We start from the raw sequence: 57671 nt of genomic DNA, 5'->3' as shown, positions 1-57671 counted from the left end.
GATAATACTGTTATCGTCTATAAGATAAATTAGTCGAATAAAACCACCAACTGAATGAGTAAATTCAGGTATTTTTAATAGTATTGCATCCTATATAACAAGTATGCTTTACAGATTATGATTTCAAGAAAAAATGCCTCAATTTCAAAATTTATCATCCACAAAGTTGGGAATAAATTCAACAGTACAAAAAATGCATTTTCGGAAAAGACAGTAGACTTTGACGAGGCTAGCTACGATTTAATGCTCCCTTTTTTATTAAGGCCTTTTGGCAGTGTGGTGCAAAGTTATCGTTTTAACCATCATGCCGACATTAACTTAAATGAAATTAACAGTTACACAACGCAGTTGTTTAACGATGAAGAAGCATTCGTAGATATTTCAAAGCATATTGTTACGCATTTATTCGAACAATCTAATTCGGCTCAAATTAAAACAGGCGATGTATTGGTAGTATTGTTTGACGGTATTGAATTTAATGATATAACCACTAACGCCATTGGTATTTTTAAAATTGAAAGCAAAATTAACTTTTTTCAAACCTACTTAGAAAACAACAGTTATGATGTTGTGGTACAAAAAGGCATTAGTTCTAAAAAAGTAGACAAAGGCTGCTTAATTTTGAATCAATCTGACAACGAGGGTAAAATTGTTTTATCGGTAGACAATAATAGTTATGACACGCAATATTGGATCAATCATTTTTTAAATATTAAATATGCTGACGATGCCAATAACCACACACAACAATACATTGAACTTTGTAAAGAGTTTTCGACCGAAATTATTAAAAGTACTTATGGTGCCCAAGAACAAAATGCCTTCTTAGCTAAAACCATTGATTATTTCAAAGAAAATGAAATAGTAGCTGTTGAAAAATTCAAGGATGAAATTTTTGAAGAAGACAAACACAAAACACTCTTCGATGATTATAAAAAAACATTTGAAAGTGAACAAAATACAGTCCTTAGAAACCAGTTTGATGTAGCTGAAGCAGTTGTAAACAAAGAAAAGAAAAAGTTTAAAACCGATATTAAATTAGACACTAACATACAAATAAAGCTAGATATAGATGCCCCAGAGGCTTCTACTGAATTTATGGAAAGAGGATATGATGATGAGAAAAAAATGCACTTTTATAAAGTATTCTTTAATGCTGAGGCTTAAAAAATTTACATCGCTTTTTTATTAATCGCTTCTTTGCTATAGGATTTAAGTAACAGATACAACTTCTCTGGATTAAAGGGTTTACCCATAAAACCATTCATTTTATAATGCTTTGTTTTTTCTTTTATATCTGTTTGTGCAAATGCCGTTAAAGCTATAATAGGAATATTTGCTTTGTTATCATCTGGTAACTCTCTAATAACTCTTGTAGCTTCATAACCATCTATTAAGGGCATCTGTAAATCCATCAATATCAAATCGAAGTCGGTTTCTCTATAAATATCCAATAGTTCCTTACCATTCTCTGCTATTTTAAAATTAACTTTCCAATTAGAAAAAAACCGTTTAAGAATCAAAATGTTCATTTTATTATCTTCAGCAACCAATACATTAACATTTAAAGCATCGTAGGTTGGCTGTATTTTTATCATGTTTGGCTCATATACATTAAGTCTATTACTTATTTTATATGTAATGTCGAATGTAAACGTAGCGCCTTTTCCTAGTTCGCTTTCTACTCTTAAATCACTATTCTGTAGGTTCAATAATTTTTTACTGATAGACAAGCCAAGTCCCGTACCACCGTATTTTACTGAAGTTTCGGATCCAGCCTGCATAAAACTTTCGAAAATGGCTTCTTGTTTATCTGCTGATATTCCTATGCCAGTATCTATAACACTAAACTGAAGCTTTACTTTATTTTTATCTATTCCGAAGTTCTTAACACTAAGCGTTATACTTCCTTGTTCTGTAAATTTTAAAGAATTACTCAATAAGTTCTTTACTATTTGAGCCAACTTTAATCGGTCACCAATAATATTAGCAGGTAGGTCATCACCTTTTTGTAGTCTAAACGCAATTCCCTTAGAATCTGCTCTTAGTTTAAAATGAGACTCTATATTTTCTAAAAAGTAATCTAAATTAAAATCCTCCTCATTAACTTTTAATTTCCCAGATTTAATTTTGTCGAAGTCCAGTAAATCATTTATTAAACCTAGTAAATGTTCGCCCGAATATTTTAATGCTTTGAGATTTTCTGTTTGATCTGGAAGGTGTTTTTCCATTAGCAAAATATTTGTCAATCCCGTAACGGCGTTCAACGGTGTTCTTATTTCATGGGACATGGTTGAAAGAAACGTATCTTTAGATTTACTAGCTTTATGCAGTTCAATTTCTGTTTCTTTTAAGTTTGTTACATCTATAATGGTTCCAATAAATCCTGTTGGATACCCATTGGCATTATAAATAAGTTTAGCCTTTACTTCAAACCACGATACTTTATTATTGTATTTATTTTTGAAAATAAATTTAACTTTCTCTTTTCCAGAGTAAAATATTTCATCAAACTTTTTGTTTCCTTCTATATTTTCTTCTTTAAGGAAATCTTTGAAACTTTTCCCAATAGAATCTTCAAGAGGAAATCCTGAATATTTGGTCCAGGCATTATTTAAAAAGGTAAAGTTCCCTTCAAGATTTGTTTCAAAAATAACCCCTCCTAGGTTATCTACTATATTCTGTAGCTTTGTTTTAGTAAAATCCCTTTCGTACTTTAACTTTTGGTTAGCAACAAACAATTCCTTGGAACTTTTCTCTAAAATATTCTCTATATGGCTAACATCTTTATCAAAGCCTTTGTAAGCTTGATCAACCATGTTTAAAAAGTCGGCAAATCCTGGCTGTCCCTCAACATCCAATCCAGATTTCTCCAACTGCCGCTTTAAAAGTCTATGTAAATTATTATTTAACATTCTGACAGTGTTGTAATAGTCATTGTTTGATTATGTAGTTCACAAGGTGAAAACTCTTCGAATGGTGCTATTTCCCCATAGGAATAAAATCCCGTTACACATGGCTTTGGACCTAATACGCCCCTTACCGCTTCCACTTCTTCCTCAACCATTTGTTTAAGCACTAACCGTCTTCCCACACAACTGATAAGTATAGCCAGTTCTGATGTTTCCAATAATTCTTTGTTCGCTGAAATAGCTGATTCTTCAGCACCATTAATTAACCTATTAATATTAGCTTTCATTAATCGAACATATGACCCTTCTGGAATGTTACCTGCAAATGTTAAACTTTGTTCTTTTTCATCGACAGCTAATATGGTTCTAACTATAGGTTTTGTATTTTCATTTATTCGCATGCTTAATGGAAACAGCAACCCTGAACTTGGTAAATTATTGGCTTGTTCTCCCAGAAAAGACTTATAAAGCCTTAAGGCTGGTTGACCATCTAATTCGTATAAAACATTTTTATCCGATTTAGTCACGAGCCTTTCTATTCCAAAACTATCCCATCCTCCTTTGGAACTGTAACCAACTTTTAATCCTTCTCCATAAAACCCTAAACCTATAACAGTTTTATCTACTATTTTTCCATTATTAATTACAAACGTTTGGCAAAAATCGGATCCATCTGCAGCCAATCCTCCTGTTATGCTAACATCCGGCAATTTTGTCTTTAAGCCAGCAACCAAATCGGCGCCATTAACATTTAAACCATCACTTAAAACCAGTACATGTTTTAAGTTTTCATTGAAAAGCTCGGTGGCTAATTCTTGCCCTGCACTATAACTACAACTCATATCATCAACCTCTACAGAAACCTTTTTATAAACAACCTTTTCTAACTGAATAGCTGTTAAGGAAATTGTATTATCCTTAACCGAAACATCCGATATTTCTCCAGCTGTCGAACATCCAATAATACAGGCATCTTGATACGCTTTCCTTAGTGCATCTATAACTTCTTGCTTTTCCTTAAATTTAGGAGAAATAAAAAGTAAAAACACATTAGCGTTAATATGTAAAGAGGAAAGGCTAGCATTCCAATCATATTCTTCTAGTGATATTTGCTTAACTTTCATAGTTAATATATTTGAAAAGTATAAAAATAATACATTTTATCGGTATTTTTATACATTTTGTCTAAAAAAATATTTAAAACATAATAAAAAACATACAAATAGGCTCTTAAAAGCCTATTTGTTTATACTAATTTTTTTTAAGTATAAGTAATATAATATAGCTTCAATAAGGGTATTCATTTTAATTCCAAAGCGGTATAAAACTTAGAAACAACTATGAATTGCAAGTATTGGATGTATAAAAAATTGAGCTGAGCTTTTAAACAGCAATAAGCCAACATAAAAGCCGTATGTATAGCCTATAACAACTTAACCAAGGAAAGTTTTTAAACCTTAAGGGCTCTATCGTAATTTAATAAACGAGAAAAAACGAACTATCCCCGAGGCAGAGCCATAGGAGTACACTTCGGCATGCTCAGTACAGGTTTCGCTCGTTTCATTTTTACCTCACAAGGCCAAAAACCGAAATTCTGTATTTAGAGACTGTTTAAATTCCACCTTTTGGTTTTGTTATGCTCCTTTTTTCTCCACTTTTCGTTATGAAAATCCTCATTTAGCGCTGCTAAACTCCGGTTTTAAAGCCTTAATTGGCAAAAAAATGACCTATAACTAATTTCAAAAACGAATTTTAAACAGTCTCTTAGATTCTCGTTTTATTCATATATAATATTTTGAAATTTTTGTATTCATGAATCTTCGATTTCACGGGAATGACAATTTCAACGGAAACCCCGACGCAGAGCGTCGAAAAATTCTTTTTGATTAACGATTGGGCATAACAACTATAATTTAACTTTTCATCTGTTTATATTTATTGCTTTTCATGGGTCAGATGTAATTCGCCAATAATCATCTCGGTGAATATCAAGATTTGTTATGGCTCATTTCATATTAAAATCAAGCGCATTAACAGATGTCTTTATGCCCTTATCTTCCTGTTTCTTAGAGAATTTATAGGTAAGGTTAAAGCTTATAAGGTAATCGGCAAAAGCTGCATCACCATGTCTATATTCTCCTGTTTCAGAAGTTCTTTGCTTATCTATAAAACTTTGTGTTCTATTACGCTCTAAAGCAACTGGAACATTTAAACTCATAGTTAAATTATCTACACTATAATTAATTCCTGGATCTACAGAAATTACATAACCGGGACGCCTATACCCTGAGCTACCTCCTATTAAATCAGAAGCAGGCACACCTTCTAACCTTCCTCCTAAATACATGTTAAGACCTTTAACATTTGTAAAGTACAAAGCTCCTAATTGTACAGCATATTGATCTGGCACCGAAAATTCACTTGACCCTCTGCGTGTTAGAACCCCGTTCGTTTCTCTAGGGTTAAACAAATAGTATAACGTTGTTGTTAGCATAAAATGGTGAGACAACATGTGATATCCCTGAAGGTCTAAATTAAACCCTAAACCACCATCACCTGGTTGTATCGATTGATCAACAACATTATCAACCATCATATCTTTATTATCTCCCTGATTGTAAAAGGTATCTGTATACCTATAATCACCTGTAGGCAATTTTATTCCAGTCCCTAATGCTAAATTAAAAGATTTACTGTTAGGTTTAAACAGCCAAAACCCTGCACCTAAACGAATATCCGACAATCCGCTAGACTTCGTACTATGTCTATCACCAAACCTATTACCACCATGTTCGTACAATGACGATCTAGTATGCGAAACAAAAGGAATTAACACATTGGTATAAAATCTATCGGTAATTCCATAATTAAATGTAATATCAGAAAAATAGGAATCATTTATTACATTGGTACCTTCCTCTACCCTATTTATCTCTTCTTCAGTTCCCCTAAAGTGTCGGAACGATTCAAAGTATCTAAAGTTAGAACCTACCGTAAACTCTCCTTGCTTTAGGTTAATCCCATTATCCATATTTCCTGCACTGCATGACGAGTAACCACGAATGGCAACACACCCTTGAGCTTTTATTTTATTTGTTCCTGTATACAAGCATAGAAAAAGTACAAAAACTGTACTTATAAAATATTTATTTTTCATTAGGTTCAATTATAATCTGATTATAAAAGAGCAATATACCCTCCTTTATATTTTGAAGTTTTTAATTTAATTAGGAATGCTACAGAGGCATCTTAAAAGGCTTCCCTTTTATACTCTTCTAAAGGATATATAAAGAGCAATGCACTAATAATTACAATGTTTTTAATAATATACTGTCCAACCAAAGTTAGGACAAAAGGCGCTTTAGCAAAGGACGTTTCGGGAAAAAACAATACGGGAATAAACGTAAACATTAAATGCAAGATTGCTGCTATGACTACCTTTTTAATCTGAAAATTACATATTAAAAACGCACCAATGGTCACCTCTATAAGTGCCAGCATTAAAATACTAACCTTTTCTGGAAGAAATCCAACTGTTAAAAATGTAATCGTTTGTTTAGCTAAAGCATCAGCAGGGCTCAACTCAGGAAAAAATTTAAGTGCCCCAAACCAAAGATAAATTATGCCAATACTAATACTTAGTAATCTGTACTTATTTATGTGTGAAATAAAACGCGTCATACCTACTTTCTTTTTAAATTATTCGCCCCTATAATTTTCATGTAACAGGGGCGAATTTCAAACTAACAACTCTCTCTAGCTATAAATTATCATTGGATTCTCCAATAAGTTCCAAATATTTCTTGTAATTGTAACGTGCTATATTGCGTCCTAAATTAAGTCCTTCAATATTATCTGCTTGAATATGGTACCCTCCCATCACTCTAGATATTCCTGCCATTTCTCCTGTTTTAGTAAAAGTTGGAAACTCGAGGACTACTGGGTCTCCAAGATTATTGGGTTCGGTAAGCGCACCGGGAATCAATTCTACTTCAACACCAAATTTATCATCTCCAGTAAATAGCTTTAGCGCTTCGGCACAGCCTCCACTAATGGTGCTGTGGCCAGACACATAACTGGGGAATGGAGGGCATAAAAAAGTGTCTGGGGAATAAGGACGCCATTCTTGTCCTTTCATTTTCACCATACCTTTATCTGGGCCTCCCCAGGCGTCAATAACCTGATCCTGATAGTACTCATGTACTAAAGCATAAGGCCTTGCATAATCGTAATACATTTTAGAATCCCAACATGCTATGAATCCATCCATGGCAACCGATTCGACAAGAAAATACATTTTTATATCTTCATCAAGGGTATGCTGATCCCTTAACGACACATCTTGTGCAAACTTTAACCAGTGTCCAGCTTGTTGTACCGACTTAGGACCATCTCGCATAAATTCGACCAAAGCTTTATGTTCCGGAGTTAAATTAGCCTGTAATTCCACGACTTCTTTTACTTCTTCTTTTAACTGGTCTGAACCTAACATAGGTGGAGGTCCTGGCCGAAACTGATCTGCTTTGCTAAGCAACAGAGGCTCTACTTTTTGCCAGTACGGTGTTAAACAACCGGGAGCAAATTTTCCTCCTTTACCATCTGAAAAGTATTTAGGTTGCCATCTGTTGATGTCCTCATTAGTATCGGCATCGTTAACTGGTTTATATCCCGTGTAATCGAAATACGGTTTACCCATAGATCCTTCGACATCACCATATTGATTGGAACCATCATGCCTACGTGCATCGATAACCATTTTTGCAGCCAGATTGCCTATCCCTTCTGGTGTTGTAGGATCCAAAGACTCATTACTAGGATCCAAACCTAATTTTATCATTTTATTCTTAAACATAATACTATCTGAATAATAGTATTCGCTTAGGGCACGATAAGCTGCATAACTCACCGCTATTTCTTTATTCTTTAGGGTTCTTTTATTTTCAGGCTGACGGGCTACATCATTAAGGTAAACCGGATTTGCCTTATCATCGTAGCGTGTCCAGGCATCGAACATTGATGTAAAAATCAATCCTAAAAATCTTGAGGTAATCGTTGGTCTTGGCTTAAATTTGTCCGTATCATTTGCTGTACCTTCAAGCGCTATATATGCCCACTGATAGGCTATATTATCCTTTCCTCTTGGCTCAGCTTCCATTTTAGCCACGTTATCTGCAATGGCTCCTTTTTTTTCATTTTTGCAATTTGTAAAAACTAATAATAAAGATAGGGCAAGCAAAGCTTGCTGTAATTTTAATTTCATAATTGGGTTGGTTTTTGTTAGTCCAATATTACTATTTTACTTAACATATCTCTTTATTATTGTACGGATTGATTATATTGCTTGATGAAACACCCTTTTTATTTGATAAACCTAGGAAATGAGCCATCATAATTAAGTTAATGGCTACCAAAATGATTATTGACAAACAACACCTGATCTACTAAAAGCAATAAAATTTAAACGAATGAAATGCCTTATTGTTGATGACGACCCATTAATGTGCGATTTACTTGAACATTTTTGTAGTAAAATAGATGATATAAAAAGTGTAGTAACAACGACTTCAGGATTTGAATCGATAAATATGATCAACAGCTCGCACTTTAACATTATCTTGTTAGACTATAACTTGCCTGATATCACTGGGGAAGATATTTTAAAAATAGCACCTCACAATACGGCTGTAATTATGATAACATCAAATAAAAATTTTGCTTTGGATTCATATAATTACGATCAGATTATAGATTTTTTAGTAAAGCCTATAAACTTTCCACGATTCTTTAAAGCGTTTCAAAAAGCACAGGTTTTCCATTCAAAGCATCAAGAAAAAGAAACACGGCTTTTCATTAAAGATGGCAATAAACTGGTAAAAGTAAATTTAGAAGATGTTTGCTATTTTAAATCTGAAGCCAATTATATTTCTGTGGTCATGACAAAAAGAAAAATATTAACGCTCATGACGTTAAAGGATCTTGAGACTAAATTACCCGATTTTTTTCAGCGCGTTCACCGTTCTTATATTGTTAATCTGAACAAAATAATTTCTATTGGGAATAATGTTATAGAATTAGACAACGATCACGTGCCACTTAGCCAGAGTTATGAAAAAACACTTTACCAAAAAATCAGTCTTTTAAATTAATCCGTTTTTCCTCTCTAAAACAACACAAGTAATAGGCAAATGCGTTTTGTATTTTCTGTAATTGGTTTAACGAAACACCTTCCACTTTATCTGGCAACAACTCAAAAAGGGAGCTTAATTCTAAATTATTAATATGGGCGATGAGCTTATGCAATATAGCCTCCCATTCCTCTTGATCTTTGCTCGTAACAGCCTTTTCAATACGATCTTTATATGTCTCAAATTCATCGATAAGCAAATTAACAACCTTTGCTATTTTTTCTTTATCATAGTCATAATTACTATAAACACTTGAAAAATTTGGTGGAAAAAACTCATTTGCTCCTAAAACTTTAAAGGTGTAGTTTTTTATTTCATCTACTTTAAACGGTTTCTGGAAATATATAGGCGTTATTGTTTGCATCACCTCTGGCTCTGAAGCTGAGACTAAAACAAGAGGACAGGCTATTTTTTTTGATTGTACCCATTGCTTCAATTGAGCCTTTAAATGGGTATCATTTAGCAATAAATCACTAAAAACAAGATCGGGCTTATTTTCTTTCAAATAGTTTGAAACCTCATGCACATTACTTGCCTGTACTAATTTTATAGCATTATGTTTAAAAATATGTTTTACAAGCTCTATTGTAGACACATCATCTTCAATATGAAGTATCTTGTAAAGCTTTTCTAATTCAGGAACGTCTTGAGTCTTAACCAGTTCTTCTTTTACTTTAGACTCATTAGCTGATACAATAGGGATAGTTATGCAAAACGTTGACCCAATACCTTTTCTAGAATCCACACTTAAATACCCTCCAAACAATGATGACAATTGTTTTACAATTGACAGCCCCAAACCATAACCTCCATAACGCCCCGACAATTCCTTACTTTCCTGAAAATACCTATCATTTATTTTATCAATATTTTCGGGAAGAATACCAATCCCAGTATCTATTACTTTTATTTCTAATTGTTTTGGATCATTATGCTTTATTCGCGCCAATAATTTGATTTCACCTTTAGGAGTAAACTTTAAAGCATTCACAACCAAATTGGTAACCATTTGCGATAGTCTTAAGGGATCTGTTTGAAACATCTCTTCTTCAAGCTCAGCATCTATTTCGACTGTAAAAACCAATCCTTTCCTAATAGCTTCGTATTGATAACTTGAATAAATATCCCTAAGTAGATTCCCTATATTGGTTGATCTGTATTCAATACGTAAAGTCCCTTCTACTATCTTTTTATGATCCAAAACATCGTATACCAGTCCTGCTAAATTATTAGCACTTCTATCTAATGCTTCAATAATTGGTTGCTGGGAATTTGACTGGCTATTCTTTTTTAACAGTTGGGTAAGTCCCAAAATAGCATTAAGGGGTGTCCGCAATTCATGGCTCATATTTTGCAAGAACTCATCTCGTTGCTGCTTTGCCAATCTTTCTTTTTCCAAAGCCACATTAAGCTCGTTAACATTATGATCGATCTTGGTCTTCATCTTTTTAAATGCTCTTGCCAAAACTCCAATCTCATCATTTCTACTAACAGGCAGTGGAATATCACTTACTAATCCTTCATCATAATTACTAATCGCCCTGGTAATTTGATTTATCTTTTTAGAAATAATACTCACAAAAAACCATGATAATAACATACATATCAAACATACTAAAAGCAAGGCTTGCAGACTATTCGCTCTAACAGCATGTGCACTTTGAAGTAAAGTATCCCGCTTTACGACAACAACCAAATAAAGGCTTCGTTTTCCCCTAAAATAATTTAATTGCTTTACATAACTAAGTAAGTTATTATTTAAATTTATTGGGAATCCTGTTTCAACTTGCTTTGACACAAAAGAGTGATTGAAATCTATTTTAAAATCTGAATAAAAATTATAGTCGCTACCTGTTTGTGACGCAAATAGTTTGCCCCTATTCAACGCGTATAAATAATCTCCTTCTCTATTAACTAAATATAGCTTAGATTCTTCTTTTGATATCCTATCGAGGGTTACATATAATCTTGTTAAATCTACATTAATTACGACAATTCCGACTACCTGATTTGCTGCATTAAAAATTGGACTTGCTGCTCTTAAGGTTGGAATATAAGGCTCGTTAACAACACCGTACTCTTCATTTAGGTTGATTTTAGAAAAATAAAGTGCTCCCTTTTCAATACCGATCGCTTCCTTGAAATAATCCCTATCTCCTTTTTCTTGAAGTTCAGCTGACTTCAAAACACGCCCTTCTTTTTTATCAAACCGGATAATCTCCTTTCCATTATTCTCTATACCAATAAACCGTATTTGAAAATACGATTCTTTATTACTTAATACACTTTTAAATAAGGTATTGACATCCTGAGCGGATCTTATGGACGGATCCAGCACATAATTATTTAATGTTGGACTTGAAGCAATTACGGCAATATCGTTAGAAACCTCACCCAACAAAGCATAAAATGCTTGTTCGGCAAGTTCTGATTCATGTACTATACGATTTCTGGCATATTCGGTAATAACCTTTGAAGACTTTTCGAAAACCAAATACCCCGACAGTAAAATAGAAAATATTATCAGGCCTGTAAAAAACAGAGCTAATCGAATGACTATGGAATGTCTAAATTTCATTAGAATATGCTAATATAAAACATTGCCTAACACGAATATCCTTTTGAACTATTTCAATAACTCTAGATAAAATATTTAAAATTAACCTTTTAATTGAATAATTCCATTTTATAGGCTATTCAAACCTTATGGCTTTTACAGGTGAAATTTTAGTAACGATGTACGACGGCACTAAAAGCATTAACAAACAGAGCACTAAAGTTCCAATGTTTAAAGCCATAACGTATCCAAAACTTATATAAACGGGTGCTTCGGTTACATAGTAAACACTTGGATCTAAAGGGAGGAGCTTGAAATACTTTTGCGCGAACAGCAGCCCCAATCCTATAAGGTTACCCCAAAACAGCCCCAAAAGAATAAGGTAAGAAGCATTGTATAAAAACAATTTTCGAACACTCCAATTATTACTTCCCAAGGCTTTTAAAATACCTATCATTTGTGTACGTTCGAGTATTAAAACCAACAAAGCGGTTATCATATTAATACCTGCTACAAGGATCATGATACCTATAATACCATAAATGTTTTTATCAAAAATACTAATCCACTCAAAGATAGACGCATACTTGTTAACTACTGTAAATGCATCCATCATTGACGGGATTTGCCTATAAACCTCAATGCCCTTTTGCTCCAAGTCATCATAATCTTCTATAAACACTTCAAAATTCCCTATCTCATCATTTTTCCATTTGTTTAAGCGCTGTAAATGACGAATATTCCCGATCAAGTATTGTTTATCCAGATCCTGAAATCCTGAATTGTAAACACCTACAACATGGCATTTGAGATAGCTCGGTAGTTTTTCTGGATCTTCTTTAGCAAACACCATTTGAAATTCATCACCAACCTTAAACCCCAATCTTTTAGCTAGATATTCCGATATTAAAACTTCCTCACTCCACTTTTCATTGAATAACGGCAACCTACCAGCAATAAGAAAATCTTTAAAATAATTCCAATTATAATCGCTGCCAACGCCTTTAAAAACAACGCCTTCAAAATCGGTTTCGGTACGAATCACACCAAACTTTGTTGCTACTGCCTGTATATGTGTAATGCCTTCGACCGGCTTAAATTCTGGATAAAAATTCTGATTTTTTGATATAGGAAAGATACTCTCCTGAGAATTATTGCTATCGTAATTGGTGATGGTAATATGCCCATTGAAAGCAACAACTTTATCTCGTATTTTTTGTTGCAAACCTATACCTGTCGCTATAGCAACCATCATTACCACAATACCAATTGCAATTGCCGCAATGCCGATTTTTATTATTGGTGCCGATATACTACTTTTATATGCTTTACTACCAATAATGCGTTTAGCTATAAAAAACTCGTAATTCAAATTATATCATGGGGTTTAAGATTTTCAAAAATACAGTTTTATTATTTGTTTTAATACTAATTTCTTGTGCAAACACTTCAAAATCTAAGGTAATCCAACAAAAACAAGAGGGTAATCCCAACCTAATTAATGCATTACAAATACCCGCACCTCTCGTTGGTGCCAACCAAACTGAAAACTATTTAGCCTTGCTACAAGGTAAACGTGTTGGTATAGTTGCCAACCAAACCAGTGTTATTTTTAAAAAGACAAATACATTTACACATTTGGTAGATTCTCTTTTATCATTAAACATAACTATTAGAAAAGTATTTGCTCCAGAGCATGGATTTCGTGGCAAGGCTGATGCAGGTGAGGTGGTAAAAGATGGGATCGATACAAAAACCGGCTTACCTATTGTTTCCCTTTACGGTAGCAATAAAAAACCAACAAAGGAACAACTTAAGGATCTTGATGTTGTTATTTTCGACATTCAAGACGTAGGAGTCCGATTTTATACGTATATCTCTACCCTACATTATGTAATGGAAGCCTGTGCCGAACAGCAAATTCCCGTTATAGTATTGGATCGGCCAAATCCGAATGGTCACTATATTGACGGCCCTGTTTTAGAACCCGATCATAAAAGTTTTGTGGGCATGCATCCAATTCCTGTAGTGCATGGGATGACCATAGGTGAATATGCTCAAATGATAAATGGCGAAAAATGGTTAGATAACAGCATTCCATGTAACCTAAAGATTATTCCTATTAAGCATTACACACATACGACTTCTTATGAGTTACCAATAAAACCATCTCCCAATTTACCTAATGCAAAAGCCATTAACCTATACCCTAGCCTATGCTTTTTTGAAGGCACCAATGTGAATGCTGGTAGAGGGACGAACTTACAATTTCAAATTTTTGGAAGCCCTTTCCTTAATTCAAAAGTTTACGATTATTCCTTTACACCACAACCCAATGAAGGAGCCAAATCTCCCAAACACCTAAACAAACTATGCTACGGTAAAAACCTAACACAAACGCCCATATTAAACTCCTTAAACCTTTCCTGGTTGATTACGAGTTATAAGAATACAAAAGACAAAACACTATTCTTTAATGCTTTTTTTACCAAACTGGCTGGGACTAAAAAACTACAACAACAAATTGAACAGGGCTTGAGTGAAGATGCCATTAAAGCAACTTGGCAAGAGGGTCTTAAGGTATTTGACACAATACGATCTAAATACCTAATCTATGACTGATCTGTTTCGGGAATAATGGTTGGTTTCTTATATTTTTGAAATGGTTGTTTTAACAAGTCTTTAATGTTTCCGTTCTCCACGGGATCTGGGAATACATCAACTCCAAAAACTATTTGCTCTCGATCTAACTCCATGTAAGTCCCCAAAAGCCTATCCCAAACGGAAAAAATATTTCCGTAATTAGAATCTGTATAAGGCAACATATAATGATGATGTACTTTATGCATATCTGGCGACACCAACACATAACTTAAAATTCGATTTACCTTTTTTGGTAAGTTTATATTTGCATGTGTAAACTGGGTAGCAACTATGGACATTGATTGGTATAACATTACAATACCTATTGGTGCACCAATAATAAAAACACCGGCTAAGGTAAATACAAACCGAATGACACTTTCTAGCGGATGATGCCTGTTGGCTGTAGTCGTATCTACTTCATGATCGGTATGGTGCACTAAATGCACCATCCATAATGGTTTAACTTTATGCTCTACATAATGCGGTAGGTACGCCCCGAAAAAATCCATTAAAAAAACGCCCAAGATAAGATACACTCCAATAGACATTTCTGGAAGCCAATTAAGAATTCCAAAATCGCTTGCCATAACCCAATCTGCCGATTTTACCAACAAAAAAGCCAGCACAAAGTTAATGGCTACAGTCGTTAAGGTAAAAAAGATATTAGGAATGGCATGCCGCCATTTTTTATAATCAAATCGATATAAAGGAAGTCCGCTTTCAAGTACCCAAAAAAAGGTAAGACCTCCAACTAAAATTAAACTTCTATGAAGGGATGGAATGGTTTCAAAATACGTTAATATGGTTTCCAATGATTTAAAATTTTGATTTTAAAGATACTAAAAAATCAAAAATGACTAGAACTCCATAAAAGTGCTTACTAAACAGAACTGAATTACACTTTTATTTGCTTCTTCATAGCTTCAACGATGTTAAAAGCGGCAGGACATATTGCAATATTTTTCAAGGTAAGACTAGATATTTGTTGAAACTTCTTTTTATCGGTATGCGGAAACTCCCGGCAAGCTTTAGGACGCACTTCGTAAATTGAACAATAATTGTCAGCTCCCAAAAACGTACAGGGCACACTTTGCAATACATAATCATTATCCTCATCGATCCTTAAATACCGATCGATAAATTGCTGCGGTTTCATTTTAAAAAACTTAGCAATCCGATCAATGTCCTTATCGGTAAACAACGGCCCTGTTGTTTTACAACAATTGGCACACTTTAAACAATCGGTTTTCCTAAATTCTTCATCGTGCAACTCTTGCATGATATAATCCAAATTCTTTGGCGGTTTCTTTTTTAGTTTAGCAAAGAATTTTTTATTCTCGTTATGTTTATCTTTGGCCTGCTTCGGAAGGGTTTTTATAACATCTTGCATAGCGCAAAAATAGTGATTTTGCACCCTATTGAGTAAGAATTACTGAAAATTGCAACATCTAACACACAACTGTTAGGACCTTTAAAAGTCTAGCAATAACATAAAAAAATATGAAAGACCTATTTGGAGCTGCTTTATTGGATTACCAAAATGGACATTATACTGAAGACATTATTACTTCCACCAGCATTTCTGATAACGATATTTTACCACTTCCCTATCTGTTTAGAGATTATAAGGACATGCCCAAACTGGAACAAAAAGCCTTAAATCTAGCGAAAGGAACTATTTTAGATGTAGGTTGCGGAGCCGGAAGTCACAGTTTGTATTTACAAAAGAAAAACCTTAACGTAAAGGCTATTGATATTTCCCAAGGTGCTATTGATGTTTGTAAACTTAGAGGTGTAAAAAACACTCAATTAAAACACATTTTAGATGAGACAGAGACGTTTGACACCCTTCTATTGCTAATGAATGGCACCGGTATCTTTGAAGCCTTATCACAAGTATCCAAATATTTGAACCATTTAAAAAGTTTATTAAAGCCAAATGGCCAGATCCTGATTGATTCCTCCGATATAAAATACATGTATGAAGACGACGATGGTGGTTTTTGGATAGATACTAATGCCAACTACTATGGAGAACTGGATTACTTTTTAAGCTATAAAGGAGAAAATGAAGTGCCTATAAAATGGCTTTATCTCGATTTCAATACGCTAAAGCTTGCTTGTGAAACGGTTGGCTTGCAATGTGAATTAGTTTTAGAGGGTGATCATTTTGAGTATTTGGCTAGATTAAGTTAATATTAACCTACTTGTTTTTCCTTAACCCTAATTTATAGTCTTTCACTGCAAACAGCCATAATGTCCGATAATTTTAAAATCAAACAAGCAATCTTCTAAAACCTGTCCATTCCCAATATTATGAACTATTAAGTTTCGTTTACCGTCTTTAGATTTTTTATCAACTACAATACCTATATGTGTTACAGCCCCACCCAAATTCCAACAAACTATATCTCCCGGGAGATAATCAGCAGGATTCTTAGTAATAGGTTTTTCTATGCCTTTCCTTTTAAAAAACACCATTAAATTAGGCACTCTTCTATGGTCTATATTCTTATCGGTTGTTTTTAACCCCCATATTTTAGGATATAAGTCAAAATTGGCTTTCATATCTTCATGCACTCCTTTCTGCAGATCTATTCCTATTTTTCTATAAGCTCGTATTACCACATCGGTACAAACTCCTTTATTTTCTGGAACATCCCCATTTGGGTAATCAATTGAAAAATAGCTAGGATCGTAAATAACCTGTTGGTTGGTTAATTGCATCGCTTTATCAGAAAGTATTGTACACTTTGTAAAACTTTGTGCTTGACAAAAATATGTACTGGAAAGAAAAAACAATAAAAGACTTTTCCTCATCTTTTTACATCAAAAATCAAACTTATAAGTTGCACCAGCTAAAAACTGAATACTTTGTACTGGGAAATTCTGCCAACGTTGGTAATTGTTATTGGCTATATTATTTGCTTTAGCAAACACCGAAAACTGTTCGTTAATATGATATCCCACATGGGCATTGGCATCAAAGTAACTATCTAGACTTACCGTAAATGGCGAGGTAATAGTACCATCATTCAAATAAAATTGATCTTTACGCTTTCCTACGTAAAATATATTTGCCCCAGTAAACCAATGCGTATCAATTTGATAATCTAAAAACAAAGACCCTTCCATATCCGGCAAGTTCCACGCTTCAGTTTCCGTATCGGCATTATATGTGTAATATGCAGCTTTTATAGCTAATGTGAAATTCCTGTTTATATCAAAGTTCAATTCACCTGCAAGACTAAAAGTATCGACATCATCATATACAATTCCAAAAGAATTACTATAAGAATAGTCTTGTGAGGTATTCGTTATTTCATTATTTCTGAACAAAGCCTTACTCCTATCAGCTAAATAACGCCCACTAATATTATAACTCATATTACTAGACACCTTTCCTTTCAAACCCACATAGGCATTATACAATTGATCGGTTGGCATAATAAACAGAGTAGGCGATACAAACGAATTCTCGTTTGCAAAGCTGTAATAAGAGTTTTGAATCAAACCGCCTTCAATACCGCCATAAGCAATGAGCACATCATTAACCAATCGGTACGATGCTGTTACATTTGGATAGATATAAAATTTACTTTCTTTTGCTTCTATATCATTTAAATAGAATAAAGACACACCTAGATTCACTGTTAAGTCATCTTGTTTTAATTGGAAACTCGGCGCTATTCCTACCTGAAAATTGCCATATTTAAGTTCTTCATCCAAATTATAATATCTATCAAAACTCCCTCCTAAATAATCAAATATTATCTCTGTAGATACTTCTTCTCTATTAATGGGAACATCTACAACCGCTTTAATCTTTAACCTGTTTTCTCCCGACCCTTGGTTATCACCAAAACGCCTAAACAACATATTACCAGAATTAATATAAGTATCCTCAAAAGCCAAATCGCCTCCTACATACGCATTATAAAAGGCATGGCCTACGTCTATATTTGCAGCTGTTGCATCGTCTATTTGCGATTTTGCTACACCGTACCAATTATAGGTTTGATATTGAAATCCTGCTTCTGCCGTCCAGGACATATCTCTTAGCCTTGAAGTATAGTTAACATTTAGTTTTGAATTTGAAAAATCATCATCAAACATCACATCTTCAATATCGCCCTGTGACGAATGGTGACTTACGTAGCCTCCCACACTTTCGGTTCTGCTAATGGCATTATTCAAATATACTTCTCCTAGAATACTGGTGTAACTACCCACGCCCAAAGTAGCATAATTATCATATAACTTAGCAGGCTTTTCCTTTTCAATAACTGCAGCTTTTCCTTTTGCAGGGGTAAATGTTGAGGCCACTGGAAATGAGAAAATATTATACTTTATTTCTTTTTTTGTTTCGGTCGCATCATCATCTAAAGTTGGTGTTTCCTTAACTTTAAAAGCGTCTGATATAGATGGGGTATACGGCTTAACTACATTTATTACTCCTGTAGTAATGGTATCTTTCCTTCTATCTTGAGAAAACGACATACCAACTGTAAACGTAAAAACACCTATTAATATATTTTTTATGTGCTTTCGCATATGTTCTTTATTTTTTTAACTATTATCTTGTTGTTTTTTAATGACCTTTTTACTTCTGAATCGAGCCTATAGAACAGCCTGTTTTTAGTTCCCTTCTGGTTGAATGGATGCGTTGGTTTTTGCTTCTTCCTTTTTAATTTTGGTCAACTCTTTTTTAGCTTCAGAAACGACCTCCTCAAACTCTGTAAAATTCTCTATAACGCTTTCCAAAATGTAAGTGGCTTGGAACGCATCTTTAAGGGCATAAAAATTCTTGGCCATAAGTACCAATCCTTTAGCGCTATAATACTTATATCCTGAAAAATCCTTAGCTAATTTTTGAACTAACTTATTAGAAGCTTCATAGCTTCCTTCCTTATTTTTAAAGTAAGCATTAAAGTACAGAGCCTCGGCCGCTGTTTTGCCCGTTGCTACTTTTTCCACCTTAGCATAGGCTGACTTCGCTTTATCTTCATCGCCTGTTTTGATTGCTGAACGTGCAATGATAACATGGGCATCACTCTTTATCTTATTGTCAATTTTTGTATTGGAAAGTACTTTTTCCGCGTAAGTGACAGCTTCATTAAAACGTTCTAACTGGTAGTTCGCTTTCATTAAATTGGATTGTGCAAAAACCACATGTTGCGGGTGGCCAGACTCTTCTTCTAAACGTTCCAACAAAGGCATAGCCTTGATCCAATCTTTACGTTCCAAATAAAACTGTGACAAACGTGAAAGTGCTTGTTCAGTAAATTCATTTTGGGAAGCTTCAACCACATACTGATAATGTGGCGCTGCATTTTCGGTCAAATCCTTTTTATAATACAACTGTGCTACATAAAAATGCGACTGCAATGCATGGATTCCGTTAGGAAATTGATTTAAATAGTTATTAAATTGCTTAATTGCTTTATCGGTATTATTATCTAAGTATTGCTTTTCCGCTGCTTCATACGTCGCATTTTCTAAGTCTGAATCTGTAACCTCAATATAATCTAAAGTTCGTACCCAGGCCGCATAGTCATCCACCTGTCCTAAATCAATATAAATCAAACGTGCTGTCGCGACAGCCTGTACTGCCTCTGGTGCCCCTGCATAATCGCTTGCCAACTCTTTGAACTTGACCAAAGCTTGCTCATTCTTACTAGCATTATAATATACCAATCCTTGTCTTAATTTTGCTTTGGGGACAAAAGAACTCATGCGGTATTCCGAACTTAAACGATCATACAATTGCATTGCCTTTTCTGTCTCATTTATTTTAACATAGGTATTACCCAGTTCGTACATGGCATCATCTCTTAGTTTAGATTTAGGGTATGTTTCGATAAAGGCTTTTAATTCCGAAATTTTTTGCGATGTTTCTCCTATATAACCCGCACTTAGAGCTTTTTGAAAAAAGGCGTAATCGGCTTCAATTTGTCCAATCTTAATTGCATTATTATACGCTTGAATAGCATTATTATAGTCACTGGATACAAAACAAGCATCTCCCAATCGCAAGTAGGCATCGTTCATCCTTACGTTATCATTTTCTTTGTGCTCTATAAACCGATTAAAATAATTAATAGCCTGAGGATAGTTCTTTAATTTAAAATAAGTATACGCCAAATTGTAATCTATATTTTCTATTTCGGGAGTTACCGAGGCTTTGGACTGCTGCTGAAACTGCTTAAATCCGACCAAGGCATCATCGTAATTTGTTAAATTGTAATCGGCTTCAGCTTTCCAAAAGGTTGCTCTTGCTGTATACATATCATCTCTTGGTTCACTTAAGGACTGATCAAAAAGTGAAGCGGCCTCTAAATATTTTCCTTCGTTATAAAGTTCAATCCCGCGATAAAATGCTACTTTTTGATAGGCTATTTTGTTTTCGAAACTTCTTTTGCCTTCCAATAACTTTAATGCTTCTTTATAATTCTTAGAAGTTATATAGGAGTCAATCAGCAATGTTTCTATTTCCTCCTTATGACCCGTATTAGGGTAGCGATCCAAATATTCTGCTAAAACCTGGGGAGCTGATTGATACGGGTTTCCTATTTCATAGCTAATCTTAGCATAATTAAGCCATGCATCTTCTTGTATTTTTAAGTCATAAGACATTTGCGAGGCATTTCTAAAAGCATTTAAGGCTTCTTGCTTTTTATCTAAATACACATAACTTTCGCCAAGATGGTAATAGGCATTTTGTGCAATGGCATTGTCTCCTCCAATAATCTTATTGAACTCTGAAACGGCTCTTTCATAATCTTTTTGCTTATAATAAGCATATCCCAACTGGTAAAAATCGGTATGGTTCCATTTTCCTCTATTACCTTGATAGGCTTTTAAATAAGGAATGGCCTTTTCGTACGCTTTGAGATTAAAATAACTCTCCCCTATTATTTTCGATAATTGGGATGCTTCACCATCTTCTCTATGATTATTGAGTTTTTCTTTAGCAAGCTCGATTGCTTTTTCAAAATTTCCTAACTTGAAATTAAGATCTGCCTGGTAATATGATAATTTCTCCTTGTAACGCTCTTGATCGCTTACTTGATCGAAATAGGTATTAGCCTTATCGTAATCATCCCCTTCATAAGCCATAAAACCAATGTAATACTTGGCCTGAGAACCATAGGTCTGAGAATTTTCAACACGACTTAAATACTTTTTGGCATCTTTATACTGCTTTGCCGAAAAAGCGGAATAGCCATTGTTAAAATTAAATTTTTCTTTTTCGTTCCTAGCCAAACTAGCTTCGTCAACTTTATCATACCACTTTCTGGCATGGGCATATTTTCCATTGACAAAATAATAATCAGCAACATCTACAAACGCCGTATTTCTCTTTGTACTTGTTGGGTAATCTTTGACGAAATCTTCGACCAATCGATCGGCATTTTGCTGATTTAAACGTACCGCACAATTGGCAATATAATAGGCACAATCAGATTGCAACACGGCTTCTTTTGTGGTTCTTTGAACGTTAGAAAACAAGCCTTGCGCTGCAAGATATTGTTGGTTATTATAGAGTGTCAATGCTTTTTGATAATCGACTAAATTATTAGTGTAGGCTGCCGATTGTTGTGCTGTAATTTGAAATGCAACACTAAGTGCTACTAAGAAGAAAACGATATTTTTTTTAATCATTAAGCGTCGTTTTTGTTTAGATTCAAAGATACTTTAATCTTACCCTTTAACGCAATAATCGTGCTATAATTATAAACCGAGTTATTAAATATAAAAAAGTTAACATTTTTTAATAATACATTCAATTTTCTCAAAACTAATTCGTTATTAACTTTTAATCTATAGCCTTTAACTTTTAACTAATAAATAATACATTTACAACACTAAAAAAACAATCGGCTTTTATTTATGTCAAATCCTATCTTACAACTAAAAAATGCTGCTATATATCAAGGCGACAATCTAGTACTTTCTAATGTCAACGTTGAAATGTACAAAGGGGATTTTGTGTATTTAATTGGGAAAACGGGTACAGGAAAAAGTAGTTTCATGAAAACACTTTATGGCGATTTGCCCTTAACAGAAGGCGAAGGACAAATAGTAGATTATGATTTAAAACACCTTAAGGAAAAAGACATTCCCTTTTTAAGACGGAAGCTGGGCGTTGTATTTCAGGATTTTAAATTGTTAACAGACAGAACTGTAAATGACAACCTCCTTTTTGTGTTAAAAGCAACGGGTTGGAAGGATAAAGTAAAAATGAACGCGCGTGTTGAAGAGGTTTTAGCTAAGGTTGGCATGAAAACCAAAGGCTTTAAATTTCCGCACGAACTGTCGGGTGGTGAACAGCAACGGGTAGCCATAGCCAGAGCTTTACTTAATGACCCGGAATTAATCCTTGCCGACGAGCCTACTGGAAATCTGGACCCCCAAACCAGTGTAGAGGTTATGGAAGTTTTACAAGACATTAATAAAAATGGCAACACCATCCTTATGGCTACACACGATTATGCTTTGCTACTTAAATACCCGAGCAAAACGCTAAAGTGTGATGAAAATGAAGTTTATGAGGTAGTGCAGAGGAAGGGGTGACATGTATAATTCCATTAAAAAAAGCTTTAAGACTATTGTTCCTAAATCATTTTTATTTGAGAATGAGGTGTTCTTTCGCTATTTTCATGGAGTCTTTTATACGGGAAATAAACATAAGTGTAATATTTGTTCAAAAAAACTCAGAACTTTCATTCGATTAAAAAACAAAGATTTACTTTGCCCTTTTTGTGGGAGTTTATCTAGAAACAGAAGACTTTGGAGCTTATTGAGCAACAACATTAAAGGAAACATACTCCACTTTTCACCATCAAGAAGTTTATATCGTCCTTTTAAAAAAAACAATCAGATTAATTATTATAGTACTGATTTTGAAAATGAATTTTTAGCTGATTATAAATTTGATATTACCACTATTAATCAAGAAAGCGAAAAATTCGACATTATAATTTGTTATCATATACTGGAACACGTTATAGATGACAAAAAGGCCATATCTGAACTTTATCGTACATTAAAACCCCAAGGAACTATATATATACAAACCCCTTTTAAAGAAGGGGATATTTATGAAGATTATTCCATTATCGCGCCAAAAGAACGATTAAAACATTTTGGGCAAGAAGACCATGTTCGTATTTATTCTGTTAAAGGTTTAAAAAGCCGACTGGAGAATAATGGTTTTAAAGTTGAACCTAAAACATTTACAAACGATGAAAATGATTTTTACAATGGATTTAAATCACCTGAAACTGTTTTAATCGCTACTAAATAATGTTATCAATTTTAATTCCGACATACAATTACAATGTTTACCCTTTAGCCAAAGAATTGCACAGCCAATGTACTGAATGTGATATTGTATTTGAAATTTTAGTTTTCGATGATGGATCAAAATCAAAACACAACCTTATCAATAAAAAAATAAATTATTTAGATCATACCAAGTTTAAAGAACTTCCTCAAAATATAGGAAGAAGTGCTATTAGGAATCTATTAGCTAGTAACGCTAAATATAATTACCTATTATTTATTGATGCCGGCACTTTTCCCTATTCAAACAAATTCATTGAAAATTATATTATGTTCAAAAATAAAAATGTAGTTTGCGGAGGCATGACCAACTTAAAAAAAGCCCCAAAAAAGCCCTTTAAACTACGATGGATTTACACAAAAAAGAGAGAAAGTAATTCACTATGCTCATCTAATTTTTTAATCAAAAAAGAGATTCTTTTAAAATTCCCTTTTGATCAATCCATCAAAACTTACGGTTATGAAGATGTTTTATTTTTCAATATACTAAAAACAAACAACTTTTCTATTTATTCATTAAACAACCCAGTAACTCACAATGCAGAAGACGATGCCAATACATTTATTATAAAAACAGAATATGCAATTGAAAATTTACTTGAGTTGATCCAGAAAAATAAACTAAACATGAAAGCTTCTAAAATTTCAAAATGGTTTTTATCATTAAACTCTTTAAAACTAATCAAGTTTACAGCTAAACTTTTTAAACTTCTAAAGCCTGGTTTAGTTAAAAATTTCAATTCTTCACATCCAAGTTTAGTGCTATATGATTTCTATAGGCTAGGCTATTTCTGTCAATTAATAACTAAAAAATGATGCCTTTTTTTTCTGTTATAATACCACTTTATAATAAAGGAAATTATATTAAAAACACTCTAGAAAGTGTTCTCAACCAAACATTTCAGGACTTTGAGATTATTGTAATTGATGATGGTTCCTTTGATAATGGAAAAAAAATAGTATCAACCGTTAGTGATAAACGAGTAAATCTATATAGCACACATAATAAAGGTGTGTCTCATGCCAGAAACTATGCTATATCAAAAGCAAAAGCTAATTTAATTGCTTTTTTGGATGCTGATGATATTTGGTTGCCAAACCATTTACAAGATTTAAAAACATTACACAAAAACTATCCTAACTGTGGCTTATATTGCAAAGCATACTTCAGCCAATACAAAAAAATTATTATAAAATCAATATATAAAAACATTCCAAAAGACAAATACTGGATGGGGATTGTTAAAGATTATTTTGATTCCAGCATGGTAAATAGTATTGCCTGGACATCTGCTGTAATGATTCCAAAAAATGTATTTAAGAGAGTTGGGGGATTTAATGAAAACTACAATTCTGGAGAAGACACAGACCTTTGGATTAGAATTGCATTGATTTTCAATGTGGCCTTTTACAACAAAGTAAGCGCTATATATAATCTATTGTCTGAAAACAAAATAACGAACTCTAGTTTTACCAATAGAAAACATTTCGATTTAGATGTTTACGAAAGTAATGCCAAGGCAAACTTAAACTTAAAGAAATACCTTGATTTAAATCGGTTTTCAATGGCTATTCAATACAAACTAGAAAACAACCATAAACCTTCAAAAATTTTATACCAAAAAATTACTCCTAGTAATTTATCTAGTATAAAAAAAATAATTTTCCACCTCCCCAACGGTATCTTAAATAGATTATTAAAATTAAGACACCAAACCCGAAGGATTAACATAAATTTAAGGCTGTTTCGATAATTTAAATAAATTATAATCTCTTATATATTCTTGTTCATCATAATTGGTAGAAGCTAACACCAAACAAACTGATCCTGATGAAAAATTTTCCATTTCTCTCCAAATACCCGTTGGAATGTACAGTCCCACGTTTGGTTTATTCAGCATAATTCGTATTCGTTCAGTTCCATCATCCATTACAACCTCAAAGCTGCCACTTAAAGCTATGAGCAAAGACTCTTGTTTTTTATTAGCATGCCCTCCCCTATATGCATTACTAGGCACATCATAGAGATAATACACCCTTTTAATCTTGAAAGGAATACTATCCTTTTCAATTACAGCTAGATTTCCTCTACTATCTTCTATTTTAGTTATATTAATTAATTTCGCCTTCATAAACTTTATCAATTACTCCTGTATTCTTCAATACCTTGTAAGTTTTAACTCCTTTTAGCCCTATCCTAAACTTATGAGGTATTTCATTGATTTTAATATAATTATGCCTTATTAAAAAGAACAAATATTTAATTAACCAAACATAACTTAAATTTGAGTAAAAACGTTGATGCAAAGCTGCTCTTGCAAAAATCGCATTATCACTTCCCATATTGCGTCCAGAACTTTCATTTGGATGCATCACTATAGTTTTGGAAACATGATACATTTTCAAACCTTTGTCATAGGCATTTCTCAAAAAGAGATACTCTGTCTCTCCTTTAAAAACCGACCCTACACCAAAATAATGATTAAAAAAAACATTACGTTCACTAAACACATTTCTTCTAAATGAAATGACCCATGTATAAATGTGCTTCAATGTTTTTCTTGTATGCCTTCCCTCATGTGAATAATTAGCATAAGGATTTCCTTGTTCATCAATTGCTTCAAATGAAATCATATCTATATCGGGATTTAGCTTGTAAGCATCCATAACGGTTGCTTTTAAATTCGGTTGATATACCACATCATCATCAGACATTAAACAAATATCAGCCTCTGCCTTTCTAATTGCTAGATTACGACTAACAGGAGAACCTCTATCTAATGAATTAATAACCCTCACATTCTTTATATGTGACTTCAAAATTTTACCTTTTGTTGTTTGATTAATTATGAGGATATTGTATCCAGAATAATGTTCATAAGGAAACATTTTTTCTAGAAAAGATAAATCAGTTTTAAACATGGTAGAGATTAATATTTCTATATCCATATACGTTAAGGTTAATATAATTCATCTACTTTATCTAGGGCTAAAATATAGAAAAGAAAAATATTAAATCACTTATGAACAAAAAACCTTTAGTAACAGTAATCTGCATATGCCACAACCATATGGATTACGTAGTAGAATCTCTAAATTCGGTTATAAATCAAACCTATAATAATATAGAAATTATTATTATTGATGATGCCAGTAAAGATGACTCTATCATTAAGATCAAAGAATGGATTGCACATAAAGACATTTTATTCATCGAAAACAAAGAAAATATTGGAAATACCAAAACCTTTAACAAAGCTCTAGCTTTAGCAAAAGGCGAATATATTTTAGACCTTGCAACTGATGACATTTTAACAACTACTTGTATTGAAAATCAAATCTATCGATTCAAAAACTCAAAATACAAAAATCTTGGTGTAGTATTTTCAAATATGGAGCGTATCGACGAAAACGGTAATCATATTTCATATCAATATGACTTGAATAATGAAAACAAAGCTAAACAAAAACCTCCTACGGGAGATATATACAAATTTATTATTCATAGTTATTTTTTAAGTGCTCCCACAATGCTTATCAAAAAAAACGTATTAAAGAAGCTTAAAGGTTATGATGAAAATTTAAGCTATGAAGACCTTGACTTTTGGTTTAGGTCTTCCAGGCTTTTTGAATACGATTATGTTGATAAAGTTTTAGTAAAAAAACGAATCTTAAAAGAATCTTTAAGCTCAAATTTCACAAAAAGAAGAGGTATAAACTTGGGAAAATCAACTTATAAAGTTTGTAAAAAGGCTATCTACCTTAATAAAAATAAGGAAGAGCATAAAGCCTTAATCAATAGAATAATTTACGAGCTCCGATTAGCTATAAAAAACTATAATGTAATCCTGTTCATCAAATTCTTCGCCCTACTACTAAGACTTCAGACAAAAATTTGGATTAGTTCACAATGGGATAGGCTACAGTTTTTATTTTAATACCAAACATTCATCATTTCGGAACAAAAAAGAAACTTTATTTTAAAAAAACAACTTATTCATCTTCAATATTTTGCCTCTTAAAATAGTACCGCACAGCAAATATTACTATACCAAAGTAAACTATATATCTATAAAAATGGGCCATTACTACACCTTCAGCTCCATAGACAAGTACTAGATTTTTGGATAAAAAGTAGAATAACCCTAAAGATATCAGTTCGGTTACAATAAAACTTTTAGTCATTTTCTTTGCTAAAAATTGATGTGAGACTACTAAAGTAGCTAACCTAATAAAATCACCCAATAATTGCCATTTAAACAATGGTTCCATCCCTGTAAAATTAGGATAAACAATTGTTATAACAACTTCTCTGAATATATATACCAATAACATTCCCAAACCAAAAATAGGGAGTAAAGTTTTATAGATATAAACTACTTCTTTCTTAAACCTAATGCCATCATATATTTTTGTAAACCTTGGGATTACATAAAGTGTAAAAACTCCAGAAGAAAATACCATGTAATTTTTTGATATAAACCCCATGGCCGTCCAATAACCCGCTTCCTTTTCACTAATCTGATTTGTTATAGAGGTTCTGATATCAATTTCAATATAATTAATAAGCACTGTCGACACAAACGACATAAGTGCAAACCCCAGCAATTGTTTATAGTAAGGTATTTTAAAACGAATACTACTAACCTTTATGATTCTTCTTAAACCAGCCCCAAAAATGCTCCCTATAACTCCAAGTTGTATGATAGGTGTTAAAACAATAGCCAGCAAAACACCCTTAAGACTGTAAAACTTAAGAAAAAGTAAAAGCAACAGAGTTGACATTACATAGGTAATTAAATCTATCTTGGCATATTTTTTATATTCCGAAAGCCCATTAATTATACCATTAAAAAAGCGTATTAAGACCAAAACGGGCATGAGTACTGCCAAAACAACAATAACATCACTCATCATACCTCTCAATCCAAATAATTTGATTGCTAAACTATCTGAAACAAGAATTAAAACAATAGAAATTGATATAGATCCGACAACACCAAAAACAAAAGCTGTACTAAATACTTTTTTTAATTCTTCATTATTATCTTTTAATTCTGCAACATACTTAACCAATCCATTAAAAATCCCTAATGATGCTACACTATTTACTATTTCGACAAGGTTTCTTAGCTGCCCTACTTTTGCAATTCCAGCTTCACCTATAGCTAAGGCTAGAACACGTTGAACAAATACCGAAATAATAAGCCTAGCTCCTATCACCATCGCATTGACGGAGGTTATCCTTAACAAAATGTTATTTCTAATATTTGGAAATATCAAATTAATTTATAATTGGTTTTGAGATATCTCATTATATTGAACTAAATGCATTAACAGCATCAATAACCCTTGTTATCTCTACATCTTTCATCATAGGATTCAAAGGTAAACTTAATACTTCATTATGAATCTGTTCTGTTATCGGGAAATTAAAGTCTTTATATTCTTTATAAGCTAGTTGCTTATGAACAGGAACAGGATAGTGGATAAAAGACTCTATTCCAACACTATAAAGATAATCCTTTAATACATTTCTTTTTTCACTTCGTATGACAAACAAATGAAATACATGTTGATTAAAATCTTTATAGCTGGGTATTTTAATATTTTTATTTTTTATAGAATCAAAATATCTTCGAGCAATATATCTTCTTTTATTATTATTAGTATCTAAATATTTCAATTTTACTCTTAAAAAAGCTGCCTGAATTTCATCTAACCTACAGTTATGACCCTTAATGTCATTTTCATAAGATGACGTCCTCCCATAATGTCGCATTCGGGTTATAACGCTTGCCAAAGCACCATCGTTTGTTGTAACAGCACCTGCATCTCCCAACGCTCCTAAATTTTTAGTCGGATAAAAACTAAAAGCGGCTGCATTAGAAACGTTGCCAGCTTTACGCCCATCTATATTAACGGCTCCATGTGCTTGGGCTGCATCTTCTATAAGGAGTAAATTGTACTTTTTTACGATGGTTTCTAAAGCAGAAACATTATATAACGAACCATACAGATGAACTCCTAAAATAGCTTTCGTCCTTTTTGTTATAATCTTCTCAACTTCTTTTGGATCTAAATTATAGGTCTTAATATCAGGCTCAGCAAGTACAGGTATCAATCCAGTATTACTAACCGATAATACTGTTGCTATATATGTATTTGCAGGAACAATGACCTCATCACCTTCTTTTAATACCCCTAAAGTTTTATAGCCTTCAAAAATTAATTGTAAAGCATCAAGTCCATTGCTAATACCTTTACAGTATTTTGTGCCACAATATAATGCAAATTCTTCTTCAAATTTTGTAACTTCATTTCCTAAAACATAAGACCCTGAACATAAAAAATTCTTAAAAGACTTTTGAAACTCAACCTCATATTGTTTATTAATTCGCTTTAAATCTAAAAACTTAATCATCTTATTATATCACTTAATAAACCATAACCCACTGTGTCAACTTTATACACATCACACGTTAATGCTCTTGCTCCAAATCCCTCTTTCCAAAATAAAAGCCCATTACTTATTGTTTTATCTCCTTCCTTCTTAGATGTTCCTAAATCAAAATATTTTTTTTGAGTAAAGACATATTTTAGCAAAAATATTTGCAAATAATCTAAAGACCCCAAAGTACTTTTGTCTTTATTCGCTGAAATATACTGTAAACGAACTACTTTTTCACTTTCAAAAATAGTCGCTCCAGCTACTATGTTATCATTTAGATAAACATTAAACTGCCTTATACTTTCAGGAAACAAACTTTTAAGTTTATTTATCTCTTCCAAACTATGCACTGGTTTAGCATTATATTTACCTCGTAAATTTGGTATTAAAATTTCATTCCAAAAAGCATCGCATTTTTTATCCTCTTTTATTTTTAATTTATGCTTTTCAGCCCTTTTATATCCTTCAATTCTACTTTTAAAACTATTTTGTCCATCCAAATTAATAACTGATAACATCTCTCTTTTCATTAGTTTTGCATCCAAAATGTACATTAGAAAAAGTAATTCATCACTTGGTACTTTATGATAAATAGCTGGAATAAACTTTATTTCTAACTCTTTTATCTCATTTAAAAAAAGATATTTTAAAAGATTCTCAAAAATACTCAAAACTATATGGGACCTTTGAGAAGAGTCTAAAATTAACCCTCCATAAGTTAATCCTTGATGTGAATAAACAGCATCCTCCTTCTTGTTAGCAGGTAATAAGGCTACTAGTTTTTCTTTCTTATAAACCAATAATGAATAATCCTCAAATCTATCGGAATGATATTCCATAAAGTCTCTATGGAAAAGAAATGTAGCATTCTTTGCTGTAGCTATAAAATTGTTCCATTCATCATAATACAATGATGTATACTTTATAACTTTCAAACCACTGGACAAATTTGATTTTTCCAAATGTACTAATAAACTAAAAATTAACCTTCACCCCTAAACACTTGCTTATCTTCCCCCTCCACCCCAAAAAGCGAACTTCCAAATATCAACAAAATAATGCCATAATACATTAAATAACTTACAAAATGTGCAATAACGGCACCTTTTACACCAAATACATCTATAAAATAGATACTTGTTAGATATAAAATGACAATTAAAAACGATTCAGTTAAGATGTAATGCCAAAACATTTTTTTAGCTAAAAACTGATATGCAATTACAATGGACAGAACTTTAACGAAGTCCCCTAATAACTGCCATAAAAACAGATCTTCTACAGGACCAAACGCGCTTGAAAAAACAATGCTTACAATATATGATCTCAAAAAATAGATAACCAGTAGACCTACCAACAAAACTGGCATAATCGTTCTATAAAAACTAAACACTTCCTTTCTAAAAGCTTTTACGCCATCTATTTCCGAAAATCGCGGCAAAATATAGAGTGTCATTAAAGAACTCACCAGCATTAAATAATATTTGGAAATCCTTGTCATAGCTTCCCAAAATCCAGCATGTTTAATTCCTACATGTTCAATAATATAAGAACGGATAGCTATTGCTACAAACGGCAAAATAACGGCTGTAACTAGTGCCATTAAAGAATATGTTCCCATATTTTTTAAAACACTTAAACGAACCCGCCCTACTTTTATAAGCGGTACCAAACTGCGTCTGTTTACAATGCCTACTAGTGTAATTAAAAATATAAGTGCTTCGGCTATAACAACAGATATTAAAGCCCCATCTATCCTATTCTGGTATATTAAAAGTAGCGTAATGGATAAGCCTAAAACCTGACCAATAATATTTATTACAATAAGAATTTTATACTTCGAAAATCCGTTCATTATTGAAAATGAAAACATATTCAACGCATAAAATGGCAATACGGCAGCAAAAATTTTAATAACATAGCCATAATATCCCCAATTAGGGAACAGCATATTATTTATAGCTTCCGCATTAAAATAGCATACAAAAGAGACTAAAACCGTGGTCACAAAACCTACGTAAAACACTGTAGACAGTGTTTTACTCAACGCTACCACTTCTTCCTTAAAGTTAGACACATACTTAACCATGCCATTATAAAAACCACCTATGGCAATGGTTTGCATGGCACTAACAAAATTCCGTAAGTTCCCTATTAAGGCTAAGCCTTCAGCTCCTATAAAAACTGCTATAGCCTTAGACGTTAATAATCCTGCAATAATTTTTGTAAATACCGAAGCGGCCTGAAGTGAAGCAATCTTAACTAAAACATTCTTATTTATGTAATCTAATAGTCTTTTCAATCGATATGGGCTTCGCCTTACTTAACAAGAAAAAATTAAGGCTTGGGTTCAAATTCCATGAACATGTCTTGCTTCTGCATGTCCATCAAATATAATAAAATCATTTTATCAATCCCATTAAACTTATCCTTATCGCCTCTTTTGAAGCAGATGGTAAAGATTAATACAAAGTATCGCTATATTGGTAATAACAATTGGCAAAGAAATTGGCTGTAACAAAACCCCATAAAACACAAATAGTAAACAACCTAAGCTGTTTACTATTCGCAATTTAACTATCGATTTCATTAAGAATGACACCAGAATCGTAGCCATGGCCAGATAACCAACCCATTCTGTATATGAAACTCCTAACGATTCCACTTTTATATGGATTTGTTACGCTTTCTATCTACTTCTTTTAAGAATATTTTACGCAAACGCAAATGATTTGGTGTTACCTCTACATACTCATCCTTTTGAATATACTCTAAGGCCTCCTCTAACGAAAATTTAATTGCCGGAACAATTTTCGCCTTGTCATCGGCTCCTGAAGAACGTACGTTACTTAGTTTTTTTGTTTTGGTCACATTAACCGTCATATCATCACCTCGAGAATTTTCCCCAATAACCTGACCTTCATAAATATCTTCTCCCGGATCGATAAAAAACTTACCGCGTTCTTGTAATTTATCAATAGAGTAAGGGATGGCCTGCCCATTTTCCATAGACACTAAACTTCCATTTTGTCTTTCTGGAATACCACCTTTTAATGGTTGAAATTCTTTAAAACGGTGTGCCATAATGGCCTCACCCGCTGTTGCTGTTAGCAACTGATTACGCAAGCCTATAATCCCCCTTGAAGGCACTATAAATTCACATACCATTCTATCGCCCTTAGCTTCCATGCTTAGCATTTCACCTTTACGCATAGTAACCAACTCAATGGCCTTACCAGATACCTCCTCTGGCAAATCGATGGTCATTTCTTCAACTGGCTCACATTTTACACCATCAATTTCCTTGATAATTACTTGTGGCTGTCCAATTTGCAATTCATAACCTTCACGACGCATCGTTTCAATTAAAACCGATAAATGCAATACGCCTCGTCCATAAACCATAAATTTATCAGCACTATCGGTTTCTTCAACTCTAAGCGCTAAATTCTTTTCTAATTCCTTAGCTAAACGTTCTTTTATATGACGTGATGTTACAAATTTTCCATCCTTACCAAAAAATGGTGAATCGTTAATGGTAAATAACATACTCATTGTTGGCTCGTCAATGGCTATTGTTTTTAAGCCTTCAGGAGCTTCAAAATCCGCAACCGTATCGCCAATTTCAAAACCTTCCAGACCAACTAAGGCACAAATATCACCTGCCTGAACAGCATCAACTTTTATACGTCCCAAGCCTTCAAAAACATGAAGTTCTTTTATTCTAGACTTAACAATACTGCCATCTCTTTTCACTAAAGAGATATTTTGCCCTACTTTAAGTTCGCCTCGTGTTAAGCGCCCTATAGCTATTCGCCCTGTAAACGATGAAAAGTCTAACGAGGTTATTAACATTTGGGTCGTTCCCGCTTCAATTTTAGGCTCGGGAATATGCTCGATTACCATCTCTAACAAAGGCTCAATACTATCGGTCTCTACTTTCCAGTCATCACTCATCCAATTGTTCTTTGCCGAACCGTATACCGTTGGGAAATCTAACTGCCATTCTTCTGCTCCCAATTCAAACATTAAATCAAACACTTTTTCGTGCACTTCATCGGGCGTACAGTTTTCCTTATCCACCTTATTTATCACAACGCAAGGCTTTAAGCCCAAATCGATAGCTTTTTGCAACACAAAACGTGTTTGTGGCATTGGCCCTTCAAAAGCATCCACTAACAACAAAACACCATCGGCCATATTTAACACACGCTCTACTTCACCTCCAAAATCGGCGTGACCTGGTGTGTCAATAATATTAATCTTTGTGTCTTTATAAATAACTGAAACATTTTTAGACGTAATAGTAATACCCCTTTCTCGTTCTAGATCGTTATTGTCTAGGATCAAGTCTCCAGTGTTTTCGTTTTCACGGAATAACTGGCAATGGTACATGATTTTGTCTACCAAAGTTGTCTTACCATGGTCTACGTGAGCAATGATTGCAATGTTTTTAATATTAGCCATAATTGTGCCTTATTTTAAGCGTGCAAATGTACTCATAATTAATGGATAAATTATATTATAATGTTATTTTGAATAGCTCTCTGTATACAAATCTATAAAGCGCCATCAAAATACAACATATTTAGCTCATTTTCAACCACTAATGAAACCTTACAGCTCTATTATCAATTTATGTTTTTAGCGCATTACAGTACTTTTACATAAAAAATAAGATGCTACCGAATTCGATTCTAATGGACAAATATTCAGTATAAATAGTATCTTTGCAACCTAATTTTTTTTGAAACAAAACGATTATGAATCTTCAGGATATCCCCAAAATAAAGCACACAAATTCTAATAACTTCTTTCTTTTAGCGGGGCCTTGCGCCATTGAAGGAGAAGATATGGCATTACGAATTGCTGAAAAAGTAGTTACAATAACCAATAAGTTGGAGATTCCTTATGTTTTTAAAGGGAGCTTTAAAAAGGCCAACCGTAGCAGAATTGATAGCTTTACGGGAATTGGTGATGAAAAGGCCCTGAAAATACTTAAAAAAGTTTCTGAAACGTTTGATGTTCCTACTGTTACTGATATCCACGAAGTTTCTGATGCTGCCTTTGCTGCCCAATATGTGGATGTGTTGCAGATTCCAGCTTTTTTAGTAAGACAAACAGACCTTGTTGTTGCAGCGGCAAAAACAGGTAAAGTTGTAAACCTTAAAAAGGGGCAGTTTATGAGCCCTGAAGCTATGAAACATGCCGTACAAAAAGTGAAAGATGCTGGCAACAATAAAGTCTGGATAACAGATAGGGGCACCATGTTTGGATATCAGGATATGATTGTAGATTTTAGAGGCATCCCAACTATGAAAAACTATGCGCCAACTGTTTTGGACGTTACCCATTCATTACAACAGCCTAATCAGAATAGTGGCGTTACTGGTGGGCGTCCAGACATGATAGAGACTATTGCAAGAGCAGGAGTAGTAAATAATGTAGACGGTTTATTTATAGAAACACATTTCGACCCATCGAATGCTAAAAGTGATGGCGCCAATATGCTGCATTTGGATTATTTGGAAAAACTGCTCACCAATTTAGTAGCTATTAGAAAAACGATAAATAATTTATAGTAAGCACGGGGTCTTTATAGTTATCCGTAAGGCTGAAAAGGCCTCAAACATTGAACCTTAAATAAACCACGCCTTTTTACTTTGCCTTATTTGTTCGGCAGCAACCTGCAAGAGCTCCTTAAAATGTTCGTGGTCTAAATCTTCTATGGACTTTAATTGAATAGAACGTACTTGTTTACGATTATTATCATTTTTTAAGATTGGAAACTCTTTTTCCAATAAAACGCCTTGCACAAAAGCTACATCAACATAGTCCTTCCCCTTTAAAATATTTAAATACAACATTGGTTTTTTGCCAATATTATAGAATGGAATTTTATAGCTATAACGCTCCACTACATCTGGTAAGGTATTTAAAATAACCTCCCTAACATAAAGCATAATGGATTGATAGGGTTCTTTTTGATTAAGAAAATAATTGTCTACAGGTTTCATTACTATAATTTATCAGTTCAAACAGTTTTACAAGTTTAATAAATAACCAATTCTTTTTACCGAATTCAAGTTTAAATTTATTGGTATAATTATTGTGGTAAAATTACTATAATCAATTCCGAATTTTAACCTTTAAATCAATCAAAAAATGAAAAACACCACAATTTATTTAGCACTAGTAATAGTGTCGGTTCTTTCTTCCTGTAAGAAAGAAACTAAAAGAACAGACTTGTCCATTGGCAATTTAACGATTAGCCCCTCTCATTTACATGCTGGTGAAATGGCTACAATTAATTACACAGGAAAAGACAGTCTTACTGAATCCATTTTCTACTATATGGTAAACAACAAGACCTATCCTGTGGACATCAATTTCTCTGAAGAAAAAGCAGCCATAGTACACATTCCGGATTCTGCCCAGGCACTTGCTTTTCAATTTAAAAAACATGAAGGCTTCGACAATAACAACGAGCAAGGTTATCTGGTCACATTACTTAACGCACAAGACAACGAAATACCTGGCAGCAAAGCAGCTTTGGCTAACTTCTGCTTATCGTATTGGGGTGCTAACCAAGGCATAAAAAAAGACAAGGACTCCTTAATTTTGGATATAAAACAAGCTATTGAAAAACATCCAGAACTAAAGGACACTTGGCACATTACCTATCTGTCCTATAATTACAGAAACAATCCAGAAAACGGCAAAGCCCTTATTAATGAACAAATAAACACCATTTTGCAAAAACCCGATGCTACCGAAGCCGATTTCAAACAAGCCGTCTCTTTAAGCGGCACCATAAGAAACAAAGCTTTATCAGATTCTATTACAGAAATTACCATTTCCAAATTCCCTAATAGTGAACTAGCAAATATGAAATTGTCGAATGCCTTCTTTACTGAAAGGGATCCCGACAAACAATTAAAAATATTTGAGGAATCTGGACATAATTTCAACAATCGATATAAAGATTATGCATTATCAACAATTGCTAGAAACATGGTGGGCAAAAGAGACTATGAGGGATTTACAAAATATGCCTCTCAAATTTCAAACAAGCAATCACTGGCCATGACCTACAATAATTTTGCTTGGGATTTAGTACAAAAGGATGAAAATTTAGAGTTCGCCGAAAACATATCGAAACAATCAATCGACATCATACAAAACCTTAAGAACGATAGCAGTACAAAACCTGAGTACCAAACCAAGAACCAATACAAAAAAAGTCTTCAAGGTAATTATGTAATGTTTGCAGATACTTATGCCTGGATATTATTTAAATTAGAAAAAGTAAAAGAAGCTATTACCTATCAAGAAGAGATTACCCAAAATTTAGAAATTGGAAAAAATGACCCCCATAATCTAAAACAAAGGCTTATTGAGTTTTTGGTGGCCGACAAACAATTTGAAAAAGCCCAGAAAAAAGCTGAACTGTTTATTAGAAATGCTGCCTCAAACGACAAAATGTTGCCTTATTATAAAGAAGCTTATGTAAACAACAACGGATCTGAAGATGGGTATAAAACGCATTTGGAAAGTCTTAAAAATGAAGCCAAAAACATTGTTTTAGCCAAATACAAAAAAGAAATGCTCGACGAAGAAGCGCCCAACTTTAAATTAAAGAATCTGGAAGGGAAAGAAATTGCATTAAGTGACCTAAAGGACAAAGTTGTTGTTTTGGATTTCTGGGCAACATGGTGCGGCCCATGTAAAGCGTCGTTTCCGGGCATGCAAACTGCAATAAACAAATACAAGGACAATCCCAATGTGGTTTTCTTATTTGTAGACACAAGGGAAAGGGGGACACCAGAAGAAATACTTAAAAATGCTCAAGATTTTATAACAAAAAACAAGTACACTTTTAATGTTGTTTTAGACACAAAGGCAAAAGCTACGGATACCGATTTTGAAGTTGTTTCCAATTATAAAGTTAACGGGATCCCTACCAAAATTATAATTGGCTCCGATGGCAGGATTAAATTCAAATCGGTTGGATATAATGGTAGTCCAGATAAATTGGTGAACGAATTGGATATAATGATTAGGTTGGCACAATCTTAATTAAACTCATGAAACGAGCATTAAGAAATTTTAAAAATTACTTCACAAAAGGAAATGTTTAAAATTTTTAATGAGAGAACGAGTGTAAGGAGTGGTTGCACACGTTCTTAATTTTATAATTACAATAAAATCAATTAATTACTAAAATTTAAACGTGTGAAATATACTGAAAAGGCAACTTTGTTTGTTGCCTTTTCAAATGTATTTATTCAATAATCGAGATTTAAATATGTTTGAAGAAAAGTAACAACTTCACACCAACAAGAAACCTCTACTCAGGTCATGGCATTCTCACTAGTTTTGCTAATGTCTATTCTTCTCTTGTATTTTTCTAACAATTGTTGCAGCGGCATTTCTAGACACCAATCTAGGCAAGATTGCCAAAAACTTATTAAACCTTCCTGGGATGGCATAGGTTTTCCCCTTTAGCATGGCTTTATAGCCATAAGTTGCCACGGCTTTGGCAGAAGCCATATTAAAGGTTATTTTATTATCGCTGGCATCGGCTGACACCGTCTCTTGAAAAGCTGTTTTTGTTGGCCCGGGACACAGAGCTGTTACCGTCACTCCAGTACCTACCAACTCATTAGCAATCGCTTCAGAAAAAGATAACATATAACCTTTAGAAGCATAATAAATGGCCATTAAAGGACCTGGCTGGAAAGCAGCTAAAGAAGACATATTCAGTATCCTCCCATGCCCACGTTCTACCATGCCCTCCAACACTAATTTTGTTAGATGGGTTGTTGTTAAAATATGCACATGTAACATTTCGGACTCTCGCTCCCAATCTGTATCTACAAACGATCCAAACAATCCGAACCCAGCATTATTTATCAGGACATCTATGGGCTCTCCACCAATATCACTCATAATTTTTTCAGCAATATTTGGGATTCCCAAATCCTTAACTAATGTAATAATAGCTACATTGAAAGTATTCTTTAGTTCTGCTTTTGCTTGGGATAGGCTTTCAGCATCTATATCTACTAAAATTAATTTATATCCATCTTTTGCCAATAGAGTTGCCAATTCATAACCCAATCCAGATGCTGCTCCAGTAACTAAAGCTGTTTTACTCATAAAATAATATTACAGTGGGGAGATGTTAGAATACAAATTTATTCCTTTTCATCCACATAATCCTGCAAATAGGCAAAACGTTTGGTGAGCTTCCCTTTTTCGGTAATCTTGGCACGTTCAAGAATACCATCTTTATCGCCATTAAAAAGTGCAGGAATAACGTGTTGCAAAAATTGCTCTCCAAACCCTTCACTAGCATCTTTTGGAAGTTCACATGGTAAATTATCGACCGCCATAACGGCAATAGCTTTATGATCTTTGTAATCGACTTCCACTTCACGTTCCGGATCATACCCATAAATAGGATCTGCAATAGTAGAAGCCCTTAAAGTAGATGCTACAGGCCCATCCACATCACAACTTACATCAGCTACAACTTTAATATTAAAGTCGGCCGACTTTGCACCTTCCCTTGTATACAGATATGGAGCCCCATCGCCATAAAAATGACCTGCGATATAGTAATCGGTCACCTTAGCAAAACGCATAAAATCCGATTCGTATGCATCAGGATTATTGAAAAAATCAAAATTATCTATAATACGACCATCCTTACGCTTATTATAGTCTAGTACATCAATAATGCAATACACAGGCTCATTAAATTCTTTATTGAGATAATCGTCGACCGAAACGCATTTAATGTGCATGCCATCCAGCATTTCTTGAGCACCTCTAGCTACCTTACCACTGCCAGACAATACTATTTTAATATTGGGCAATGTAATGTTCTGTAGTTCACTAATTAGAGCAACTTGATCTGGTAAGGTTTCTGCCTTGGGTAATTGCCATGCATCAAATTTTAAGCCCCAAGCCCTAAAACCATTATAAGCGCCTACAATGCCAGCATATCTACCAAAGCCAATTAAACGAAACCCTTCTGAATTGATCACTGTTTCATGATCATATAATTCAATATTCTTTTCTAAAATCGCTTTCAACAACTTACGGTTATAGGGTTGCTTTTTAATTGTATGGGAAAAGAAAAAATACTTTTTATTAGGGATTAAAGCTTCAATGGGTACTTCTTTCACCCCCAACATCACATCGCAATCGCTAACATCGTTTACAACGTCAAATCCGGCCGCTTCATATGCTGCATCGGGAAACACGCGGATATCACTGGATTCAACCTTAAAGACAGCTTTTGGAAATGCGCTTTTAGCTTCTTGTAATTTTAATGGGGAAAACACAACACGACGATCGGGTGGGTTTTTGCGCTCTTTTATAATGGCAAACTTAATATTCATTTGTACAATTGTTGTTTTTACTAACTGACACCAATAAATTTGGTATAAATTTTGAACTAATGTAATAGGAATTGTATGGGTATGCAAACTTTTTGATAACTTTGCCTTTGCATTAGTATTTAAGCTACATGTTAGGCTTCTTTTTAAGAATGACTCTTGTAGCCCCTACCTGTAAGGAAATACTAAACACCTGAAATTAAAATTGGGGTCGACTGGTTTTGACAGCGAGATTAATTGAACGGTAAGCACGTCGTGTAATGACTTTGAAACACGTAAAAGGCTAGGTCAAACTTTTAAACGGCGAGAATAACTACGCTTTAGCTGCTTAATCTGAATTATAGTAAGATTTGCCCAGGTACACAAGGTGTACAAGCTAAATGTCTCCAGAAAGCCTTGGTTAATGGCGTTCTTTTTAGAGGCATCGTAAATATTAACTAAGATGGTGCAATGCTTTGATGCGCTTTCGAGATTTAGAAGCTAAGTTATAAGTAGGCTGTCTTTAGCCAGCTTATAATCGAAAAACCAAGAAAAGAATAAACGTGTAGAAAGCCCTTTAGTTACTTGTTTGGACGAGAGTTCGATTCTCTCCGACTCCACATCTATATAAAAACCCATGCATCACAATTGACACATGGGTTTATTTCTTACTGATATAAAAATAACTTTACTCCTCCATCATATCATCTTCCATAGCATCGTTACTATGTAAGTGCATCATTAAACCAGTAAAGTCTCCATAAATCTGTTGGTAAACAATCTTACCCTCCTCATTAAAATCGAAAGACTCATACAATTTGATAACTCCCGATTTTGCTTCGGTAGAATCTGTTGCTGGCAACGTTACTTCCCATTCACTATAATGCCTTACAGAACCGTCTGGTTCTTTAGTATCTGCATTGACACCAGGTAATAGTACCGGCGGATTGGTAAGCATTTTAAAATCATAATTTTTCCATAAAGCCTTATCCGATTCTTTCATCTCCTGAAGACTTAAAGAATCTTTAGGTGCACCAAAGCCGGTTTCCTTCATTACAAAATCTTCTGCATACTGGGAATAATCCAAGCTTTCGTTTTGCCAGGCTTCTAAATTGGCTAATACTGTTTTTGAATTTTTTTCGAAAGCCTCTTTTGAAGAATTGTCTGGCTTAGGTTGGCAGCTTACAACAAGTAAACACGCACAAAAAAGAAAATACATAGTTTTCATAATACTGTTTTTGAGTTAGTTACAAATACTAAATTTACAAAAAAACTCTTACACACAACCTACGGGGCTAATATTAATTCACTAACCAAATCTTACAGTATTAAAAATACACAAAACCAAATAATACTATATTTGAATAATGGATTTAAACACGACCGCTTTTAAACAAAACAAAGTCCTCTCTATTATGGTCATAACGAGCCTTATGTGTTATGTCATCTTTGCTTACAATTTGGCACGTACAGAGTACACTAAGCTTGTTATTCTTTATATCGCATTATTTGCCTTGTTTTATAAAATCCTTACACTATTAAGACATAATACGCTATTACTAACATGGCTGGCTTTTGGTTTTCGGGGGTTATTCATTTTAGCAATACCCAACTTATCACAGGACTTTTATCGCTTTATTTGGGATGGACGTATGATTCTGGAAGGGTTTAACCCATACTTATATACTGTTGAATCATTTATAAGTAATGGGGAGTTTCCGATTCTTCAAGCTCAAGAATTATTTAAAGGTATGGGAACGCTTAATGCCAGTCATTTTACCAATTACCCTCCTATAAATCAGCTTTGCTTTGTAATTGCGGGACTCTTTGCCAGCAAAAGTATTTTAGGGTCGGTTGTCGTCATGCGTTTATTAATTATTGCTGCCGATTTTGGCACTTTATGTTTTGGCAAAAAACTTTTAGACAATCTCAATATGCCAGCGCATACCATCTTTTGGTATTTGTTAAACCCATTTATTATTATTGAACTAACCGGCAACCTTCATTATGAAGGCGTAATGATTTTTTTCCTTATATGGAGTCTCTATTTAATTCACAAAGGCAAGTGGTTAATGGGTGGTGTTGTATTTGCCTTATCCGTTTCGGTAAAACTTATCCCTTTAATCTTTCTTCCTCTATTTTACCAATGGTTTTTAAAACGTCCCAAAGTGCAAAATAGTAAGGTTTCCAAACTAGACAACAGTGACAAAACGATTACGCAACAATCCCTTGGAATATCCAAATTGATCGTATTCTATATCATTATCGGTATAGTAACATTATGCCTTTTTATTCCTTTTTATTCTTCAAAATTTGTAACCAACTATGCACAAACAGTTGGTTTATGGTTTCAAAACTTTGAGTTTAACGCAAGCATCTATTATATAGCCAGGGCCATTGGCTATTGGTTTAGGGGCTGGAACGAAATTGCGATTATTGGAAAGTTAATAGCCATTACTGTACTTGTCTTTGTGTTGATCATGGCATTTTTTAAAAAACAAAAAACCTTTCCCGATCTGTTAGTAGCCATGCTTTTCGCATTAACATTTTATTACTTTACAGCAACAACGGTTCATCCTTGGTATATTGCAACACTTTTAATACTATCGGTATTTACGGGCTACAAATTTCCATTGGTATGGAGCCTTGCCATTATTTTAAGTTATTTGGCCTATGCTAACGCAAACAATACCGAAAACTTATGGGTTATCGGACTGGAATACGTTATTGTTTATGGTGTTTTTATTTGGGAAGTGTTCTTAAAAAAACAAACGAGTTATAAAGACATCGATCACTTCGATCACAATTAAAATAATGATGATCCATTCAAGGCGACTACTTTCCTTATGATCCATAATATCCTTAAAAAGCTCAAGGTTCTCTTTAATAATATCAACTCTATCGCGAATTAATTTATAACGGTCCTTAAGGTCGAAAGTAGCTTTTAAATCACTATTTAATTTATTAAGCTGTTCGTCTTCCCAAACGATGTCGGGTGAATCAAAAATATACAGGTTTTCAGATATCTTATTCTTTATGTTTAAAACTTTACCAATAAATCGTTTTAACTTATAACCTGAAATATCTAAACGTCCTTTTTTCTCCAAATACAAGGTATGCTGGTTGGTTTCAATCAACAATTGCTCGGTAATTTCTGAATATAGGTTTAAGGCCACCGATTGTGAAGCGTTTAGCATCACAAGGCGAATCATTTCTTCACTAATATCTGGCAATACAATCTTATCAAATTCTACTTTTAATGTATCTGCTACGACATTAACTTGAACTTCCTCCGATATTTGCTCCGAGACATAGTTGATGCAAAATGGCTTGATTTGAGATAAAGCTTCTATCATTTCATTTTTGGTAAGGTTAAAAAAACTCACCATGCCATAATGAAATATGTAAATGAATTTATTGGGGGCACTTGAATAGTAAAGTTCATCACTATCTTGAAACAACAGCGTCCATTTTGATTGTTGTTTTATCTCTTTTATGCTAATGGTACTAGCAACCTGATAAGCAAAAGCAGTATACATACTTTAATTATTTAGTAGTTTTCTTCAACAACTACATATTAGTAAACCACCTCGTGGCAAATCCACGAGGTAGTTATAGGGAAAACATTTTGATTTCGAGGCAAGCCTCAAGGTATTTAAATCTCGACTTGTAATAACGTAATTGTACCACTGTGCTTTTAAAATACCTGTTTCAATATAAAGTTGCTTATCGAATTATGGTACTTAATCCGAGTCCTCATCGCTAGACAAATCAGGTTCTTGAATTGCTCCTGAATCGTTTTCTTCGTAATCTTCGTAATCATCCTCATCGTAATTCTCCATAGTTAAAGCAAGCTTTTTACTTACTTTAACCAGATACTTTGTATCGGTAGTTGTTACCTCTACAGCTTCAATAATTTCATTACTGGCATTTCTAAATGAGATAATTTGATCTTCATCGTATCCATCTGGATATTTTTCAACTAGTAACGCCAAAATCTCTGGTGTCAACTTTTTAAAATCTACAATAACGCGCTTTAAATGGTTGTCTCTGTTTTTCATTTTTTTGGTTTGAATACTGTTAAAATCACATGCCTAAGATGTAAGCAAATATTAATGGGGCAACAATAGTCGCATCACTTTCAACAATAAATTTTGGTGTATCTATATCTAATTTACCCCAGGTTATTTTTTCGTTTGGCACCGCTCCAGAATAAGAGCCATAGCTCGTAGTCGAATCACTAATTTGACAAAAATAACTCCAAAAAGGAGTATCGGTACGCTCCATATCTTGGTATAGCATAGGCACTACACATATTGGAAAATCCCCTGCAATACCACCTCCTATTTGAAAAAATCCAATACCATTCGTAGAATTATCGGTATACCAGTCGGCTAAAAAGGTCATATATTCTATCCCCGATTTCATGGTACTAGCCTTTAATTCGCCCTTAAGTACGTAGCTAGCGAAAATATTTCCCATGGTACTATCTTCCCATCCTGGCACGACAATTGGCAAGTTTTTTTCTGCTGCAGCATACATCCAGGAGTCTTTTAAATCTATTTCATAGTATTGCTCCAATACGCCTGACAATAACATTTTATACATATACTCGTGCGGAAAATAACGTTCGCCATTAGCTTCAGCTTCCTTCCAAATTTTAAAAATATGCTCTTGTAATCGTCTAAAGGCTTCTTCCTCCGGGATACAGGTATCTGTCACCCTATTAAGTCCTTTCTCCAACAAGCCCCACTCTTCCTGCGGTGTTAAATCACGGTAATTAGGTACACGCTTATAATGTGAATGTGCAACCAAATTCATGATGTCTTCTTCTAGATTCGCACCTGTACAGGATATGATTTGCACTTTATCCTGACGAATCATTTCTGAAAAACTCTTACCCAACTCCGCTGTACTCATAGCGCCTGCTAAAGACACCAACATCTTGGCTCCGGAATTCAACTGTGCTTCATATCCTTTGGCCGCATCAACCAATGCTGCTGCATTAAAATGTAAGTAATGATGTTCTATAAAATTTGAGATTGGCCCTTTAGTAGTCATCGCTGTTACTGAATTTTGAAACGTTATTTTTTTGTTCTGCTTTATTATAAGTGTTATCATAATCTTCGTCAACAGCTTCGTTCATAAACTTATAACTAAGCATCTTATAATACAACTTGGCTGCTAAGAAATCTGAAGATTTCTCTTTTTCATTTGGACATAATTCTACGATATCAAATCCAACCACATTCTTTTCGGCAAATACCTGTTTTAAAAAGTCTAAGGTCTCATACCAAAACAACCCTCCCGGTTCTGGTGTTCCTGTAGATGGCATAATAGAAGGATCTAAGGCATCTAAATCGAATGTAATAAACACATTATCGGTCATTTGATCTATGGCAGAGTCCATCCAAGAATCATCTATTGCCATCTCATGTGCAAAATAGGTTTTCTCTTCGTCCATAACCGTTTTTTCCATCACATCCATTGAACGAATACCTACTTGAATTAAATTCGTTGTTTGGTTCGCTTCATATACAGCACAAGCATGGTTACAGGTAGAACCTTCGTAGGTTTTTCGCAAATCGGCATGTGCATCAATATGCAATACTGTTAAATCATTAAAGGTTTCGTTAAAAGCCCTTATAGTTCCTATAGAAACCGAATGCTCTCCTCCAAAAATGGTAACAAACTTATTCTTTTTAATGTACTTTTTAGTTACTTCATGTACTGCATTAACCATTGCTTCTGGTGATGCATTCTCAGTAACAGGCTGCGCCAAAAATACGCCCTGCTGATATACTTCCGTATCGGTTTCGATATCGTAAAGTTCCATATTCTCAGACGCATTCAAAAAAGCTTCCGGGCCTTTATCTGCTCCTTTTTGCCATGTACTCGTTCCATCGTAAGGTACAGGTATTAGAACTATTTTTGCTTGCTCTAATTTTGCAAATTCTTCTGGTATTCCAGCATATGTTTTAGTTTGCATAACCTAAAATTTTAAGTAAGTCTTCACTTTTTTGTTGTTCACTAAATAATTTTGTTGTAACCGTGCCATTGGCATCTTTATCTATTAGTATGTGTTTTGGAGATGGAATTAAACAGTGTTGGAGCCCTCCAAAGCCCCCAATGGTTTCCTGATAAGCTCCAATATTAAAAAAGCCAATATATAAAGGTTTATCTTTATTATATTTGGGCAAATAAATAGCGTTCATATGTTGCTCACTATTGTAATAATCGTCGCTATCGCAAGTTAATCCTCCTAGTAAAACACGCTCATATGTATCATGCCATCGATTCACCGGTAGCATAACAAAACGTTTATTAATAGCCCAAGTATCTGGCAGTGTAGTAATAAACGAAGAGTTAATCATATTCCATTTTTCGCGATCGTTTTGTTGTTTTTGGTAAAGCACTTCATAAATAGCTCCTCCACTTTCACCAACCGTAAAACTTCCAAATTCGGTAAATATATTCGGGACGTCTACGCCTTCTTCTTCACAAACCAATTTTATTTGATTGATAATCTCGTCGACCATATACTCATAATCGAATTCAAAGGCCAATGAATTTTTAATAGGGAATCCGCCTCCAATATTTAAACTATCTAATGAAGGGCATATCTTTTTTAGATTGGTATAAACCTTTAAACATTTAGACAGTTCGTTCCAGTAATAGGCATTGTCCCTAATACCCGTGTTTATAAAAAAGTGCAACATCTTAAGTGTCACCTTTTTATTGTCCTTGATTTGATTTTTATAAAAAGGGACAATATTCTTATAACCAATGCCTAATCGTGATGTGTAAAATTCGAATTTAGGTTCTTCTTCTGAAGCAATTCGAATACCTATATTAAAATTACCATCAATTTCCTGTGATAATAAATCGATTTCTTCATAGTTATCAATTATAGGAATGCAGTTATTATGACCGTTATTGATTAATCGTGCTATATTAGTTACGTACTGTGCGCGTTTAAAGCCATTACTAATAACATAAGTATCGTTGGTTATCTTTCCTTCTTTTTTTAAATTTTCGACAATATCGATATCAAAAGCCGATGATGTTTCAATATGGATATCATTCTTTAAAGCTTCATGTAGCACATGCTTAAAATGAGAACTCTTTGTACAATAACAATAACTGTACTTTCCTTTATAATCGTTATTCTTTAAAGCTTTATCAAACCACCCCTTGGCGCGTTGTATGTTATTAGAAATTTGAGGCAGATAAGTAAATTTTAAAGGTGCTCCATAGGTTTCGACCAATTGCATAAGGTCAATATCATGGAACATCAATTCTTTACCTTCCAATTTAAACTCCGGTTGTGGAAAATCGAAAGTTTGATTGATTAAATCAATGTATTTAGTATTCATTATTATTTTAGAAATATAAATTATTTAAATAGAAAAACAGGGATGTATGTTTTAATACAAACAATAATGAATAGATATCAAATCTGGATTTGGTTTTGTGTAGTAGGAACAAAACCATATATATGCTGACTGCAATAAATTGTCTTAACGGAAGTTAGCTCTAAAATTCGGTTACTTAATCTAAAAGCTGCTTTTGAATTTGACTTCCTAATCCCCAAAAGCCCCGACGTAAAAACACATTTCATAATGTTCAGCTAAATGCTGGTACAAATGAAACACAAAATTTTTAATTTTAAAGTTTTTTGGTGTTTTTTTTAAGTTATTTTTTTTGAATATCCAAAACAAGCCACAACTAAAAGGATAAATCGCACAAAAAAAACACAAAACACTCATTATAAACTCCTTGCAATAACATCCTAAATTAAATTCAGAACTTTAGAACGTTTTTTGACCTTAAAGCATCTTAAGATTGTTCAACTCTTGTTCGGTTAAATGTTTCCAATGCCCACGCGGAATGTCTTTTTTGGTGAGCGGTCCAATAGCAACACAGTCTAAACTTACAATATCATATCTTAGATGATCAAAAATAGTACGGATAATGGTATTTCCCGTATTTTTAATTTTTAAACCTATTTCCTTCTTTGAAGCACCGTCTATATAACTAACTTCTTCAACTGTTATAAGCTTACCTTCTACTTTGAATCCGTTCTCAATTTTCTTTAAATCTTCAAGCTTTAAGTTTTTATCCAACTCAATATGAAATAAACGAGAAACACCTCTTTTTGAATTGGTAAACTTTTCTACCATCGCTTCATCATTCGTAAACAACAACAAACCTTTTGAATTCCTCCCCAAACGCCCAATTGGCTTAATGCGAGAGCTGGTTGCATTGGCAACTAAATCCATTACTGTTCGTCCTTTACCTTCGCTAGTAGTGGTTGCAAATCCTTTGGGTTTATTAAGTAAAACGTAGGCCTTTTTCTCAGGATTAATTCTAGCACCGTCATAACGTACTTCGTCTTCCAACTTTACCTTATATCCCATTTCTGTTACCACCTTACCGTTAACAGTAACCAAGCCCATGGCAATATAAGTATCGGCTTCACGACGCGAGCAAATTCCTGAATTCGCAACATACTTGTTTAGTCTAATTTCGCCTGAATTGGTTTTACTAGCGGGGGCTCCATTTGATGAAGTTCCTGATCTTGATACGCCTACTTGCTTTTTCACTGGAGCATTACCTCTTGCGTAACTTTTACCACGCGAATTGTTACTGCCTCGTCCTGATGGTTTTCCTTTCCCCTTACTCCCTTGTTGCCTACTCATAGTTACTATTTTTATGCAAAGATAGTTTATAATTTTTCGATATGCGGATTTTAATGTGCGATTTTAAGCTCAGTCAAATACGTGAAAGTGCCGAACGTACTATACCATATTATTACATAAAAAAGGGGCGCAGCCTCCCTTTTAACTTTGCCCCAATTTATCAAGGAACTTTTAGATTTATTGCTCCATACAATTCCTTCTCCTATTTAAGTTTATGAATGATTAAATCCCCTAGTATTATTTTACTTAGAGGCTCTTAATTAATGTAAATAATTCTTTAACCAAACCCCTGTATACTGCAAAGCTGCCATATATACATTGTCATTATTATTATGAGCGGTACATATTGGCATTATATACACATCTGACCCTGCAGGCATTACTTTTGCTACTTTACCCGTAATAACATGACCTCCAACTAAACCTGAGCTAACATTACAAACAAAACCATTATAGTTAAGAGAAGTACAGGTTGTTGCTGTACCATATTGCCCTTCCCACAATTTAATCCAAGACTTACTGGCAATATGAGGGTCATGGGTACTCCCTATTACATTTGCAAAATTTTCGCCATAAGTAAAGGTTACGATTCCCCCCCAAACAGACTCTATAGATTTCAACGAATAGCCTTCAGCGTAGTTTTTATTAGGATCATATATCCCTGTAAATTTTCCTCCTGTATACACTAATAATGTGTTTAAATATACTTCTGATGGCAACTTAGGTGGAAGTGTTTTTATTTTAATGGTTAACCCTTCTAGTTTTTTGATCGCCTCTAATAAGGTGTTGTTTGCATCCTTTATTACATCAACAAAAAGAGATTCGAGATTAGGAGTCATCTGCGTATTATAATTCCAATTTGAATTATACATACTGCTCTCATCATCAATCGTACACTTTGAATATCCTTGATGACAGTATTCTGTTGTTCCTTTTGGGTAGGTTGTTAAACGCATTGCGTCTTTGGTTTCAAAATCCATTCCACACAACGTAATTGTTTTACTTTCTGCATCAAATTCATAAGAAAAGGAAAGATAAGCTTGCAAAATTGAATTATTAAAATAGAGTAGCCTACCTATATCAACTGGTTTAGTTGTTATTGTATGTTTTCCGTCTTGTAATTCAAAACTTAAACTGGATGTTCTTTTTTGAATATCCACAAATTGATTCTTGTATTCTGGTGATAACGTAAATTCAATATTTACTTTTTTCATATTTATGTTTATTTTTTTAGTTACCATGCTTCGACTTAAGTTTACCCCGAGTGAAGCCAAATAGCTCATTACAAACGTATAATACCCATATTATTATTTCTTTGTGTGTCTAGATATATGGTCACTTTATTTTATTCTTTTTTTAGGTTATTATACTTGTTAATGGTATGGTTTAGGCCCATTTCATGGTATATAATTCTGAAATATTCTTGCCACGAGTCTCAGCTCCCCCCGTTTTTTCTGTATCAGAGGTAAGTGCTTTATTAATACTCGCTAGTGGTGATGCTGTTCCTGCCGGTATTTGACCACTAAGATCAAATTGTAATTGGTGGGTATGTTCTTTAAACTCATCTTCTTCTACCGTACCTACATTATCTCCTGTTACAGTCCCCTTACCTAATGCAGTCCTATTAGCTGCGTCGGGATCTATTGTAGCGCCATTGTCCCATGCACGACTAAAATAGCCTCGCATATCCGGAAGTAACGAATTACCGTTTTGACCTATACCAAATTTCCCATTCAAAAAAGAATTCAATCTTGTATAAGCCCCTGACAACTCTACACTCTCATTACAAAGCGACAATTCTACAGCTGGCGGTATATCTGTAGACATATATTGCTTACGTTCACCTATAGTCCCTTCAACAATACACGGTAAACTTTCAAGAGCAACCTTACCTACATTGGCATATACTTTGTATATATACAACACTACTTCACTCGTGCTACTTTCAATAGATACTATCAGACCACTTGCTTGCTGGCTTACATCAAGGCTAATATTAATTTCTTTTGTTTCCCCTGCATCAAAGTAGACAGATTTACTACTAATGTTTTTACCATCAGATAATGAGAATATAACTTCACAGCTCAATGTTCCTGGCACTTCTATGACCGCAGAAGCACTCACTGTTTTTCCTAGGATTAAATCTGTCCAACGAGGGAATTCATTGATTGCCTGTGTAAATGTCATTACATCATCACCCTTACTTTTTTTTATCATGCAAGAATTGGATGTTGGATCAAAACTTATAAGGCCATCTGTTCCTTGGTCTTGGTACACCCATCCATCTGGGTGACCATAGGTAACAGCCGTATTCACAATTTTATTACTATAGTTTAAAAAGTTATAGTTATATACTAAATTCCTTTGTTGCATAGCAAACAAAAGATCTTCATTATTTAAAGTTTCGCTCGAACTCATTTTTTATATTATTAAAATCACAGTTAAAAAATTGGTATTTTTCAGAAAACGTTCCATGTGTTATCTTCTCCCAATACAGCTGTTAGATTGTATCTATTTAAAGGAAAGGTAACGATCGCTGCATTAGAAATATTACTTTGCCCAAGTACATCCATTGCTTGTATATATGAGGTAGTAACCGCCACCCATAAGGTAGCATCAGAATCGAATGTTTGTTGTGTGTTAATATATGCCTGCTTTGTAAATGTTGGAAAATAGGATTCTCCAGTACCAGTAGAAAAAGCTGAATTAGGTATATCGCTTCCTCCCATAATCAAAAACTTATCAGACGGCATACCAGAAACAGTATTTGAAAACTTTGGTGTTCCATCTTCTATATTAAAAGTCGTACTATTATTGGAACTTAAACTAGCGGCTATACTTCCACCTGATTTAGGGCTTACTCCAGCTTCCAATTTTCCGGTATCCAACCACCAAAGAGATGTATCCAAAGACCATATGAAAAACACAAAAGAGTCTACACCAATTTTATAAGGACTTGTCATCCAAACCAATGAATAAATGTCATTTTCTAGTTGTTCTGACATTCTTTGAAAGATATAAAAATACCAACTCGTAGAAGATTGGTTTATACATTTTAAAGAATATTGAATGGAATTTTCTCCTGAAAAATCTAAAATCATCACTTATTGTATGAATGAGGCTGTCTGAAAAGTTTTTTCAAGTCTCTGAGAATTGCGTATTTGAAAAATCTCTCCGATATCTGTACGAATAAAAAAGAGGCTGTCTTGACTTTTCAGACAGCCCCATAATTTTAATATCAAAACAATCATCCATTAAGCTACAGGAACCTCATTTAAAGCAGGTTTACTCTGACTAACGGTCCATAATTGCTGATCATCTAATGTTGCATACAAAGTATATACATTAGCTGGAAACTTCAATTCTGCATTTTGGGTAATATCTTGGGCCAAAACAACTCCCATTTGCATTTCATTGGCTGCAGCAATCCAATATTTAGGTTCTGGAGTATATACTTGAGTTGCATTTGCCAATGCTTGTTGCACAAAAGAACCTTGACCAGACATTCCAATACCAGTAGAAAAAATACTATTTGGCACATTTGAGGCCTCATTAATAGTTAAACTACCTGCTTGCCCTCCTTTAACTGGAGTACTAAGCTGAGGCGCATTGTTATCTAAACTAAATGTTGTCATGTTTTCTCCGGTAAGACTACAATCTACAATACCGCCAGCATCATAATTAACGCCAGGAGTTACTGTTCCTGTATTGCCCCAAACGAATGAATAATCAATACTCCAACTAAATGTTATAGAAGAACCTGGAGATATTTTGTACGGAGAAGCAAACCAGGCTAAAGAAAAAACATCCGATGGCTGTGTAGGCATTGTTTGGTATACATAAAAAACCCATGGCACAGTAGAATTGTTTTTACACACTAGGTTATACTGTGTTCCATCACTTGCTTCGTTAGCAAAATTCATTTTTAAATGACTCATAATTAAAAAATTTAGGTTTCTTACTCATAAGGCTTTTCAGATTCCGCCCCTACAATTTAAACCTTTGCAGGAAGGCTCGTTTATTTAAGTGGGTTCTGCTCCACTTTTAATCTATTGTTTTTAATAATAAACCCAATAAACGACTGGTCATAGTAACATGAACATACGCAGGTTAAGTCTTGAGAAAATTAATTAAAGAACATATTAAAATGAAGTTTGCTAGCTTCACTTCATTTTCTGTTCTAAACTACAACAGAACTAAAATTCAGAATATAAAAAAGGTACAAGATGACGGTTTTCATGCATAAAGAGCATAAAAAATGGTGCTAAACTAATTTTATAAAAGCCTAAGCAGGCAATAAAACAGTAACAGAAACTATGGTATGGACAAAATAAGTTGTATTTAACATTACTCCTTAACTTAAATTTAGGTGGGCTATAGAACTCGAAGCTTCTTAATAAAATCTTTATACTTATTACTAAGTATTGCTTTGTGATTTCCAGACAACATAATTAAATTATCTGCTGGTATTATTTCAACTACCTTTTCAATATTTACAATATAATTTCTGTGTGTTCTATAAAATTTCGAGGCATCCAAAAGATTTAAAATTTTGGTTAGTGATATTAGAATTACAAACTTCTCTTTTTCGGTTACTACATTACAATACCTTTCTTCTACCTCTATATATACAATATTAGAAATAAGCACTTTTTTTAAAGCTTTTCCTTTTTTAACAAACAAATACTCGTTAGTTACAACTGTATTTTGCTCTTGGCTAAAAAAAACATTTGTTTGACTATTAAACTTTTCAACAGCCATTTCAATAGCATATAAAATTTCTAACTCATTAAATGGTTTTAACAAAAAACTAAATGGGCGCGTGAGTTTAGCTTTTTCAAATATTTGACGGTCATTAGAGCTAGTTAAAAACACAAACGGCTTAGACACATAGGGAGCAGCATTTATGGTTTCTGCAAAATGAATTCCATCTGGGTTTCCATTCAAAAAAACATCTACAACAACCACATCTACTTTATTTTTATAAAATAAGTCTAAAGCCTCTTTATAAGAAGTAGCTACACCTACAACATTATATCCATTAGAGAAAAGCACTTTAACAAGTGCATCGCTATCTGCAGAGGAGTCTTCTACAATCAATACATTCAAATTATCCATGTCTATTATTTTTGGGTAGTGAAACAATCATTTTAGTTCCTTTGCCTTCTTCACTTTCTATCAAAAACTTACCGCCATTTTTTTTGATCATCGATTTACACAACTGTAACCCCAATCCAGTTCCTATAACACCTTCATTTCTTTTTTTAGAAAGCAAAGCAGTCTCTTTTAACAACTCTTTTTGATTTATTTTACTTATTCCTATTCCAGTGTCCTTTACTATAAGATTACAATGAATACTTTCTACATCCAAAGAATATACTGTTATTGTCCCTTCTTGATTTGAAAATTTAATAGCATTATCCAACAAATTCCGAAGTATTATTTTTAAAGACTCTTGGTCTACATAAACCAAATCACTTTTCGAAACTTTATTCTCAAAATGAATATTTTTATCAAGCATTAATGGTTTATAATTGTATGACATTTGTTCGACAATTTGAAATAAGCATATTGATTCCTTTTTAAAATAAGACTGTTTGGTTTGTAATAAAGTCCATTGCAGTAGATTGTCCAATAAACTATAAACGCTATTAGCTATAGCCACATTATTTTGTAACAACTTATTTAATTTATCCAGATTATTGGTTTTAAAGTTTTCCAATAATGTCACATTACTTTTTTTCAACGCATTAACCGAAGAACGTAGGTCATGGCTAACTACAGAGAATAATTTATCCTTTGTTGCATTTAGTTCGTCCAACTTTGCTTTTTGTGCTAGTATCGTTTTATTGTTTTTTACTTTTTGCATATAATAATAAATCCCCACCACTAACAGTACCAATAATAAAACAAAGGAATAAAGAAGCCCATTTCTCTCTGCTATTTTAAGTTTGTTTTCTGCCTCAAGTAATGTGATTTCTTTATTTTTTTGATTAACAGCAAACTTTTTTTCAAATTGAGCAACAGCCCAAATTTCACTCTGATTATTTAAAGAATCTTTCCACTTATCGTATTCTTTTCTATATTTTAGTGCTAATGGGAAATTACCTCTATTTTCTTCTACTACAGCCATGTTAAGCGTAACCGAGCTTTTCAGTTTAAAATCATTAACTTTTTTTGATAAGTGATAAGCTCTTTCAAAATAGGGAATCGCTTGTTGGTCTTTGTATTGCGTATAATAAAGGTTCGCTATATCTGTATATGCCCCAATTAACATTAGAGTATCTTTATCTAATAAATGTAATTCAGAGCTTTTAACCAGATACTTTTCTGCTTTATCAAATTGATTGAGATGCAAATAGCAAATCCCTAAATTATGTACAACGGCACTTCTATTAAAATCAATATCACTATTCTCAGGTAGTCTATTAATTTCTTGAAAACACGCAATAGCATCTCTAAACTTATTTTGTTTTAATAAGATTTCTCCAAGCGATAGTTTTACCTTGTATGGAAACAAAAAATCATTGGAAATTTCGTTGAACTCCTTTATTGCTTCATTGAGAAGTTTCTTTTGTTTAAAGCTAATGGCTCTAAAATAATGACAAAAATCAATAATGGTTTTATTATCGGTATCACTTAATTGTTTTATTGAATACACTAGGGTTGAATCCCAGTTTTTCTCCATGAAATAAAAAGACGCTTTACCAAAATTGATTTCTCCCTTAAACTTTTCAACATTCTTTTTTATCTCTACATTCAATAGATGCTTATCTGACTGTTTCTTAGGCAAAAAACCTAAAACCAACAAAAAAAATGTAAACAACTTAATCTTAATCATTTAAACACTCTCCTTTAGATTCCCCCTTACATACAAAAAGTTTTACAAGCATAAATACTCATAAAACTTTTCAAACAGCTATTAAGCAAAGTACTTTTCCACTTTAAGAAAAACCTTTTTCAAAGTACTAATCCTATAATTCTAGTCAGTGTCTTGCACAATTGTTACGGTCCCCCTTGATGTAACAGGATCTATATTCCATGAAAAAGCTTCAACAGATTTTACATCTTTTAAAGTTACTCCTAAAGGGAGATCTTCCTTTAAAGCCTCAAATGTAATTTGGTAAGCATTAAAATTACTAGCACTTGTTTCTTTTAAATCATAATCTATAAAAAACTGTAGCTTAGGGGTTCCCGAGCTACTAATGCAATAAAGCTGGTAAGCATTAAAATTTGGTGTTGGCAACGAAGAATCAATAAAAACTATAACATTAACTTGCATTTTATTGTTGCTATCAATAAAAGCCTCAATTAAGGGAGGCAGGGGAGTCTTATCATTTTTATTAGAAAAAGATATTTTACCCGATGGAGAAACAGATGTTTCTACTATTAAATTACCTGGTGGATTGTACTGCAAAGTACCTAAACTTGTTGTATTCATAATCAAATATTTGAGGTTAAATTTATTTAAATGTTTTTCCGTCTTTCCTAACTAATTACAATCTACCCTAACAGTTCATATGTTGCATTGCTATTTCACACGTTTAAATTTTAGTAATTATTTTGACTATATGTTAATTATAAAATTAAGAACGAATGTAAGTTCTCGTTTCACAAGTATATGCTCATACTATCTTTTTTAAAGTAGTATCTAAATATATTTTACAAAAAAATTATATATATTTACCTACTTTATTGTACGAATATAACTAATTTGTTTGAACTATAAATGTTTTTTCAATGTATTTTTAATTGTACCTAAATAAATTCAATACATATAAAGCATAAATTCTAACAAGAATAGGTTTATATAAACAAATTAATACAGGTAAATTATTCATCACCTGTATTTCTATATATCAAACTTTAAAATCTATTATATAACTAAGCAACATACCTGAATTCGATTGTTGTTTTTCCTGAAAATAAAATTAGTAATGTCGCTTTCGAGTGTTTTTCGACCTAAGGAGAAAAATGTATCAAGAAGTTATCTGCGAATAGTTCTCGTTACAAATTTGTTTGTCCCTCACAAATTCATCGAAGTAACCATCAGTTTGTTACATCATTAAGGGTAGATTTATTAATCATAACTGAGCTAACATATAACATTGTATTTTACAAGTTCACCTATGCCCAAATCGATTATAACGACCACTGGTATACGATAAGGTATTGAACTCATCTTGACTTTTTCCAATTGGTTAAAAAATTGCTCTTTTGAGCCTGCTTTTCGTCATTTTCTCATTCCGTAGCCCTGCTATGCAACTTAAAAATGCCTTCTATCAAGCTCAAAATAGCTAATTTTCACTTCAATCAAAAAAGTCAAGATGAGTTCATTTATAAAGAATGTGTGATAATATAAAAAATCATTAGTGTCCGATAAAGTTTTTTAAAAGCGGGATTTCCATAGTTGGATTTCCCGCTTTGCTTTATATCTTGTTTTACCACAAAACCAGATATGAATAAAAGTACAAACTTTAGC

At 33.5% G+C, this 57671-nt stretch carries 49 protein-coding genes and 1 other RNA gene (1 of these 50 running past the window's edge); 14 read left to right on the top strand and 36 right to left on the bottom strand.

Annotated elements, in window-relative coordinates; translation table 11 throughout:
• Both JF259_RS14585 and JF259_RS14580 read left to right on the top strand, forming a co-directional pair.
• On the top strand, positions 1-33 hold the 3' end of the coding sequence (locus JF259_RS14585; protein ID WP_199116313.1) for a ribonuclease HII. The gene continues 2400 nt to the left of window position 1, outside the view; only the last 33 of its 2433 coding nucleotides appear in the window; the start codon falls outside the window, past its left edge; its stop codon occupies positions 31-33.
• 84 nt (positions 34-117) lie between these two features.
• Positions 118-1167: a nucleoid-associated protein gene (locus tag JF259_RS14580; RefSeq protein ID WP_199116311.1), complete on the top strand. Its 1050-nt coding sequence runs from the start codon at positions 118-120 to the stop codon at positions 1165-1167.
• Between the two features lie 5 nt (positions 1168-1172).
• Here JF259_RS14580 and JF259_RS14575 read toward each other — a convergent pair whose 3' ends face one another.
• The 5 genes from JF259_RS14575 to JF259_RS14555 all read right to left on the bottom strand — a co-directional run bounded on the left by JF259_RS14575 (position 1173) and on the right by JF259_RS14555 (position 8172).
• Positions 1173-2915 carry a PAS domain-containing hybrid sensor histidine kinase/response regulator gene (locus tag JF259_RS14575; protein WP_199116309.1) on the bottom strand — a complete coding sequence of 581 codons (1743 nt, stop codon included), beginning with the start codon at positions 2913-2915 and terminating at the stop codon, positions 1173-1175.
• A complete protein-coding gene (locus JF259_RS14570) occupies positions 2909-4036 on the bottom strand; it encodes an FIST signal transduction protein (RefSeq protein WP_199116307.1) in 1128 nt (375 codons plus the stop codon). Before JF259_RS14570 ends, JF259_RS14575 begins: the two co-directional genes overlap by 7 nt.
• An 881-nt stretch (positions 4037-4917) precedes the next feature.
• Positions 4918-6069 (bottom strand): transporter, encoded by a 1152-nt coding sequence (locus JF259_RS14565; RefSeq protein WP_199116305.1) that lies wholly within the window; start codon positions 6067-6069, stop codon positions 4918-4920.
• Between the two features lie 92 nt (positions 6070-6161).
• Positions 6162-6593 (bottom strand): doxx family protein, encoded by a 432-nt coding sequence (locus tag JF259_RS14560; RefSeq protein WP_199116303.1) that lies wholly within the window; start codon positions 6591-6593, stop codon positions 6162-6164.
• A gap of 79 nt (positions 6594-6672) precedes the next feature.
• Positions 6673-8172 carry a vanadium-dependent haloperoxidase gene (locus tag JF259_RS14555; protein WP_233164312.1) on the bottom strand — a complete coding sequence of 500 codons (1500 nt, stop codon included), beginning with the start codon at positions 8170-8172 and terminating at the stop codon, positions 6673-6675.
• A gap of 205 nt (positions 8173-8377) precedes the next feature.
• Between JF259_RS14555 and JF259_RS14550 the strand changes: the two genes are divergently transcribed.
• Positions 8378-9058 carry a LytR/AlgR family response regulator transcription factor gene (locus JF259_RS14550; RefSeq protein ID WP_199116302.1) on the top strand — a complete coding sequence of 227 codons (681 nt, stop codon included), beginning with the start codon at positions 8378-8380 and terminating at the stop codon, positions 9056-9058.
• On the opposite strand, the gene JF259_RS14545 is transcribed toward JF259_RS14550, so the two are convergent.
• A complete protein-coding gene (locus tag JF259_RS14545; protein WP_199116301.1) occupies positions 9042-11675 on the bottom strand; it encodes an ATP-binding protein in 2634 nt (877 codons plus the stop codon). The two genes, JF259_RS14550 and JF259_RS14545, sit on opposite strands and share 17 nt — an antisense overlap.
• 115 nt (positions 11676-11790) lie before the next feature.
• Complete coding sequence (locus tag JF259_RS14540; RefSeq protein WP_199116300.1) at positions 11791-13026, bottom strand: ABC transporter permease; 1236 nt, start codon at positions 13024-13026, stop codon at positions 11791-11793.
• Between the two features lie 8 nt (positions 13027-13034).
• Between JF259_RS14540 and JF259_RS14535 the strand changes: the two genes are divergently transcribed.
• Positions 13035-14276: an exo-beta-N-acetylmuramidase NamZ family protein gene (locus JF259_RS14535; protein WP_199116299.1), complete on the top strand. Its 1242-nt coding sequence runs from the start codon at positions 13035-13037 to the stop codon at positions 14274-14276.
• On the opposite strand, the gene JF259_RS14530 is transcribed toward JF259_RS14535, so the two are convergent.
• Both JF259_RS14530 and JF259_RS14525 read right to left on the bottom strand, forming a co-directional pair.
• Positions 14267-15112 (bottom strand): sterol desaturase family protein, encoded by an 846-nt coding sequence (locus tag JF259_RS14530; protein ID WP_199116298.1) that lies wholly within the window; start codon positions 15110-15112, stop codon positions 14267-14269. The two genes, JF259_RS14535 and JF259_RS14530, sit on opposite strands and share 10 nt — an antisense overlap.
• 83 nt (positions 15113-15195) lie before the next feature.
• Positions 15196-15690, bottom strand: a complete 495-nt coding sequence (locus JF259_RS14525; protein WP_199116291.1) for a YkgJ family cysteine cluster protein — start codon at positions 15688-15690, stop codon at positions 15196-15198.
• A 110-nt stretch (positions 15691-15800) separates the two neighbouring features.
• Here JF259_RS14525 and JF259_RS14520 point away from each other — a divergent pair, with 110 nt between their 5' ends.
• Complete coding sequence (locus JF259_RS14520) at positions 15801-16496, top strand: class I SAM-dependent methyltransferase (RefSeq protein WP_199116289.1); 696 nt, start codon at positions 15801-15803, stop codon at positions 16494-16496.
• Positions 16497-16538: 42 nt separating this feature from the next.
• On the opposite strand, the gene JF259_RS14515 is transcribed toward JF259_RS14520, so the two are convergent.
• From JF259_RS14515 to JF259_RS14505, 3 genes are all read right to left on the bottom strand, one after another.
• Positions 16539-17120, bottom strand: coding sequence for a DUF1287 domain-containing protein (locus tag JF259_RS14515; RefSeq protein ID WP_199116287.1), 582 nt, complete (start codon positions 17118-17120; stop codon positions 16539-16541).
• A 9-nt stretch (positions 17121-17129) separates the two neighbouring features.
• Positions 17130-18854 carry a TonB-dependent receptor gene (locus JF259_RS14510; protein WP_199116285.1) on the bottom strand — a complete coding sequence of 575 codons (1725 nt, stop codon included), beginning with the start codon at positions 18852-18854 and terminating at the stop codon, positions 17130-17132.
• A gap of 84 nt (positions 18855-18938) precedes the next feature.
• Positions 18939-21965 carry a tetratricopeptide repeat protein gene (locus JF259_RS14505; RefSeq protein WP_199116284.1) on the bottom strand — a complete coding sequence of 1009 codons (3027 nt, stop codon included), beginning with the start codon at positions 21963-21965 and terminating at the stop codon, positions 18939-18941.
• Between the two features lie 228 nt (positions 21966-22193).
• Between JF259_RS14505 and JF259_RS14500 the strand changes: the two genes are divergently transcribed.
• The 4 genes from JF259_RS14500 (at position 22194) to JF259_RS14485 (ending at position 25402) form a co-directional block, all read left to right on the top strand.
• The gene (locus JF259_RS14500) at positions 22194-22877 is read left to right on the top strand and encodes a cell division ATP-binding protein FtsE (protein WP_199116281.1); all 684 of its coding nucleotides are present in this window, start codon (positions 22194-22196) and stop codon (positions 22875-22877) included.
• Positions 22878-23103: 226 nt separating this feature from the next.
• Positions 23104-23610: a class I SAM-dependent methyltransferase gene (locus JF259_RS14495; protein ID WP_233164311.1), complete on the top strand. Its 507-nt coding sequence runs from the start codon at positions 23104-23106 to the stop codon at positions 23608-23610.
• On the top strand, positions 23610-24464 hold the full coding sequence (locus JF259_RS14490) for a glycosyltransferase family 2 protein (protein WP_199116277.1): 855 nt from the start codon (positions 23610-23612) through the stop codon (positions 24462-24464). The genes JF259_RS14495 and JF259_RS14490 overlap by 1 nt, the downstream gene beginning before the upstream one ends.
• Positions 24461-25402, top strand: a complete 942-nt coding sequence (locus tag JF259_RS14485; protein ID WP_199116275.1) for a glycosyltransferase family 2 protein — start codon at positions 24461-24463, stop codon at positions 25400-25402. Before JF259_RS14490 ends, JF259_RS14485 begins: the two co-directional genes overlap by 4 nt.
• Here the strand turns inward: JF259_RS14485 and JF259_RS14480 are convergent.
• Complete coding sequence (locus JF259_RS14480) at positions 25385-25780, bottom strand: sugar 3,4-ketoisomerase (RefSeq protein WP_199116274.1); 396 nt, start codon at positions 25778-25780, stop codon at positions 25385-25387. The two genes, JF259_RS14485 and JF259_RS14480, sit on opposite strands and share 18 nt — an antisense overlap.
• A complete protein-coding gene (locus JF259_RS14475; RefSeq protein WP_199116273.1) occupies positions 25761-26597 on the bottom strand; it encodes a glycosyltransferase family A protein in 837 nt (278 codons plus the stop codon). The genes JF259_RS14480 and JF259_RS14475 overlap by 20 nt, the downstream gene beginning before the upstream one ends.
• A 74-nt stretch (positions 26598-26671) precedes the next feature.
• Here JF259_RS14475 and JF259_RS14470 point away from each other — a divergent pair, with 74 nt between their 5' ends.
• Positions 26672-27586, top strand: coding sequence for a glycosyltransferase (locus tag JF259_RS14470; protein ID WP_199116272.1), 915 nt, complete (start codon positions 26672-26674; stop codon positions 27584-27586).
• A gap of 55 nt (positions 27587-27641) precedes the next feature.
• Here the strand turns inward: JF259_RS14470 and JF259_RS14465 are convergent, their stop codons facing one another.
• The 5 genes from JF259_RS14465 to typA all read right to left on the bottom strand — a co-directional run bounded on the left by JF259_RS14465 (position 27642) and on the right by typA (position 34566).
• Entirely contained in the window at positions 27642-28874 is a 1233-nt protein-coding gene (locus JF259_RS14465; RefSeq protein WP_199116271.1) for an O-antigen translocase, read from the bottom strand.
• An 88-nt stretch (positions 28875-28962) separates the two neighbouring features.
• The gene (locus tag JF259_RS14460; protein ID WP_199116270.1) at positions 28963-30072 is read right to left on the bottom strand and encodes a DegT/DnrJ/EryC1/StrS family aminotransferase; all 1110 of its coding nucleotides are present in this window, start codon (positions 30070-30072) and stop codon (positions 28963-28965) included.
• On the bottom strand, positions 30069-31034 hold the full coding sequence (locus JF259_RS14455; RefSeq protein WP_199116269.1) for a GNAT family N-acetyltransferase: 966 nt from the start codon (positions 31032-31034) through the stop codon (positions 30069-30071). Before JF259_RS14455 ends, JF259_RS14460 begins: the two co-directional genes overlap by 4 nt.
• Before the next feature lie 47 nt (positions 31035-31081).
• Entirely contained in the window at positions 31082-32401 is a 1320-nt protein-coding gene (locus JF259_RS14450; protein WP_199116268.1) for an O-antigen translocase, read from the bottom strand.
• Between the two features lie 365 nt (positions 32402-32766).
• Positions 32767-34566 carry a translational GTPase TypA gene (gene typA, locus JF259_RS14445; RefSeq protein WP_199116266.1) on the bottom strand — a complete coding sequence of 600 codons (1800 nt, stop codon included), beginning with the start codon at positions 34564-34566 and terminating at the stop codon, positions 32767-32769.
• A gap of 296 nt (positions 34567-34862) precedes the next feature.
• Here typA and kdsA point away from each other — a divergent pair, with 296 nt between their 5' ends.
• On the top strand, positions 34863-35681 hold the full coding sequence (gene kdsA / locus JF259_RS14440) for a 3-deoxy-8-phosphooctulonate synthase (RefSeq protein WP_199116264.1): 819 nt from the start codon (positions 34863-34865) through the stop codon (positions 35679-35681).
• Between the two features lie 57 nt (positions 35682-35738).
• Here kdsA and JF259_RS14435 read toward each other — a convergent pair whose 3' ends face one another.
• Positions 35739-36116 (bottom strand): DUF1801 domain-containing protein, encoded by a 378-nt coding sequence (locus JF259_RS14435; RefSeq protein WP_199116262.1) that lies wholly within the window; start codon positions 36114-36116, stop codon positions 35739-35741.
• 148 nt (positions 36117-36264) lie between these two features.
• Between JF259_RS14435 and JF259_RS14430 the strand changes: the two genes are divergently transcribed.
• A complete protein-coding gene (locus JF259_RS14430) occupies positions 36265-38178 on the top strand; it encodes a TlpA family protein disulfide reductase (RefSeq protein ID WP_199116261.1) in 1914 nt (637 codons plus the stop codon).
• A 303-nt stretch (positions 38179-38481) separates the two neighbouring features.
• On the opposite strand, the gene JF259_RS14425 is transcribed toward JF259_RS14430, so the two are convergent.
• Positions 38482-39261, bottom strand: coding sequence for an SDR family NAD(P)-dependent oxidoreductase (locus JF259_RS14425; RefSeq protein WP_199116260.1), 780 nt, complete (start codon positions 39259-39261; stop codon positions 38482-38484).
• Between the two features lie 38 nt (positions 39262-39299).
• Positions 39300-40505: an NAD(P)-dependent oxidoreductase gene (locus tag JF259_RS14420; RefSeq protein ID WP_199116319.1), complete on the bottom strand. Its 1206-nt coding sequence runs from the start codon at positions 40503-40505 to the stop codon at positions 39300-39302.
• A 210-nt stretch (positions 40506-40715) separates the two neighbouring features.
• Here JF259_RS14420 and ssrA point away from each other — a divergent pair.
• Positions 40716-41110: a transfer-messenger RNA gene (gene ssrA / locus JF259_RS14415) on the top strand.
• 65 nt (positions 41111-41175) lie between these two features.
• Here the strand turns inward: ssrA and JF259_RS14410 are convergent.
• Positions 41176-41706, bottom strand: a complete 531-nt coding sequence (locus JF259_RS14410; protein ID WP_199116259.1) for a hypothetical protein — start codon at positions 41704-41706, stop codon at positions 41176-41178.
• 148 nt (positions 41707-41854) lie between these two features.
• Between JF259_RS14410 and JF259_RS14405 the strand changes: the two genes are divergently transcribed.
• On the top strand, positions 41855-43297 hold the full coding sequence (locus tag JF259_RS14405; RefSeq protein WP_199116258.1) for a mannosyltransferase: 1443 nt from the start codon (positions 41855-41857) through the stop codon (positions 43295-43297).
• On the opposite strand, the gene JF259_RS14400 is transcribed toward JF259_RS14405, so the two are convergent.
• From JF259_RS14400 to JF259_RS14340, 13 genes are all read right to left on the bottom strand, one after another.
• The gene (locus tag JF259_RS14400; protein WP_199116257.1) at positions 43247-44026 is read right to left on the bottom strand and encodes an RMD1 family protein; all 780 of its coding nucleotides are present in this window, start codon (positions 44024-44026) and stop codon (positions 43247-43249) included. The two genes, JF259_RS14405 and JF259_RS14400, sit on opposite strands and share 51 nt — an antisense overlap.
• A gap of 204 nt (positions 44027-44230) precedes the next feature.
• Entirely contained in the window at positions 44231-44548 is a 318-nt protein-coding gene (locus tag JF259_RS14395) for a hypothetical protein (RefSeq protein WP_199116256.1), read from the bottom strand.
• A gap of 25 nt (positions 44549-44573) precedes the next feature.
• On the bottom strand, positions 44574-45548 hold the full coding sequence (locus JF259_RS14390) for a deoxyhypusine synthase family protein (protein ID WP_199116255.1): 975 nt from the start codon (positions 45546-45548) through the stop codon (positions 44574-44576).
• Positions 45538-46476, bottom strand: coding sequence for an agmatinase (speB, locus tag JF259_RS14385; RefSeq protein WP_199116253.1), 939 nt, complete (start codon positions 46474-46476; stop codon positions 45538-45540). Before speB ends, JF259_RS14390 begins: the two co-directional genes overlap by 11 nt.
• Positions 46466-47863 carry an arginine decarboxylase gene (locus tag JF259_RS14380; protein WP_199116251.1) on the bottom strand — a complete coding sequence of 466 codons (1398 nt, stop codon included), beginning with the start codon at positions 47861-47863 and terminating at the stop codon, positions 46466-46468. Before JF259_RS14380 ends, speB begins: the two co-directional genes overlap by 11 nt.
• A gap of 453 nt (positions 47864-48316) precedes the next feature.
• Positions 48317-49189, bottom strand: a complete 873-nt coding sequence (locus JF259_RS14375) for a pseudouridine synthase (protein ID WP_199116250.1) — start codon at positions 49187-49189, stop codon at positions 48317-48319.
• A 260-nt stretch (positions 49190-49449) separates the two neighbouring features.
• Positions 49450-50403, bottom strand: coding sequence for a hypothetical protein (locus tag JF259_RS14370; RefSeq protein ID WP_199116249.1), 954 nt, complete (start codon positions 50401-50403; stop codon positions 49450-49452).
• Positions 50404-50575: 172 nt separating this feature from the next.
• Complete coding sequence (locus tag JF259_RS14365; RefSeq protein ID WP_199116248.1) at positions 50576-51607, bottom strand: hypothetical protein; 1032 nt, start codon at positions 51605-51607, stop codon at positions 50576-50578.
• A 41-nt stretch (positions 51608-51648) separates the two neighbouring features.
• A complete protein-coding gene (locus tag JF259_RS14360; RefSeq protein ID WP_199116247.1) occupies positions 51649-52194 on the bottom strand; it encodes a hypothetical protein in 546 nt (181 codons plus the stop codon).
• 249 nt (positions 52195-52443) lie between these two features.
• The gene (locus JF259_RS14355; RefSeq protein WP_199116246.1) at positions 52444-53127 is read right to left on the bottom strand and encodes a hypothetical protein; all 684 of its coding nucleotides are present in this window, start codon (positions 53125-53127) and stop codon (positions 52444-52446) included.
• 436 nt (positions 53128-53563) lie between these two features.
• A complete protein-coding gene (locus JF259_RS14350) occupies positions 53564-54307 on the bottom strand; it encodes a LytR/AlgR family response regulator transcription factor (RefSeq protein ID WP_199116245.1) in 744 nt (247 codons plus the stop codon).
• Positions 54300-56030 carry an ATP-binding protein gene (locus JF259_RS14345; RefSeq protein WP_199116243.1) on the bottom strand — a complete coding sequence of 577 codons (1731 nt, stop codon included), beginning with the start codon at positions 56028-56030 and terminating at the stop codon, positions 54300-54302. The genes JF259_RS14350 and JF259_RS14345 overlap by 8 nt, the downstream gene beginning before the upstream one ends.
• 141 nt (positions 56031-56171) lie before the next feature.
• A complete protein-coding gene (locus JF259_RS14340) occupies positions 56172-56630 on the bottom strand; it encodes a hypothetical protein (RefSeq protein ID WP_199116241.1) in 459 nt (152 codons plus the stop codon).
• Between the last annotated feature and the right edge of the window lie 1041 nt (positions 56631-57671).

It is taken from the genome of Snuella sedimenti, assembly GCF_016428595.1.
GTDB lineage: Bacteria > Bacteroidota > Bacteroidia > Flavobacteriales > Flavobacteriaceae > Snuella > Snuella sedimenti.
The sequence above is the reverse complement of the archived record's forward strand: the minus strand, read 5'-3'. Positions and strand labels throughout refer to the sequence as shown.

Coding starts and splice junctions, on each gene's coding strand:
- JF259_RS14395 (WP_199116256.1), bottom strand. CDS start 44,548: ATGAAAAACAGAGACAACCATTTAAAGCGCGTTATTGTAGATTTTAAA.
- JF259_RS14505 (WP_199116284.1), bottom strand. CDS start 21,965: ATGATTAAAAAAAATATCGTTTTCTTCTTAGTAGCACTTAGTGTTGCA.
- JF259_RS14485 (WP_199116275.1), top strand. CDS start 24,461: ATGATGCCTTTTTTTTCTGTTATAATACCACTTTATAATAAAGGAAAT.
- JF259_RS14400 (WP_199116257.1), bottom strand. CDS start 44,026: ATGTATACTGCTTTTGCTTATCAGGTTGCTAGTACCATTAGCATAAAA.
- JF259_RS14340 (WP_199116241.1), bottom strand. CDS start 56,630: ATGAATACAACAAGTTTAGGTACTTTGCAGTACAATCCACCAGGTAAT.
- typA (WP_199116266.1), bottom strand. CDS start 34,566: ATGGCTAATATTAAAAACATTGCAATCATTGCTCACGTAGACCATGGT.
- JF259_RS14580 (WP_199116311.1), top strand. CDS start 118: ATGATTTCAAGAAAAAATGCCTCAATTTCAAAATTTATCATCCACAAA.
- JF259_RS14470 (WP_199116272.1), top strand. CDS start 26,672: ATGAACAAAAAACCTTTAGTAACAGTAATCTGCATATGCCACAACCAT.
- JF259_RS14575 (WP_199116309.1), bottom strand. CDS start 2,915: ATGTTAAATAATAATTTACATAGACTTTTAAAGCGGCAGTTGGAGAAA.
- JF259_RS14425 (WP_199116260.1), bottom strand. CDS start 39,261: ATGAGTAAAACAGCTTTAGTTACTGGAGCAGCATCTGGATTGGGTTAT.
- JF259_RS14355 (WP_199116246.1), bottom strand. CDS start 53,127: ATGAGTCATTTAAAAATGAATTTTGCTAACGAAGCAAGTGATGGAACA.
- JF259_RS14405 (WP_199116258.1), top strand. CDS start 41,855: ATGGATTTAAACACGACCGCTTTTAAACAAAACAAAGTCCTCTCTATT.
- JF259_RS14345 (WP_199116243.1), bottom strand. CDS start 56,030: ATGATTAAGATTAAGTTGTTTACATTTTTTTTGTTGGTTTTAGGTTTT.
- JF259_RS14555 (WP_233164312.1), bottom strand. CDS start 8,172: ATGAAATTAAAATTACAGCAAGCTTTGCTTGCCCTATCTTTATTATTA.
- JF259_RS14480 (WP_199116274.1), bottom strand. CDS start 25,780: ATGAAGGCGAAATTAATTAATATAACTAAAATAGAAGATAGTAGAGGA.
- speB (WP_199116253.1), bottom strand. CDS start 46,476: ATGCAAACTAAAACATATGCTGGAATACCAGAAGAATTTGCAAAATTA.
- JF259_RS14490 (WP_199116277.1), top strand. CDS start 23,610: ATGTTATCAATTTTAATTCCGACATACAATTACAATGTTTACCCTTTA.
- JF259_RS14360 (WP_199116247.1), bottom strand. CDS start 52,194: ATGTCAGAACAACTAGAAAATGACATTTATTCATTGGTTTGGATGACA.
- JF259_RS14465 (WP_199116271.1), bottom strand. CDS start 28,874: ATGGTGATAGGAGCTAGGCTTATTATTTCGGTATTTGTTCAACGTGTT.
- JF259_RS14560 (WP_199116303.1), bottom strand. CDS start 6,593: ATGACGCGTTTTATTTCACACATAAATAAGTACAGATTACTAAGTATT.
- JF259_RS14460 (WP_199116270.1), bottom strand. CDS start 30,072: ATGATTAAGTTTTTAGATTTAAAGCGAATTAATAAACAATATGAGGTT.
- JF259_RS14380 (WP_199116251.1), bottom strand. CDS start 47,863: ATGAATACTAAATACATTGATTTAATCAATCAAACTTTCGATTTTCCA.
- JF259_RS14565 (WP_199116305.1), bottom strand. CDS start 6,069: ATGAAAAATAAATATTTTATAAGTACAGTTTTTGTACTTTTTCTATGC.
- JF259_RS14370 (WP_199116249.1), bottom strand. CDS start 50,403: ATGAAAAAAGTAAATATTGAATTTACGTTATCACCAGAATACAAGAAT.
- JF259_RS14435 (WP_199116262.1), bottom strand. CDS start 36,116: ATGAAACCTGTAGACAATTATTTTCTTAATCAAAAAGAACCCTATCAA.
- JF259_RS14550 (WP_199116302.1), top strand. CDS start 8,378: ATGAAATGCCTTATTGTTGATGACGACCCATTAATGTGCGATTTACTT.
- JF259_RS14515 (WP_199116287.1), bottom strand. CDS start 17,120: ATGAGGAAAAGTCTTTTATTGTTTTTTCTTTCCAGTACATATTTTTGT.
- JF259_RS14410 (WP_199116259.1), bottom strand. CDS start 41,706: ATGTATTTTCTTTTTTGTGCGTGTTTACTTGTTGTAAGCTGCCAACCT.
- JF259_RS14500 (WP_199116281.1), top strand. CDS start 22,194: ATGTCAAATCCTATCTTACAACTAAAAAATGCTGCTATATATCAAGGC.
- JF259_RS14475 (WP_199116273.1), bottom strand. CDS start 26,597: ATGGATATAGAAATATTAATCTCTACCATGTTTAAAACTGATTTATCT.
- JF259_RS14375 (WP_199116250.1), bottom strand. CDS start 49,189: ATGAGTAGGCAACAAGGGAGTAAGGGGAAAGGAAAACCATCAGGACGA.
- JF259_RS14350 (WP_199116245.1), bottom strand. CDS start 54,307: ATGGATAATTTGAATGTATTGATTGTAGAAGACTCCTCTGCAGATAGC.
- JF259_RS14545 (WP_199116301.1), bottom strand. CDS start 11,675: ATGAAATTTAGACATTCCATAGTCATTCGATTAGCTCTGTTTTTTACA.
- JF259_RS14390 (WP_199116255.1), bottom strand. CDS start 45,548: ATGACTACTAAAGGGCCAATCTCAAATTTTATAGAACATCATTACTTA.
- kdsA (WP_199116264.1), top strand. CDS start 34,863: ATGAATCTTCAGGATATCCCCAAAATAAAGCACACAAATTCTAATAAC.
- JF259_RS14430 (WP_199116261.1), top strand. CDS start 36,265: ATGAAAAACACCACAATTTATTTAGCACTAGTAATAGTGTCGGTTCTT.
- JF259_RS14520 (WP_199116289.1), top strand. CDS start 15,801: ATGAAAGACCTATTTGGAGCTGCTTTATTGGATTACCAAAATGGACAT.
- JF259_RS14525 (WP_199116291.1), bottom strand. CDS start 15,690: ATGCAAGATGTTATAAAAACCCTTCCGAAGCAGGCCAAAGATAAACAT.
- JF259_RS14365 (WP_199116248.1), bottom strand. CDS start 51,607: ATGAGTTCGAGCGAAACTTTAAATAATGAAGATCTTTTGTTTGCTATG.
- JF259_RS14570 (WP_199116307.1), bottom strand. CDS start 4,036: ATGAAAGTTAAGCAAATATCACTAGAAGAATATGATTGGAATGCTAGC.
- JF259_RS14510 (WP_199116285.1), bottom strand. CDS start 18,854: ATGCGAAAGCACATAAAAAATATATTAATAGGTGTTTTTACGTTTACA.
- JF259_RS14535 (WP_199116299.1), top strand. CDS start 13,035: ATGGGGTTTAAGATTTTCAAAAATACAGTTTTATTATTTGTTTTAATA.